At 45.9% G+C, this 48,909-nt stretch carries 46 protein-coding genes; 12 read left to right on the top strand and 34 right to left on the bottom strand.

Annotation, left to right across the window (positions count from 1 at the left end; all coding sequences use genetic code 11):
• Positions 1-231 precede the first annotated feature (231 nt).
• From fusA to fkpA, 8 genes are all read right to left on the bottom strand, one after another.
• Entirely contained in the window at positions 232-2,331 is a 2,100-nt protein-coding gene (gene fusA / locus R7E42_RS22200; protein ID WP_005382794.1) for an elongation factor G, read from the bottom strand.
• Between the two features lie 75 nt (positions 2,332-2,406).
• On the bottom strand, positions 2,407-2,877 hold the full coding sequence (gene rpsG, locus R7E42_RS22195) for a 30S ribosomal protein S7 (protein ID WP_005382796.1): 471 nt from the start codon (positions 2,875-2,877) through the stop codon (positions 2,407-2,409).
• Between the two features lie 101 nt (positions 2,878-2,978).
• On the bottom strand, positions 2,979-3,353 hold the full coding sequence (rpsL, locus tag R7E42_RS22190; RefSeq protein ID WP_004399892.1) for a 30S ribosomal protein S12: 375 nt from the start codon (positions 3,351-3,353) through the stop codon (positions 2,979-2,981).
• Positions 3,354-3,530: 177 nt separating this feature from the next.
• The gene (tusB, locus tag R7E42_RS22185; protein ID WP_005382799.1) at positions 3,531-3,806 is read right to left on the bottom strand and encodes a sulfurtransferase complex subunit TusB; all 276 of its coding nucleotides are present in this window, start codon (positions 3,804-3,806) and stop codon (positions 3,531-3,533) included.
• 7 nt (positions 3,807-3,813) lie between these two features.
• Positions 3,814-4,170 (bottom strand): sulfurtransferase complex subunit TusC, encoded by a 357-nt coding sequence (gene tusC / locus R7E42_RS22180; protein ID WP_054702275.1) that lies wholly within the window; start codon positions 4,168-4,170, stop codon positions 3,814-3,816.
• Positions 4,167-4,562 carry a sulfurtransferase complex subunit TusD gene (tusD, locus tag R7E42_RS22175; protein ID WP_318072995.1) on the bottom strand — a complete coding sequence of 132 codons (396 nt, stop codon included), beginning with the start codon at positions 4,560-4,562 and terminating at the stop codon, positions 4,167-4,169. The genes tusC and tusD overlap by 4 nt, the downstream gene beginning before the upstream one ends.
• Positions 4,559-5,281, bottom strand: coding sequence for a transcriptional regulator (locus R7E42_RS22170; protein WP_005382804.1), 723 nt, complete (start codon positions 5,279-5,281; stop codon positions 4,559-4,561). Before R7E42_RS22170 ends, tusD begins: the two co-directional genes overlap by 4 nt.
• A gap of 143 nt (positions 5,282-5,424) precedes the next feature.
• Positions 5,425-6,207 carry an FKBP-type peptidyl-prolyl cis-trans isomerase gene (fkpA, locus tag R7E42_RS22165; RefSeq protein ID WP_318072994.1) on the bottom strand — a complete coding sequence of 261 codons (783 nt, stop codon included), beginning with the start codon at positions 6,205-6,207 and terminating at the stop codon, positions 5,425-5,427.
• 128 nt (positions 6,208-6,335) lie between these two features.
• Between fkpA and R7E42_RS22160 the strand changes: the two genes are divergently transcribed.
• Positions 6,336-7,322, top strand: a complete 987-nt coding sequence (locus tag R7E42_RS22160) for a WD40 repeat domain-containing protein (protein ID WP_054575287.1) — start codon at positions 6,336-6,338, stop codon at positions 7,320-7,322.
• On the top strand, positions 7,319-7,546 hold the full coding sequence (locus R7E42_RS22155) for a SlyX family protein (RefSeq protein ID WP_005381455.1): 228 nt from the start codon (positions 7,319-7,321) through the stop codon (positions 7,544-7,546). Before R7E42_RS22160 ends, R7E42_RS22155 begins: the two co-directional genes overlap by 4 nt.
• A gap of 83 nt (positions 7,547-7,629) precedes the next feature.
• Here the strand turns inward: R7E42_RS22155 and R7E42_RS22150 are convergent, their stop codons facing one another.
• From R7E42_RS22150 to kefG, 5 genes are all read right to left on the bottom strand, one after another.
• A complete protein-coding gene (locus R7E42_RS22150) occupies positions 7,630-8,571 on the bottom strand; it encodes an isoaspartyl peptidase/L-asparaginase (protein ID WP_318072993.1) in 942 nt (313 codons plus the stop codon).
• A gap of 131 nt (positions 8,572-8,702) precedes the next feature.
• A complete protein-coding gene (gene slyD, locus R7E42_RS22145; RefSeq protein ID WP_005381451.1) occupies positions 8,703-9,254 on the bottom strand; it encodes a peptidylprolyl isomerase in 552 nt (183 codons plus the stop codon).
• A gap of 92 nt (positions 9,255-9,346) precedes the next feature.
• Positions 9,347-9,547, bottom strand: a complete 201-nt coding sequence (locus R7E42_RS22140; RefSeq protein ID WP_005381449.1) for a YheV family putative zinc ribbon protein — start codon at positions 9,545-9,547, stop codon at positions 9,347-9,349.
• Between the two features lie 33 nt (positions 9,548-9,580).
• Entirely contained in the window at positions 9,581-11,377 is a 1,797-nt protein-coding gene (gene kefB / locus R7E42_RS22135; RefSeq protein ID WP_017633740.1) for a glutathione-regulated potassium-efflux system protein KefB, read from the bottom strand.
• Entirely contained in the window at positions 11,361-11,954 is a 594-nt protein-coding gene (gene kefG / locus R7E42_RS22130) for a glutathione-regulated potassium-efflux system ancillary protein KefG (RefSeq protein ID WP_005381444.1), read from the bottom strand. Before kefG ends, kefB begins: the two co-directional genes overlap by 17 nt.
• A gap of 208 nt (positions 11,955-12,162) precedes the next feature.
• On the opposite strand from kefG, the gene R7E42_RS22125 reads away from it, so the two are divergent.
• The 6 genes from R7E42_RS22125 (at position 12,163) to crp (ending at position 17,776) form a co-directional block, all read left to right on the top strand.
• Positions 12,163-14,082, top strand: a complete 1,920-nt coding sequence (locus tag R7E42_RS22125; protein WP_005381442.1) for an ABC transporter ATP-binding protein — start codon at positions 12,163-12,165, stop codon at positions 14,080-14,082.
• Positions 14,079-14,567, top strand: coding sequence for a TIGR02444 family protein (locus tag R7E42_RS22120; protein WP_005381440.1), 489 nt, complete (start codon positions 14,079-14,081; stop codon positions 14,565-14,567). The genes R7E42_RS22125 and R7E42_RS22120 overlap by 4 nt, the downstream gene beginning before the upstream one ends.
• An 87-nt stretch (positions 14,568-14,654) precedes the next feature.
• The gene (locus R7E42_RS22115) at positions 14,655-15,662 is read left to right on the top strand and encodes a hydrolase (protein WP_033907159.1); all 1,008 of its coding nucleotides are present in this window, start codon (positions 14,655-14,657) and stop codon (positions 15,660-15,662) included.
• A 33-nt stretch (positions 15,663-15,695) separates the two neighbouring features.
• Positions 15,696-15,908 carry a YheU family protein gene (locus tag R7E42_RS22110; RefSeq protein WP_005382815.1) on the top strand — a complete coding sequence of 71 codons (213 nt, stop codon included), beginning with the start codon at positions 15,696-15,698 and terminating at the stop codon, positions 15,906-15,908.
• A gap of 125 nt (positions 15,909-16,033) precedes the next feature.
• Entirely contained in the window at positions 16,034-16,903 is an 870-nt protein-coding gene (locus R7E42_RS22105; protein ID WP_005381434.1) for a phosphoribulokinase, read from the top strand.
• A gap of 240 nt (positions 16,904-17,143) precedes the next feature.
• Entirely contained in the window at positions 17,144-17,776 is a 633-nt protein-coding gene (crp, locus tag R7E42_RS22100; RefSeq protein WP_005381432.1) for a cAMP-activated global transcriptional regulator CRP, read from the top strand.
• 136 nt (positions 17,777-17,912) lie between these two features.
• On the opposite strand, the gene R7E42_RS22095 is transcribed toward crp, so the two are convergent.
• The 6 genes from R7E42_RS22095 to R7E42_RS22070 form a co-directional block, all read right to left on the bottom strand.
• Positions 17,913-18,704 carry a DUF1338 domain-containing protein gene (locus tag R7E42_RS22095; RefSeq protein ID WP_042523639.1) on the bottom strand — a complete coding sequence of 264 codons (792 nt, stop codon included), beginning with the start codon at positions 18,702-18,704 and terminating at the stop codon, positions 17,913-17,915.
• A gap of 248 nt (positions 18,705-18,952) precedes the next feature.
• Positions 18,953-20,410 (bottom strand): succinylglutamate-semialdehyde dehydrogenase, encoded by a 1,458-nt coding sequence (gene astD, locus R7E42_RS22090; protein WP_005381424.1) that lies wholly within the window; start codon positions 20,408-20,410, stop codon positions 18,953-18,955.
• 28 nt (positions 20,411-20,438) lie between these two features.
• Positions 20,439-21,458: an arginine N-succinyltransferase gene (gene astA / locus R7E42_RS22085; RefSeq protein ID WP_318072992.1), complete on the bottom strand. Its 1,020-nt coding sequence runs from the start codon at positions 21,456-21,458 to the stop codon at positions 20,439-20,441.
• Positions 21,459-21,567: 109 nt separating this feature from the next.
• Complete coding sequence (locus R7E42_RS22080) at positions 21,568-22,779, bottom strand: aspartate aminotransferase family protein (protein ID WP_005381420.1); 1,212 nt, start codon at positions 22,777-22,779, stop codon at positions 21,568-21,570.
• A gap of 361 nt (positions 22,780-23,140) precedes the next feature.
• Positions 23,141-23,728, bottom strand: coding sequence for an aminodeoxychorismate/anthranilate synthase component II (locus R7E42_RS22075; RefSeq protein WP_033907164.1), 588 nt, complete (start codon positions 23,726-23,728; stop codon positions 23,141-23,143).
• A gap of 189 nt (positions 23,729-23,917) precedes the next feature.
• The gene (locus R7E42_RS22070; RefSeq protein ID WP_225466746.1) at positions 23,918-26,872 is read right to left on the bottom strand and encodes an ExeM/NucH family extracellular endonuclease; all 2,955 of its coding nucleotides are present in this window, start codon (positions 26,870-26,872) and stop codon (positions 23,918-23,920) included.
• Positions 26,873-27,416: 544 nt separating this feature from the next.
• Between R7E42_RS22070 and R7E42_RS22065 the strand changes: the two genes are divergently transcribed.
• Complete coding sequence (locus R7E42_RS22065; protein WP_042523632.1) at positions 27,417-27,791, top strand: hypothetical protein; 375 nt, start codon at positions 27,417-27,419, stop codon at positions 27,789-27,791.
• A 57-nt stretch (positions 27,792-27,848) separates the two neighbouring features.
• Here R7E42_RS22065 and trpS read toward each other — a convergent pair whose 3' ends face one another.
• The 5 genes from trpS to nsrR form a co-directional block, all read right to left on the bottom strand.
• Positions 27,849-28,865, bottom strand: coding sequence for a tryptophan--tRNA ligase (trpS, locus tag R7E42_RS22060; RefSeq protein ID WP_042523630.1), 1,017 nt, complete (start codon positions 28,863-28,865; stop codon positions 27,849-27,851).
• A gap of 116 nt (positions 28,866-28,981) precedes the next feature.
• Positions 28,982-29,668: a phosphoglycolate phosphatase gene (locus R7E42_RS22055; RefSeq protein ID WP_005382834.1), complete on the bottom strand. Its 687-nt coding sequence runs from the start codon at positions 29,666-29,668 to the stop codon at positions 28,982-28,984.
• Positions 29,669-29,790: 122 nt separating this feature from the next.
• Complete coding sequence (gene rlmB / locus R7E42_RS22050) at positions 29,791-30,534, bottom strand: 23S rRNA (guanosine(2251)-2'-O)-methyltransferase RlmB (protein WP_017633733.1); 744 nt, start codon at positions 30,532-30,534, stop codon at positions 29,791-29,793.
• Between the two features lie 67 nt (positions 30,535-30,601).
• A complete protein-coding gene (gene rnr / locus R7E42_RS22045; protein ID WP_017821742.1) occupies positions 30,602-33,109 on the bottom strand; it encodes a ribonuclease R in 2,508 nt (835 codons plus the stop codon).
• 115 nt (positions 33,110-33,224) lie between these two features.
• Positions 33,225-33,650, bottom strand: coding sequence for a nitric oxide-sensing transcriptional repressor NsrR (gene nsrR / locus R7E42_RS22040; RefSeq protein ID WP_005381392.1), 426 nt, complete (start codon positions 33,648-33,650; stop codon positions 33,225-33,227).
• A gap of 157 nt (positions 33,651-33,807) precedes the next feature.
• On the opposite strand from nsrR, the gene hmpA reads away from it, so the two are divergent.
• A complete protein-coding gene (gene hmpA, locus R7E42_RS22035; RefSeq protein WP_065274928.1) occupies positions 33,808-34,992 on the top strand; it encodes an NO-inducible flavohemoprotein in 1,185 nt (394 codons plus the stop codon).
• 80 nt (positions 34,993-35,072) lie between these two features.
• Here hmpA and motX read toward each other — a convergent pair whose 3' ends face one another.
• Together motX and R7E42_RS22025 are read right to left on the bottom strand one after the other, a co-directional pair.
• Positions 35,073-35,708: a flagellar protein MotX gene (motX, locus tag R7E42_RS22030; RefSeq protein ID WP_005381388.1), complete on the bottom strand. Its 636-nt coding sequence runs from the start codon at positions 35,706-35,708 to the stop codon at positions 35,073-35,075.
• A gap of 216 nt (positions 35,709-35,924) precedes the next feature.
• On the bottom strand, positions 35,925-37,241 hold the full coding sequence (locus R7E42_RS22025) for an adenylosuccinate synthase (protein ID WP_005387946.1): 1,317 nt from the start codon (positions 37,239-37,241) through the stop codon (positions 35,925-35,927).
• Between the two features lie 172 nt (positions 37,242-37,413).
• On the opposite strand from R7E42_RS22025, the gene R7E42_RS22020 reads away from it, so the two are divergent.
• Complete coding sequence (locus tag R7E42_RS22020) at positions 37,414-37,599, top strand: DUF2065 domain-containing protein (protein WP_213969934.1); 186 nt, start codon at positions 37,414-37,416, stop codon at positions 37,597-37,599.
• Positions 37,600-37,662: 63 nt separating this feature from the next.
• On the opposite strand, the gene hflC is transcribed toward R7E42_RS22020, so the two are convergent.
• The 8 genes from hflC to tsaE all read right to left on the bottom strand — a co-directional run bounded on the left by hflC (position 37,663) and on the right by tsaE (position 46,810).
• Complete coding sequence (hflC, locus tag R7E42_RS22015; RefSeq protein WP_005381382.1) at positions 37,663-38,643, bottom strand: protease modulator HflC; 981 nt, start codon at positions 38,641-38,643, stop codon at positions 37,663-37,665.
• A gap of 2 nt (positions 38,644-38,645) precedes the next feature.
• Positions 38,646-39,851 (bottom strand): FtsH protease activity modulator HflK, encoded by a 1,206-nt coding sequence (hflK, locus tag R7E42_RS22010; RefSeq protein ID WP_017633728.1) that lies wholly within the window; start codon positions 39,849-39,851, stop codon positions 38,646-38,648.
• A 45-nt stretch (positions 39,852-39,896) separates the two neighbouring features.
• Positions 39,897-41,186, bottom strand: a complete 1,290-nt coding sequence (gene hflX / locus R7E42_RS22005) for a ribosome rescue GTPase HflX (RefSeq protein ID WP_005381380.1) — start codon at positions 41,184-41,186, stop codon at positions 39,897-39,899.
• Between the two features lie 38 nt (positions 41,187-41,224).
• Positions 41,225-41,488, bottom strand: coding sequence for an RNA chaperone Hfq (hfq, locus tag R7E42_RS22000; RefSeq protein WP_005381379.1), 264 nt, complete (start codon positions 41,486-41,488; stop codon positions 41,225-41,227).
• Positions 41,489-41,682: 194 nt separating this feature from the next.
• Positions 41,683-42,615 carry a tRNA (adenosine(37)-N6)-dimethylallyltransferase MiaA gene (miaA, locus tag R7E42_RS21995; protein ID WP_005381378.1) on the bottom strand — a complete coding sequence of 311 codons (933 nt, stop codon included), beginning with the start codon at positions 42,613-42,615 and terminating at the stop codon, positions 41,683-41,685.
• Positions 42,612-44,624, bottom strand: a complete 2,013-nt coding sequence (gene mutL, locus R7E42_RS21990) for a DNA mismatch repair endonuclease MutL (RefSeq protein WP_213904072.1) — start codon at positions 44,622-44,624, stop codon at positions 42,612-42,614. The genes miaA and mutL overlap by 4 nt, the downstream gene beginning before the upstream one ends.
• A gap of 18 nt (positions 44,625-44,642) precedes the next feature.
• On the bottom strand, positions 44,643-46,352 hold the full coding sequence (locus tag R7E42_RS21985) for an N-acetylmuramoyl-L-alanine amidase (protein WP_005381374.1): 1,710 nt from the start codon (positions 46,350-46,352) through the stop codon (positions 44,643-44,645).
• Positions 46,346-46,810 (bottom strand): tRNA (adenosine(37)-N6)-threonylcarbamoyltransferase complex ATPase subunit type 1 TsaE, encoded by a 465-nt coding sequence (tsaE, locus tag R7E42_RS21980; protein ID WP_005381372.1) that lies wholly within the window; start codon positions 46,808-46,810, stop codon positions 46,346-46,348. The genes R7E42_RS21985 and tsaE overlap by 7 nt, the downstream gene beginning before the upstream one ends.
• Positions 46,811-47,086: 276 nt before the next feature.
• Between tsaE and queG the strand changes: the two genes are divergently transcribed.
• A complete protein-coding gene (gene queG / locus R7E42_RS21975) occupies positions 47,087-48,214 on the top strand; it encodes a tRNA epoxyqueuosine(34) reductase QueG (protein ID WP_005381370.1) in 1,128 nt (375 codons plus the stop codon).
• The last annotated feature ends 695 nt before the right edge of the window (positions 48,215-48,909 follow it).

Raw genomic sequence — 48,909 nt, 5'->3', positions numbered from 1 at the left:
TGTTTTACCGTGGTCAACGTGGCCGATAGTACCAACGTTAACGTGCGGTTTCGTACGTTCAAATTTTTCTTTAGACACGATCGTGTTCCTTCCTAGTTATGATTCGTCGTGATCATTATTGATCGACGACGCGCCAGAAATTGTTATTTTATGCGCCAACGCCCGTTAGCGCAATATTTGGACGCCCTGATCTCGCAAAAAGTCGTAAACTTTTTGCAGTTCAATCGTCAATTAGTAACCACGCTCTGCAATAATTTTATCTGCGAAGTTTTTCGGCACTTCAGCGTACTCGTGAAACTCCATAGAGTAAGACGCACGGCCTTGAGTTGCAGAACGTAGATCAGTTGCGTAACCGAACATTTCGGATAGTGGTACTTGAGCACGGATGATCTTAAGACCAGCCACACCTTCGTCCATGCCTTCAATGATACCGCGACGACGGTTTAGGTCACCAACAACGTCACCCATCCAGTCTTCCGGAGTGGTTACTTCGACATTCATCATAGGTTCTAGAATCACAGGTTGTGCTTCTAGTGCACCTTTCTTGAATGCCATCGAGCCAGCGATCTTAAACGCCATCTCGCTTGAGTCTACATCGTGGTAAGAACCATCAAATAGTGTAGCTTTAATATCTAGTACAGGGTAACCCGCTAGAACACCACTATTCATTTGCTCTTCGATACCTTTCGATACCGAACTGATGTATTCCTTAGGAATCACACCGCCCACGATTTCGTCTACGAATACGAAACCTTCACCAGGCTCAGAAGGCTCAAGTTTGACCCAAACATGACCGTATTGACCACGACCACCTGATTGACGAACAAACTTACCTTCAACTTCCGCTTTACCACGAATGGTTTCACGGTAAGCAACCTGAGGTTTACCAACGTTACAATCAACGCTGAATTCACGCTTCATACGATCAACGATAATGTCTAGGTGAAGTTCACCCATACCAGAGATCAGAGTCTGACCTGATTCGTCGTCCGTTTCCACGCGGAATGATGGATCTTCCGCTGCTAGTTTACCTAGCGCGATAGCCATTTTCTCTTGGTCTGCCTTAGAACGAGGCTCTACAGCAATCTGAATAACTGGTTCAGGGAACTCCATGCGTTCTAGAATCACTTTGTGGTTCTGATCACACAGTGTGTCACCTGTTGTTACGTCTTTCAGACCGATAGCAGCTGCAATATCACCAGCGCGAACTTCTTTCACTTCTTCACGCTTATTCGCATGCATCTGAACGATACGACCGAAACGCTCTTTCTTCTCTTTTACTGAGTTGTAAACAGCGTCACCCGAGTTTACAACACCGGAGTAAACACGCATGAAAGTTAGCGTGCCCACGAATGGGTCAGTCGCAATCTTAAACGCTAGCGCTGAGAAAGGTTCGTTGTCGTCAGCATGACGCTCAACTTCATTTTCTCTTTCGTCGACACCTTTAATTGCAGGTACGTCAACAGGCGATGGCAAGAACTCAACTACTGCATCCAGTACCGCTTGAACACCTTTGTTCTTGAACGCACTACCACAAGTAGCCAGTACGATTTCGTTATTTAGTGTGCGAGTACGTAGAGCTTGTTTGAGCTCAGCTTCAGTCAATTCACCTTCTTCAAGGTACTTGTCCATCAGCTCTTCGCTAGCTTCAGCAGCGGATTCAACCATGTGGTTGCGCCACTCTTCAGCAAGTTCAATCATGTCAGCCGGGATGTCTTCGTAAGTAAACGAAGTGCCTTGATCGGCATCATTCCAGTTGATCATTTTCATCTTGATAAGGTCGATGACACCTCTGAACTCATCTTCCGCACCAACGTTCAGCTGGATTGGAACAGGAGTCGCACCAAGACGATTCTTAATTTGGTTCACAACGCGTAGGAAGTCTGCGCCCGCACGGTCCATCTTGTTTACAAATACCAAACGTGGAACGTGGTATTTGTCTGCTTGACGCCATACAGTTTCAGACTGAGGTTCAACACCAGATGAGCCACAGAACACAACCACAGCACCATCAAGTACACGAAGAGAACGCTCTACTTCGATAGTAAAGTCAACGTGTCCAGGGGTATCAATGATGTTTACGCGATGCTCAGGGAACTGTGCTTCCATACCACGCCAGAATGTAGTAGTCGCAGCGGATGTGATAGTGATACCACGCTCCTGCTCCTGCTCCATCCAGTCCATGGTTGCTGCACCATCGTGAACTTCGCCGATTTTGTGAGAAAGGCCAGTGTAGAACAGAATACGCTCAGTTGTGGTTGTTTTTCCTGCATCTACGTGAGCACAGATACCGATATTACGGTATAGCTCAATAGGAGTTTTACGAGCCACGATTGTATCCTCTTACTAAGGTGTACCTTAGAGTATAGAAAAGTGCTGCGAGAGAACCTCGCAGCACAGAAGGTATTACCAACGGTAATGAGCGAACGCTTTGTTTGCGTCAGCCATGCGGTGAACGTCTTCACGTTTCTTAACCGCAGTACCTTTGTTCTCAGACGCGTCTAGCATTTCAGCAGCTAGGCGTTGAGCCATAGATTTTTCACCACGCTTGCGCGCAGCTTCAACCAACCAACGCATAGCAAGTGCGTTACGGCGAACCGGACGTACTTCTACAGGTACTTGGTAAGTTGAACCACCAACACGGCGAGATTTAACCTCTACCGCTGGGCGAACGTTTTCAAGAGCTTCTTCAAAAATAGCTAAGTGGTCTTTACCAGACTTTTCAGCCATAGCATCTAGTGCAGTGTAAACGATTTTCTCTGCAGTAGATTTTTTACCGTCAACCATTAGGATGTTAACGAATTTTGCCAGCAATTCAGATTTGAATTTTGGATCTGGAAGGATCTTACGCTGACCAATGACGCGACGACGTGGCATGGATTTATCTCCGTTGTCTTCTTCAGGTTTTATCCAAAACTTTTCAGTTTTTTCAAAAAATTAAAAATAATTTAGTGTTTGGCCTTACTTAACGGAATCCATTAAGACTTAGGACGCTTCACACCGTACTTAGAACGACCTTGTTTACGGTCATTTACGCCAGCACAGTCTAGTGCGCCGCGAACAGTGTGGTAACGCACACCTGGAAGGTCTTTAACACGACCACCACGGATTAGAACAACTGAGTGCTCTTGAAGGTTGTGACCTTCACCGCCGATGTACGATGTAACTTCGAAGCCGTTTGTCAGACGTACACGACAAACTTTACGAAGTGCTGAGTTAGGTTTTTTAGGTGTAGTAGTGTAAACACGAGTACATACACCACGTTTTTGTGGGCACGCTTCTAGTGCAGGCACGTTGCTTTTAACAACTTGCTTTGCACGTGGCTTACGTACCAACTGGTTAATAGTTGCCATTAACTAGCTCCTGATTTACTTGAAAGTAAGCTTTGTGAAAAATCTATCCCCAACTGCCAATGCAGTTAGGGACGCAAAATTCTATGCAGCAGTGAGAGGTGTGTCAAGAAATATACGGATCTTTTTTGTTCAATTAGAACAATTCATCCGTAAAGCTTTGTCGACAGCAAATCTTGTTCAATCCCAAGTTAGGGATTTATCCTGTTTTGCTGTTAGTTCAACGAAGCCTGAGTAATTCACAATCGTCAGCGATGGACTGATACGATTTGCAATACCGCGAGCTTGCGCATCGCTCTCTAACACAAATACGCTGCGGTTTTTTAGATGGGAAAATGCTTTATGTTGCGAGTTAGCAGCGTACACTGCATCTTCTATAAGTAAGATGTCATCCTGTTCACTGCATAAGGGCATGGCGTCTTCTAGAGCAGAGACTGTTTTTATGATGTGTAACATACCTTCCTCAAAAAGACAGTAGCTTGCCAGCGTGTTGTAACTTATCTTTGAGCTGTTCTGAGCTTAACGCTTGGGCTTCAATGACTAAATCCGCTTGCGCCAAACCTCGCTGGGTTAACGACTCTGAACACACAAAGACTTGTTCGATGTCGTATAAATCGAAAAGCTTTAACATCGGCGCGTAATCTTTACTCAAAATATTGTTGGGGTCTTGTCCGAGTAGAAGCTGGTATACCCCGTCACCCATGAAAATGACGCTGATATCTTCACAGTAAGCCGACGCAGCTAACAGTGCATCCACACCTTCACGACCAGCTGCACAGCCATGTGGCGCACTACGAAATAGATAAGTTAACTGACTCAAAACTGTACCACTCTGTCTTGGGTTAACATCGCTTCAGCTAGGCTACCTAAGCCTGCTTGTTCAAAACCATCGGCTAGATTGTTCTGAACCAAACCATGTTGATTCGCTTCTTCTTCACTTACAATCCCGCGACGCAAAGCGGCCGCGACACAAGTTTCTAGGCGAACACCATGCTCTTTAGCCAAAGACTGCCACGCCTTATTGAGATCAAATTCATCGTTGGCTGGCACACTCAAAGCAGTACCATTAGTCACACCATCTTGATAAAAGAAGACGCTCACTAGCTGATGGCCTTGCTCTATCACCGCTTGGGCGAACTGATAAGCACTGCGCGCTGACTGGCTGCCATAAACGGGACCATTCACCACTAACGTGTAAGTCAGTTTACTCACCTTTCATCATCCTCGGTTTTACGTTGACGAATGTACAAGTAAACGGTGTGTTTTGAAATATTAAGGCGATCCGCGACACGGTTGATGGCATCTTTAATATCGAAGATACCTTTGTCGTACAACTCCATCACGATCTGGCGATTTTTGGTGTTGTTAGACACGGATTTATCCGCATTGATCTCTTCGATGGTGCGTTCAACAGTTTGGTCCACCAGCTCTTCTACGTCACTAGCAAAGTTGACCGAGGAAGCCGCTTCTTTCGCTTCTTGCGTCGGCATGAAAGACTGAAGAACTTGCGAGAAAGGCGCATCCAAGTTGACGTTGATACACAACAGACCAATCACGCGATTTTCGCCATTACGAATGGCGACAGTAATCGACTTCATCAACACGCCACCTTTTGCACGGGTAAAGTACGAACGTGAGAAGTTGCGCTCCGAGCCTTCGATGTCTTTTAGCATCTTAAGCGCTAAATCAGTGATTGGTGAGCCGACTTGGCGCCCCGTGTTTTCACCGTTAGCGATTTTAATTGCAGAGGTATTTAAGTCTTCTAGAGAGTGAAGAACGATTTCACAAAATGGACCTATCAGGCTGGCGATACCATCCACGACCGCCTCATAAGATCTTAAAATGATTTTGTCGTGCTCGGTAAACGGCATCACGTTAACGGATTCCATTTCGAGCAACATCTCCGCGTTTATTGTTTCTGTAGTTGTCATAAGCCTTCGAGCGAAAAATCAACAAATTGGTGTAAGTTTATCAGAAAATTTGAAAAGCAACCTAGCAAACTCACCAACTAGTGACCTAGAACAAAAAAGGCCCGTTAAACGGACCTTTTTCAATAACTTATCGCAGCTTATTGTTATTGCTCTGCGTTGTCGTTCTCAACTTTTAGCAGCTCAACTTCAAATACTAGCGTTGAGTTAGCAGGAATGCTTGGTGTGTCTTGGTCACCGTATGCTAGCTCTGGCGGGATAACGAATTTGAATTTAGAACCCACAGACATTAGCTGAACACCCTCTGTCCAACCTGGGATTACACGGTTAAGTGGGAACGTTGCAGGTTCACCACGATCGTATGAGCTGTCGAACTGAGTACCGTCGATCAGAGTACCTTTGTAGTGTACTTGAACCGTATCAGTGTCTTTTGGCTTCTCACCTTCAGCTGGTGTCATTACTTGGTATAGAAGACCTGTATCTGTCTTCACTACGCCTTCTTGCTTCTCAAACTCAGCACGGAAGTCATCGCCAGCTTTTTTCGCTTCAGCTGCTTTCTCAGCCGCTTGTGCTTGCATCTTTTCTGCAACACGCTTGTCTAGAGATTCTAGTGCTGCACGTGTTTCTTCTTCATTCAATTCAGCATTGCCTTTGAAGACGTCTTCGATACCTTTTAGTACCAAATCTTTGTTAAGATTAATGCCTATTTCGCTTGGCTTGTCGATGCTTGTGCTTAGGTAGTTAGCAAATGAAACACCGATTGCGTATGCCGCTTTGTCGTCGTCGGTTTTAAAGTGAACCGCTTTACCGGTTTCTGCTTGAACTTGTTCTGCTTGAGGTGCGGTTTCTGTTTTAGTTTCTTCTTTCTGACAACCTACCGCTAGCATAACTGTTGCAGCAAGTAGCGACACTTTTAAAACTGATTTCATTAAATTCTCCCAATAATGGCTCTGCCATTGGTTGTTGTGCACAAATCTTCTATGAGACTAGTGAAGACAATCGTTATACCAATATACTAGCTATATGTCTTAAGACACAAACCGGATTATTAGATGTGATGCAAAGAATTTTTCATTTATTCCTATATTTAATTGTCATCACCACGTTAAATGGTTGCTTTTTCGCCGAGCGTGAAGTGCAGCGTTGGCCGATAGAACCTCAAGGTGCGACGAGCTTCGCACTTAGCAGAGATGGGCGGTTTGCTCTGCTCTATTCTCAACAACGTCATTTGATGTTGTGGGACCTAGAGCAAAATGAACAACTAGCCAACCTGGGTGAACTCGATGCCGATGCCAATGTGGTTTCCCATATCCGCATATCTGACAATGGTCGCTACGCAATTACAGCAAGCCAAATGAACTTCGCAGTTTGGGACCTAGGCTGGACGCAATCCGAAGGCCTTTGGTCTATCTCTGATGCGCTCATTCGCGACGTTGATATCACCAGTAATGGTGAACAAGTTCTGCTTGGGTTATCCAACGGTAAAGCAATTTATGTCAACTTAGTCACCGGGCGTCGCATGGAGTTCCTTGCACATCGTGAAAAAGTCAATTCCGTGGCCATTTCTCCTAATGGGCGCTTCGCCCTAACCGGAGGTAATGACTATAAAGCGTATCTGTGGGACACCGAAACCGGACAAGTACTACGAATCTTCGAACATGAACAACGAATTGTTCGCGTGGCCCTGCAAAGAGATGGAAAATTAGCAATGACATCTGATGGCGGAAACCAAGCGATTGTTTGGGATTTAAAAACTGGACAAGAAGTCACACAGTTGAGCAGTTGGTCACGCCAATTAATTTTCTCTACCGCACGATTTTCTGACGACGGGACTCAACTAGTCACAGGAAGCCCTTCTGGCCGTGTGTCGATATGGGATACTCAAACCGGAAAACGAATGAGTGGATTTGAAGTGGAGCCCAAAAAAGACACTCGCCCTCCCCGTGCGGTCGTGTATGATGCAGCCTTTGATTCAAAACAACGCGTAATTACTGCTACTTCAGCAGGTATTGCCCAAGCTTGGCAGTTAGAGAACGGATCATGACAGAAAAAATCATTCAGCAATTGGAAGCACGCATTAATGACTTAGAATGTCAGCTTGCGTTCCAAGAACAGACTATTGAAGATCTGAACGGCGCTTTATCGCAGCAACAACTGCAAATTACCAAGATGCTCGATCAGATGAAATATGTGGTAGGTAAAGTAAAAAATATGGACTCGTCGAATTTAGCCGATCCGTCAGAAGAAACCCCACCACCGCATTATTAAAATGCAGGCTCAAATAGCATAAAGCCCAGAACATGTTCTGGGCTTTGTTGTATTAATTACTTAAGAAGGTACTCAAGAGGAAGCTATTCGTCGGCGTAGATTTTAACGCTCAGCTCGCCTTGCGTATTAATGCCTGCTCGGTACATGCCAGAACTGTTCATCGCAAAGTGCATCTCACCTTTAGCATCAATGGCAATCAAACCGCCCTCTCCGCCCATCTGTTTGAGAGCACCTTGGATAATGTGTTCACAAGCCGTATGAATATCTTCTTGTAAGTAACGCATACGTGCTGCAACGTCTTCCGCAACACGTTTACGAATAAAGAACTCACCGACACCCGTAGTGGAAACTGCCACAACGCCATTTTCGGCCACCGTACCACAACCAATCAGAGCCGAATCTCCGACTCGGTTGTATTTCTTATTCGTCACGCCACCCGTACTGGTGGCAGCGGCTAAGTTGCCTTGTTGGTCCAATGCCACCGCACCAACCGTACCGTGCTTACGGTCATCTGGGTAACGAGATTCCGACAAAGCAAATAGTCCTTTCTCACGCATAGACAGCAACTGCTCATATCGGCGATCAGTAAAGAAGTAATCTTGCTCGGTATACTCATGGCCTTGCTCAAAAGCAAACGTCTCTGCGCCCTCACCCACCAACAACACATGATTGCTGTTTCGCATCACGTCACGAGCGAGTTCAATTGGGTTTCTGATATGACGAACCCCAGCGACCGCACCTGCTGCAAGGTTTCGCCCATCCATCACAGAAGCGTCCATTTCAACCATTTCGTTGTTGGTCAGCACTGAGCCTTTACCCGCATTAAAGTTAGGAGAGTCTTCCAATACTTTCACTGCCGCTACGACGGCATCTAAGGCTTCACCGCCCGTTTCTAGAATTTGATCTCCCGCTTTTACCGCAGCTTCTAAATCCGCCAAGATGGATTGTTGCAGCTCATCGCTCATCTGTTCACGCAAGATGGTGCCTGCACCGCCATGAATGGCAATCGAGAAAGGTTTCGTCATCGCTTTGTCCAACTGTTATTCCTTGTATGGTTGGCACTACACCTTAGATAAACAAAAAGCGCAAGTTGAAAACTCAACTTGCGCTTTTCAAAGCTTTGCTAGATAAGATTATCTAGTGAAGGCGCTTATGATTAGTGAGAACCACAGCTACCGCCGCCACAGCAGCCGCCTTCTTCTTCGTGATCGTGGTCATGATCGTGACCACCACAACAGCCACCACCTTGATGGATGTGACCGTGTTCGATCTCTTCTGCTGTTGCTTCACGTGTAGACATAACTTCTACTTCGAAAGTTAGTGTTTGACCAGCTAACATATGGTTACCGTCAACAACCACTTCGTTGCCGTCAACTTCTGTTACTTCAACAGGGATTGGACCTTGGTCAGTGTCAGCTAGGAAGCGCATGCCCACTTCGATTTGCTCAACGCCTTGGAACACGTCCGCAGGAACGCGCTGTACTAGCGCATCGTTGTGCTCACCGTAAGCTTCTTCAGGAGCTACCGTTACTGAGAACTTGTCGCCAGCCACTTTACCTTCAAGTTCTTTTTCAAGACCTGTGATTAGGTTGTTGTGACCGTGAAGGTAATCTAGAGGTGCTTCTGCTGTTGATTGATCAACAACGACACCGTCTTCCATCATTACTTTGTATGCAAGGCTTGCAACAACGTTCTTTTCAATTTTCATACTAACTCCAGGGAGATTAATTGACTTAACCTGAATGGGGTTAAGTACTGAGATATCTGGGTGTATTATGGGGATCAATTATCGAAGTTCAATTACTCCGGCTTAAAAATTCCGATCATTTCCTGATCTGAGTGTTTATTTTTCTCTACAGATTGTGGTTTACGCTGCTCTGTAAACTCACACTCGACACACTCAACTAACTCGATGTTATTTTCAATCCACCAGCGCAGGGTATCTTGCTGGCTGCAATTTGGGCAGCTAGCGCCGGCAATAAAACGTTTCTTGATTTTCACGCTATTTCCTTAGCTTGAGTCTTGGCTCAAGTACTACTTCCAATGATTAGGTGACTGATGGTCGCTCTCCATTTCACGACCAAATATTTCTTCTAGCTCTTTGCGTGCCTCTTTCGCCCTTTGAGCTAATTTCTTATCTTCATTGTGTTGAGGCAATAAGTCCTTAAGCATAGCATTATCCAACTTGCGAAAATGTGCTTCTGCCCGCTTTGCTTGATAAGGATGCATACCCAGTTCTACGAGCGCTTGGCGACCGAGATCTAGCGCCCCTAAAAATGTTTCACGAGAGTAATTCTCTACACCATGACTCATTAACTGGTAAGCCTCGACACGGCTTCTTGCTCGGGCTAACAACTTAAGTTTCGGGAAGTGCACGCGACAAATGTCCACGATAGCCATCACCTCATCAGGTGAATCAGTACAAATAATCAATGCTTCCGCTTTATCAGCGCCAGCAGCCCTCAATAGGTCAATTTGTGTAGCATCGCCATAAAACACTTTGTAACCATACTTACGTAATAGGTGGATTTGGCTGGCATCACTTTCTAATACTGTCACTTTGATTTTATTGGCATACATTAAACGTCCGACGATCTGACCGAAACGTCCAAAGCCTGCAATGATAACGCGTGGTCGGCGATCCACGACTTTCGTGGTCATGCCCTCTTCTTCTTGATTCAGGGTATGAGCAAACCACTTCTTTTGTCCCATCAGCAAAAGAGGAGTCGTCACCATGGATAGACTGACCACCACCAACAGAAACGCCACTTGCTCTTTGGACAAAATGCCCTCTTGGCTCGCCGCGGTAAATATAACAAAGGCAAACTCACCGCCTTGGCTCAAAATTGCAGCCATACGGCTTCTCGCTTTGGCTCCGACACGGGCAGCTCTCGCCAATGCATACAAAACCAAACCCTTAACCACGACCAAAGCCACCACCGCACCGAGAATCTCTAAAGGATGTAATGCCAATAACCCCAAGTTTACCGCCATGCCCACCGCAATAAAGAATAACCCCAACAACAGACCTTTAAATGGCTCGATAGCGATTTCCAACTCATGGCGATACTCACTCTCTGCCAGCAAAACGCCTGCTAAAAAAGTCCCCAATGCCATCGAAAGGCCGAGCTTTTGCATCACGACCGAAATGCCAAGCACGACTAAAAGTGCAGCAACGGTAAAGAGTTCACGAACGCCGCTCATCACGACAAAACGAAATAGCGGACGTAGTAAAAAGTGACCACCAATCAACAGTGCTACCACACTGCCTAAAATAGTGAAGACATCCAACCAACTTCCACCACTATGCCCGCCTGCTAGCAAGGGCAACATCGCCAGCATCGGGATCACTGCAATATCTTGAAAGAGCAGCACCGCAAAACCAGATTGCCCCGTTTCGGTACCATTAAGCCCTTGCTCTTCAATGACTTTAAGCGCAATCGCCGTCGAGGACAGCGCCAACCCCATCCCGATCACTAAACTCACTTGCATGCTTACGCCAAACATACTGACGACACTACCAATCACGGCGGTCGTGACCACAACCTGCGCACCGCCTAAACCTAAAATCGGCCCTCGCATCTGCCACAATTTTTTAGGGTTTAATTCCAGCCCTATCAAAAACAGTAACAACACAACCCCAAGCTCGGCAAAATGCAAAATGGCATCAACGTCGCTAATTAAGCCAAGCCCCCATGGGCCAATCAACACACCAGCGAGTAAATAACCTAAAACCGAGCCAAGCCCAAGGCGCTGAGCAATCGGCACCGCAATAACCGCAGCCGAAAGAAAGACCACACTGCTTTGAAGAAACTCACTGGTGATCGCCATACTGACCTCCTCGATCTGCCGCTTGCCAGTTTTCAAGTGGGTTACTCAGCCATCCACGGTATAACTCGGCATGTTCGTAGCGTTCAATATCTGAAACATTTCTTGACCAATACAACACCAGTGGTTCAATCCAGTGCATCTGGCATAGGGCTGCCGTCAGTTCAAACGGTTGCAAGATTTGCTCAAGTGGGTATTTGTTGTACCCCTTCGCGCTGAAGGCTTCTTCTTTACCACCTGTTGTAATGACACTGCGCCAGTATTTTCCTTCTAGCGCCGCACCTCCGCCAAACGCAAAGCCTTTACCTAACACTCGGTCTAGCCACTCTTTTAATAGGGCTGGACATGAATACATATAAAGTGGGTGGTGAAATACGATCACATCGTGAGCGAGCAACAACTCATGTTCATAATTCACATCAATAAAGAAATCGGGGTAAACACCGTAAAGATCGTGCACAGTGACGTGATCAAGCGACTGAGCTTTTTTTATCATCACTTGATTGGCAATCGAGTTATGTGGCTCTGGATGAGCATAAATGACCAGAACTTTTGGGAGAATAGACGGTGCAACAGCCAAATGGTCGTCCTTGTGGTTATTTTTATCCGTTATCAAATTGTTATACTTTTTTGTACAGCATAATGCAATTAAAGCGAATCAATCGACTTTTCCGGTCAATACCCCTACTATTCACCGCTAGATATATACCCAAGTGGCTTTAAAACGATTGAAACCACTTCGCTATGTAACCAAGCAACGCGCACTGCGCAAAGTGAATGAAAACTTTATGATTACCTTCTCTGATATTCAGTTACTGCGTGGCGGTAAACCTCTTTTAGACCAAGCTTCTGCGACTATTCACCCTGGCGATAAAGTCGGTCTTGTGGGCAAAAACGGCTGCGGTAAATCAACGCTGTTTGCCCTACTGAAAGATGAACTGTCAATTGATGCTGGCTCATTTAGCCAACCTCAACATTGGGAGTTGGCCTGGGTCGCACAGGAAACGCCTGCGCTAGAGCGCACTGCACTGGAATACGTCATTGATGGTGATCGCGAATACCGCGCTCTCGAAAAGCAGTTAGCTGAAGCAGAAACACAAGACAACGGAACCCTAGTTGCCGAGATACACGGTAAAATTGAAACCATTGGTGGTTACAGCATTCGCGCTCGCGCGGCAGAACTGCTCGATGGTTTAGGGTTCAGCCAAGAGCAAATGAGTTGGAGTTTGACCCAATTCTCGGGTGGTTGGCGTATGCGTCTTAACTTGGCTCAAGCGCTATTGTGTCGTTCTGATCTACTGCTACTCGACGAACCAACCAACCACTTGGATTTGGACGCGGTAATGTGGTTAGAGCGTTGGCTACAAAACTACCCTGGCACGCTGATTCTGATCTCGCACGACCGAGACTTCCTTGATCCAATTGTTGGTCGCATCATTCACATCGAGAATCAGCAGCTGAACGAATACACGGGTAACTACTCGTCATTCGAAAACCAACGCGCACAAAAGATGGTGTTACAACAAGCGATGTTTGAAAAGCAACAGAAGCAGATGTCGCACATGCAAAGCTACATCGACCGCTTCCGTTACAAAGCATCAAAAGCACGCCAAGCCCAAAGCCGTATCAAAGCTTTGGAGCGCATGGAAAAAGTACTGCCAGCTCAATTCGATAACCCATTTAGCTTCCAATTCCGTGAGCCAGCTGCGCTGCCAAACCCAATCATGATGATGGATGAAGTATCTGCAGGTTACGGTGACAACCTGATCTTAGAGAAGATCCGCTTGAACTTGGTTCCTGGCAGTCGTATTGGTCTACTCGGCCGTAATGGTGCGGGTAAATCGACCTTAATCAAGCTGCTCTCTGGTGAACTTAACGCGCAAGGTGGTGACCTAACTTACTCACAAGGCGTGAAAATTGGTTACTTCGCTCAGCACCAGTTAGAAACGCTTCACCCTGAAGAAACGCCGCTGCAACACATGATGCAAATCGCACCCGATCAAACCGAACAGCAGCTACGTGATTACCTAGGTAGCTTTGGCTTCCAAGGTGACAAAGCACTAGAAAAAGTTGCGCCGTTTTCTGGTGGCGAAAAAGCCCGTTTGGTATTGGCTTTAATTGTGTGGCAAAAGCCAAACCTGTTGCTACTTGATGAACCGACCAACCACTTAGACTTGGACATGCGCCAAGCATTGACGATGGCACTGCAAACGTTCGAAGGTGCAATGGTGATTGTTTCGCACGACCGTTACCTATTGCGTGCTACAACCGATGACTTGTACTTGGTGCATGATCGTCAAGTTGCGCCGTTCGATGGTGACTTAAACGACTACTACAAGTGGTTAACCGAGCAACAAAGAGCGGAACGCAAAGAAGCACAAGCCGCACAGCCAGCCAAAGATAGCGCCAACAGCGCGGCAGCGAAAAAAGAGCAGAAACGTCGCGATGCAGAATTTCGAAAACAGACAGCGCCAATTCGCAAAACGCTGACACAACTAGAAAATAAAATGGATAAGTTAGGTGCTGCACTGGCCGAAGCTGAAGAACAATTGGCGGAGAACTCACTGTATGCGGCCGAAAATAAAGCTAAACTTAACCAAGTGCTGGCACTTCAAGCTTCTAGTAAGGCTGAGCTCGAAGAAATTGAAATGGAATGGATGTCTGCTCAAGAAACATTGGAGCAGATGGAGCTAGAGTTTAATCAATGAGTAATCAACACGCTGAATACACACTCACCCTAGAACACCTTTGGCAGTTTAGTCTGCAATTTTATGGTGTGCGAGAAGTGAAAGAGGCGTGTTTATCATTACAGAACAACTACCACGGTAACGTGAACCTACTCCTGCTGCTCAGATGGCTCGATGAGCAGCAACTCATTTTCCAAGAAAAAGACTGGCCCTTGGTGCAAGACTGTCTAGGTAGAAGCGAAACTTTACTTCACTCCTTTCGCGACCTTCGTCGCCACCTTAAGTCTCAAGTCAATGACGCTTTGTATCGTGAGACCTTGCAGTTTGAGCTGCAACTAGAAAAGCAGCAACAAGCGGATTTGGTGGACTGCATTAACTCACTTACACTACTCAAAAATGATGGTGACCCACTGACGTTGAGATACTGTCGTCAACTCGGTGGGGAGCATTTGCAGCAAGCCTTTGCTATTCCGGTGCCAAACATTCAACCACCAAAACGCCCATAAATCTGTAGAATACCTATAATCTTTATAAAGGATTATATTAATAAGTTCTTCAACGGACACCGAAGGACCGCATAAGAGCAGTTAGGTATGACACAATTTTTCGCAGCCGCCGGGATCAAAAACCCGCATCTCCAAACGCTTTTGCCGCGTTTTATTCGCAAAAAAGCGTTATTTACGCCGATTTGGCAAACCCTCGATACATCCGATGGCGACTTTCTCGATCTCGCGTGGAGCGAGGACCCAACCCAAGAGCCTGCACAAAAAAAGCCGATTTTTGTTTTATTTCATGGGTTAGAGGGGTGCTTCTATAGCCCTTATGCCAATGGGTTAATGAATGCATTTGCTCAATCTGGATGGCTGTCGGTGATGATGCATTTTCGTGGCTGCAGCGGTAAACCAAACAAAAAAGCACGAGCTTACCACTCGGGTGAAGTGACGGATGCTCGTTACTTCCTAGAGCACCTTGAACAACGTTTTCCTGATAACCCCAAAGTTGCAGTTGGTATTTCTCTTGGCGGTAACATGTTGGCGAATTATTTAGCCCAATATAAAGACCACCCTATTTTGAATGCAGCGACTATTATCTCAGCGCCTTTAGACCTAGCGGCGTGTGCGAACCGTATAGAACAAGGCTTTTCAAAAGTGTATCGCCGTTACCTGCTTTCTTCACTGAAACGTAACGCGTTACAAAAGCATCATCTACTGCATGGTGAGCTTGCGCTGTCCTACAACTCAATAAAACGTGTCACACGGCTGTATGAATTCGATGATTTGATCACGGCACCACTGCACGGTTTTAAAGACGCACAAGATTATTACGATCAATGTTCTGGCTTAAGTAAATTACAACAGATCACGCTACCGACACTGATCATTCACGCCAAAGACGATCCATTCATGACCGACGATGTGATCCCGAAATTTGTTCTGCCAGATAACATTGATTACCGTCTCTTTGAACACGGTGGCCATGTTGGTTTCCTGACAGGAACGGCGTTAAAACCTAAGTTTTGGTTGGAGGAAGCGCTGCCCGCGTATTACGAAAGTATCGCCGCAGATTACCTTTCTGCTGTATCCAAGCAACGAACGCAGTAAACTAGCCGCTCATCATAAAAGTTAGAGGTATTTATGATCATTCCATGGCAAGACATTGCGCCGGAAACATTGGAAAACTTAATTCGTGAATTCGTCTTACGCGAAGGAACGGATTACGGAACCGTCGAGGTTTCTTTGCAAGACAAAATTGATCAAGTTAAAGCTCAATTGGAAAAAGGTGAAGCGGTTATCGTGTTCTCTGAGCTACACGAAACCGTCGATATTCAGCATAAAACAAAATTTTAGACCCTTCACATTTTACCGTATCCCACTCGATGACAAGGTATTGTTACGTGCTATAGTGGGATATCGACCGTGCAGTAGTAACTCTACTGCACATTACAGGTAAGTAATTTTCGACAAGGTTTGTCATGTCAGCTAAACACCCAATTATTGCGGTTACTGGTTCGTCCGGTGCCGGCACGACCACTACATCTGAAGCCTTCCGTAAAATGTTCAATATGATGAACGTTAAACCCGCATGGGTTGAAGGCGATAGCTTCCATCGCTTTACTCGCCCAGAAATGGACATCGAAATTCGCAAAGCCCGCGAGCAAGGTCGACACATTAGCTACTTTGGCCCACAAGCTAATGACTTCCCGGGATTAGAAGAGTTTTTCCGTAAGTTCGGGCATGACGGCACTGGCAGCGTGCGCCGTTATCTGCACACGTTTGACGAAGCGGTTCCCTACAATCAAATGCCAGGCACGTTTACACCGTGGCAAGACTTACCCGAAAACAGCGACGTTCTGTTTTATGAAGGGTTACATGGTGGCGTGGTCGATGGCGATGTTAATGTTGCTCAACATGTGGATTTCTTAATCGGCATGGTGCCGATTGTGAACTTAGAGTGGATACAAAAATTCGTACGTGACACTCGCGATCGCGGCCATTCGCGTGAAGCGGTAATGGACTCAATCGTGCGATCCATGGACGATTACCTCAACTATATCACTCCGCAGTTTTCTCGTACTCACATCAACTTCCAGCGCGTACCGACCGTTGATACTTCCAACCCACTTAATGCAAAAGGCATCCCTAGTTTGGATGAGAGTTTTGTGGTGATTCGCCTACGCGGTATCAAGAATGTCGACTTCCCATATCTGCTGGCCATGATTGATGGCTCATTCATGTCACGCCACAACACGATTGTCGTACCCGGCGGTAAGATGAGCTTTGCAATGGAGCTCATAGTTCGGCCTATCCTACAACAGCTCATCGAAACAGGGAAAATTGGCTAAAAACCTGCCTGCGAAGATGTTTACTTTTCATACCGTGATCATGTGCACAGTTTTGCTTACAAAATCTCAATCATGGCACGATTAAAATCAAGAAATCGTTTTCGAAAAAGGATACTATTTCTTACCGAAACACAAGAGAGCTTGCAGCATATAAAAAGTGCTCTTATTCTAGTAGGCCTAATTCAGGCTTAGCTAAAATATGGATAGCGCAAGCGTACCCTGCAGAGGAAGTGAGATATTATGGTTCTAGGTAAACCTCAAACCGACCCAACATTAGAGTGGTTTCTTTCACACTGTCATATTCATAAGTACCCTTCAAAGAGCACGCTAATTCACGCGGGCGAAAAGGCAGAAACTTTGTACTACATCGTTAAAGGTTCTGTTGCGGTTCTTATCAAAGACGAAGAAGGTAAGGAGATGATCCTTTCTTACCTAAACCAAGGAGACTTTATTGGTGAACTTGGTCTATTCGAGGAAGACCAAGAGCGCACAGCTTGGGTTCGTGCTAAATCTCCTTGTGAAGTTGCTGAAATTTCTTTCAAGAAGTTCCGTCAGCTTATCCAAGTAAACCCAGACATCCTAATGCGTCTTTCTGCGCAGATGGCTCGTCGTCTTCAAGTAACTAGCCAAAAAGTGGGTGACCTGGCGTTCCTAGACGTAACTGGTCGTATCGCTCAGACGCTTCTGAACCTTGCAAAACAACCAGACGCAATGACTCACCCAGACGGCATGCAAATCAAGATCACTCGTCAAGAAATCGGTCAAATTGTTGGCTGTTCTCGTGAGACAGTAGGTCGTATCTTGAAGATGCTAGAAGAGCAGAACCTAATCTCTGCTCACGGTAAAACCATCGTGGTTTACGGTACTCGTTAATCTCGAACTAGAGTGACACGAACAAAATTATAAAAGCCACCAATGGCAACATTGGTGGCTTTTTATTTACTCATGACCAAATGAGATAGGGTGCAGCGAACACTAATGAGTAAGCTTAACAGGTTAACCCTAAAACTTAGCCATTCGTACTTTCAAAGATTTTGTCCGCTGAAGCGGCCACGAAACCTGGGTACAAATCACCATTTTCCATCGGATAGCGCTTAGCAAATTCATAAAACCCGCCAGGGATAATTTCAGTGCCTTCGCTAAAACGAACCGCTACTTTATCTGCCATGGTCGATGACTGCTCTAGCAACACCTCAGGAGTACCCTTCACTTCACCACCATTTTCATTAATGGTAAACCCAGCGGTACGCAGATGATCGTTTACCTGCTTCACTTCTTCATATTCATTGAGCTGGTTAACGCTCACCGTGAAGTGGTTTGCTCCGTAACCATGCGCCGCAAGCCAAGATGCGTACTCACTTTCTTTAGCCAATGTTTGGTAATCAGCAAAGCTTAAATCCCACAAGCGTCCACCATGTAAGAATGCGCTATCGTTCAGTTTGTCAGCATCGACTTGTGCCACCAAATTTTTCACAATTTCTTGTAGCTCAGGTGAGCACTCTTCAACTTTTAGCTCACTAATAAATACTTTAGGTTGCTTCGGATCTGGGTGCTCATAGTGCTTAGCAACCAGCTTTTTGCTTTCGAAAACGTAATCACCACAAGCCTTGTAACCAATAGCTACAAATGGCTTAGCTAGAGTTTCAATACCAAGAGGCGCGATATTGAAGGTACGTAAAGCTATATGATCATTAATCAGAGGCTCATCTTCTTGAAGCAGCTGATGCACTTTAGCAGCCGAAGGGCAAAGACGTTGAATGTAATCTTGCCATAGCGATTCAAATAACACATCGGGCGTCATAACGACTCCTTGTTACGAGATGTAGAGTTTAAAGGTAAGCGGACGTTGGCTGCTCGTTCACAACAAAAGTTGTCCAGAATAATGAACGAGCAACCATCAACCTGTGACGGTAAATGCCAGTCAGTCAACACGCTTTTCCGAGTCTTTGCTCACTTTTCGTGTTCTGCCAACGATCACTACAACCCATACCTAAATGATGCGCCGGCAAGGTGAGCCGCAATGCATAGTTGCGACTCTATAATTAAAACTTATAGCGCTACACCTGGACTCAATGTTGCAGGCAAGACAGTTTCTTGACCTTCCATTGATGCCATTGGGTACGCACAGTAATCTGCTGCGTAGTAAGCGCTTGGGCGCAAGTTACCCGACGCCCCCGGACCACCAAATGGCGCATCACCGCTTGCACCAGTGAGCTGGCGGTTACGGTTCACGATACCTGCACGAATGTGGTCAACGAAGTATTCCCATTCTTGGTCGTCGGTTGAAACCAAACCAGCAGATAAGCCAAAGCGCGTATCGTTTGCTAGCGCCACGGCTTTGTCTAATCCTTCGTAGCGCACCACTTGCAGAAGTGGGCCGAAGTACTCTTCATCTGGTAACTCAGCAATGTTCGTTACATCAATGATACCAGGAGAAACAAACGCCGCCTCTCCTGCTTTCGCTTCAATTAAGCTTTCACCGCCAAGAGACTGTAGGTTAGCTTGTGCATCAAGAATAAACTTGGCTGCCGCGACCGATATTTGCGGTCCCATAAATGGCGCAGGTTCTGCAAATGGTTGGTCTACGCGAATATTGCGTGTCGCTTCAACGAGCTTGGTGATAAGCGCATCACCTTTTTCACCCAATGGCACATACAAACGACGAGCACACGTACAACGCTGCCCAGCACTGATAAACGCTGACTGGATGATGGTATAAACCGTGGCATCCAAATCACCATATTTATCAGAGATCACCATCGGGTTATTACCCCCCATTTCTAGTGCGAGCATCTTGCCCGGTTGACCCGCAAATTGACGGTGTAATACATGCCCCGTATTCGCGCTACCCGTAAACAGTACGCCATCAATGCCTTTTGCGTCAGCTAGGGCGATACCAGTTTCTTTCGCGCCTTGAACAAGGTTAATCACGCCTTTCGGCAGACCGGCTTCTTCCCATAACTTCATTGCCAATTCACCCGTCCATGGCGTTTGCTCAGACGGTTTGAAGACTACCGTGTTACCAGCCAGTAGCGCAGGCACAATGTGACCATTTGGTAGGTGGCCTGGGAAGTTGTAAGGACCAAACACCGCCATCACGCCCAATGGGCGGTGGCGCAATACGATTTGGTTGCCTGCTGCTTCACGGCTCGCCTCACCAGTACGGTCATGATAAGCGCGAATCGAAATGGCAATTTTACCTGCCATGGCTGCTGCTTCAGTGCGCGTTTCCCAAATCGGCTTACCAGTTTCTTTGGCAATCACTTCGGCGATTTTTTCGCTGTTCTCTTTTACTTTCTCCGCAAAAGCCAACACGATTGCCTCACGCTCTGAAAATGGACGCTTTTTCCAGTCAATAAACGCTTCACGCGCTGCAGATACCGCCTGGTTCACCTGCTCTGCCGTTGCACCTTTGCCTTGCCAGATCACTTCTTGGTTGTACGGCGACAGAGACGTAAATGCTTCACCCTGACCTTGTACCCATTCACCTGCAATCCAATGTGTCATTGTTTCTATCCTTAAATTCTGTCGTCTGTTACTGCGGAAGAAGGCGAACGAAATCCCCTTCTTCAACCGAAAGTGCATCCGCAACGTCTGGTGCAATCATCACGCTTTGTGTTTCTGCGTCATACGCCGCTTTAGTGACTGTCGCACGGAAGTTCTCGAAAGATGAATTACACATCAAGAAGTCTTGTGTGCTGGAATGTTCAGAGATTATGACTTGCGCACGGAATGAATGACGTACCGACTCAATATTACGCAGATCACACTCAACCGTTGGGCCACCATCGAAGATGTCGACGTAGCCTCGGTTGGTAAAACCTTCACGCTCAAGCAGCTTCAGCGCTGGACGCGTGTTGTCATGTACTTGACCAATCACGGCTTGCGCTTCTGGGCTGAGCAGGTTGATGTAAATAGGCAGTTTCGGCATCAAGTCGGCGATAAAGCCTTTCTTGCCGATACCTGTCAGGTAATCTGCAAGCGTGAAATCGATAGAGAAGAAATGCTCTTGAAGCCATTGCCAGAATGGTGAATTACCTTCGTCGTCTGAAACGCCACGCATCTCCGCAAAGATCGTTTCAGAGAAGCGCTCTGGGTGCTCTGCCATCATTAGGAAACGACACTTCGACATTAGACGACCATTCAGACCTTGGCGGAATTTCTCACGCAAGAACAAGGTACAAATTTCGCTGTTACCCGTGTAGTTATTACCAAAAGTAAGCAGTTTAACGACGTTGTTAACGCCAAGCTTTGGCGACGAGTGCACGACTTTACTAATGTGATATGAGTAAAATGGGACATCCCAGCCGATAGATGCTTCGATTCCGGTGGTACCCGCAACCTCACCCGTTTCAGAGTCAAAGCCAACCATCAGGTAGCCTTCATCGCCTGGTTCTGCCACATCTGGCTTACCAAAGCTGTACTCTGAATGTTTGATTCGATTGGTTAACAGTTCTTCGTTAACCGGTAGAGATGTAAATCCGTGACCAGACTCCACCGCACAAGTGTGCAGTGCGTCGTAATCCGACATCGCGATAGGGCGAACTACTAGCATCAATACTCCCTCCAGATGCAAGAAGATCCTAACTATATTGTAGGAACAATTCCCCCATCAGAGATCCTTGACGGGGGTGTCTGCGTTGACGTTTAAACTGATATCGCGCTTAAACTAAAGTCGCGATCGCTTTATCCAGTTTCGCCAAGCCTTCTTCAATTTCTTGTTGTGTGATAACGAGTGATGGTGTGAAACGTACGACATTGGCACCCGCAACCAATACCATGAGACCTTGTTTACCTGCAGCAACCAGCACGTCACGCGCACGGCCTTGCCATTCTTCATTTAGTGCAGCGCCAAGTAATAGGCCTTGACCGCGCACTTCTGAGAAGATGTTGTACTTCGCGTTGATCTTCTCTAGACCTTCACGGAACATTGCTTCGCGTTCTAGCACACCAGCCAACACCTCTGGCTTAGTAACTTCATTTACAACCGCTTCTGCAACCGCACACGCTAGTGGGTTACCGCCATATGTAGAACCGTGAGTGCCCACTTTCATGTGCTCTGCCAATTTTGCTGTCGTTAGCATTGCACCGATCGGGAAACCGCCACCAAGTGATTTCGCAGTACTTAGAATATCTGGCGTGATACCTAAACCTTGGTAAGCGTAGAAGTTACCTGTTCGGCCATTACCAGTTTGCACTTCATCGAAGATCAGTAAGGCGTTGTGTTTGTCACACAGCTCGCGAACCGCTTGAGCGAACTCAGGCGTTGGTGGCACGATGCCGCCTTCACCTTGTAGTGGCTCCATCATGACCGCACAAGTACGATCAGACATGTGTGCTTGTAAAGCTTCGATATCGTTGTAAGGAAGGTGTGTCACGTCGCCTGGCTTAGGACCGAAGCCGTCAGAGTATGCAGCTTGGCCACCAACCGTTACGGTAAAGAATGTACGACCGTGGAAACCTTGTTTGAATGCAATGATTTCAGACTTCTCAGTGCCATGAACGTCTGCTGCATAACGACGTGCCAGCTTCAAAGCGGCTTCGTTTGCTTCTGCGCCAGAGTTAGCAAAGAACACACGCTCAGCAAAACTCACTTCTGTTAGCTTTTTCGCCAGACGAAGGGCTGGTTCGTTCGTCATAACGTTACTTAAGTGCCAAAGCTTGTTAGCTTGCTCTGTTAGTGCGTTTACCATTACTGGATGACAATGGCCAAGACAGCTCACTGCAATACCACCAGCAAAGTCGATGTATTCATTACCTTCCTGATCCCAAACACGTGAACCTTCACCTTTAACAGGGATCATTTCCATCGGGTTATAGCAAGGTACCATTACCTCATCGAATAAACCGCGCTCTACTTTAATTTCCGTTGTCATTGCACATTCCTTCTTGATACCGCATGCGTAGCAGATAAGCGAATTTAACCGGCTCTCTTTGCCAGCAAATAATGTTTTGCATTTAAGCTATTGCGGCATTGTATTTACATTTAATTAACCATTTCAATAGTGATTTATTCTTTTCGTTCTCGAAAGCAACTTCCATTAATCACTGCTTATGACTATTTATGCATCAAGAAAGTAAAATAGAGAAGTGATTTTTTATAAATGTTATGTAATACAGGGGATAGAAGGTTTAAAAAGACATGAATAGACAAAGAGACTCGAGAGAACCGCATAGTTTTGCAATCCGCTCACCTCAGCAAAAAGATGAATGATTTGTTAAGAAAAGTGATCGCGATCAGATCGCTTTGCGCGCTAAAAAGTTCGCAAGCAACTCGTGACCTTGCTCAGTTTTGATTGATTCTGGGTGGAACTGCACCGCATCAATTGGCAAGGTTTTATGTTGGTAACCCATTATTTCATCCATGCTTCCGTCAGGCAGTTCTGTCCATGCAGTCAGTTCAAACACGTCGGGTAAAGTACCGTTTTTCACCACAAGAGAGTGATAACGAGTTACCGTGAGTGGGTTATTCAGATTTTTAAACACACTACGACCGTTATGACGAATCGGTGAGGTCTTACCGTGCATCACTTGTCGTGCACGTACCACTTCGCCCCCAAACACTTGCGCTATCGCTTGATGGCCAAGGCAAACACCCAATATTGGAAGCTTACCAGCGAAGTGTTCTATCGCTTTCAGTGAAATACCTGCTTCGTTCGGCGTACATGGCCCTGGCGAGATCACCAAATGAGTTGGGTTGATCGCCTCAATGCCTTGGATATCGATTTCATCGTTACGCACCACCTTTACGTCTGCACCAAGCTCGCAGAAGTATTGGTAAAGGTTGTAGGTAAAAGAGTCGTAGTTATCGATGATCAACAACATAAAGGGTCGGTTGCTCCAATCCGTTTTGGCAATGCTTACGTAGTGAATCGCCACGTTCGTGACAATCAAGGGCGGTATTTTGCTATACCAAGCAAGAAAGGCAAGTTTTTGCTGAATAAAAAGGCCAGCATAGGCTGGCCTTTGGTCTTTACAGCTATTTAGGAACTGTTTGTCAGAAAGTAAATTCGCTTAGCGGCGACGACGGAATAAGCCGAGACCTAGCAGCGCAAATAGCGCGCCAAAACCAAACGAACCACCATCTGAATCCTTCGACCCTTCTGTTCCAGTTTCAGTTTGCGTCATTGAAACATCACGAACAGAGCTAAACTTCACGATATTACCTGTCGAGTCAGTCACTTTCTCTTCTAACTGATAATTACCTTGCTCTGGCGTTTGTTCAAACTCAATATTCACACTACGCGCATCAATATCAGCTTGAACTAAGGTTTGGCTAGCCGAGTAAGCTTTCGTATCGCTACTTGCCGCAGCCGCTTGTGTGGATGGCGTTAAGTTCACCGTAACAATATCACCTACAACCGCCGTTGGTGGTAAACGGACATCGACGGCTAAGTTGTCACCTGCTTTCGGTAAATCGATGTCATCATCTGGTAAATCAATCGCGATGATCACTGGATCGTGGTCAGAGGCAGAGAACGCATCTTTGTACTTCGGCATATCACCTGTGTACTTGCTGCTGTATTCGAACAAGTTACTCTCTAGTGAGTTGATGTGCCAATCTTCAATTGCTACCACTTTTTGCGCTAGGCTACTGCTTGCCAATGCGTGGTCCAAATTACCCAGCTCGCCCGAATAGATGTAAGAAAACGTATCAGTGCCGTGCAGCAACGTATTTAAGTTGTGCAGACCGTAACCTTTTTCAATTTTGGTCTTCTCTACTTGAAGTTCACCATCACCAATGGTTGTGTAAGCAGCAGTATAAATGTCACGGCCGTATTTCTCTTTCGAGTAATCAGTCAGTGTCAGAAGTGGGTCTTCCATGCCATACGCATTGAGGTCGCCCATGAGCAATACATCGCCTTTCACCTCTTTCAACGCTTCACCCACTGCGTGCGCAGCAGAAACGCGGAAGTTGTTACAGTTGCCTTGCAGATCCGCTGGCTCAGAATCTTCTACACCAGCAATCCACTCTTCAATACACTCAGAGCCTTTCGACTTAAAGTGGTTTACGACAATAGACAAATCTTCACCCGTCTCTTTCACCGTAAAGGTCTGAAGTAGACTGTGTCGTTGGTACTTATCGTAAGCAGGGTTACTTTCTGTGCCCTCTTTACGAGTAATTGTGTTTTCTGCAATGTGCTGCTCTGGCGTGATGATCACTTTTGCAGCGTCTTTTGGCGTTACTGCGTTAGCACGATATAAAATCGCCACCATGATCGCATCACTGCCAAAGTATTCGTCTTGGTATTTGTCTTGCTCTTCGATTTCGACATACGTGTAATGATCTTCAGCGTCATCAATCTCAGCATTTAGGGCATCAACTAAGTTTTGGATAGCACTGCCATCACCAAAGCCATTGTTCTCGACTTCCATCAAACCAATGATGTCAGCGTCCATCTTGTTCATCGCCGCAACGATTTTCGCTTGTTGGATCAGGAACTCGTCTAGGTTAGTCGCACCACGGTTTTGTCCGGTTGGGTTTTCATGACCACTGTCAGCCACGGAGTTGAAGTAGTTCAGTACGTTGAAGCTTGCAATACGCAAATCTGATTCCGCAATCGCTGGGGCATCTTTACGAGCCACATCGAAGCCTTCACCTGAAGTCACAAAGTTGGTGTTATCGACTTCATTGGTCGCAATCAGACGGTATTCGTTGTAGCTGTAAGCCACGACACCCTGTAGACCTTCTACTCGAGAACCAAGGCGAATGTGCTGCTCTGAAGAGCCATCTTGGTCTGCATCTTTTGCAAAATCTGGGTAGTAAGGGATTTGGCCGTTTGGTGCTTTGCCATCAGATTCTAGGTATACGCGGTTCGCTGCGTTGTCTTTTGCTAGCTCAAAGGCTGCATCGCTCTCTGCTGCGTGCAATTGAGTCGGCTTAAACAATGGCGCTTCATGAGACAACATCATGTTGTTACGACGTGAATCGTAGTCGTAAGAGAAGTTGCGAGTTACAAACAAGTCACTTGCCGAAGTTAGTTCAACTTGCATACCTTCATGACGCTCTAGCGCATCACGTAGTGTTTCACCTTCTTTGATAACAAGATCGGTAACTCGAGGAATATCCGATGTGCCTGTTTTCACATAGCTGTTAGCATCAGAAGCAAGCTGAGTATTGCTGTAATACTCTTGAACTTTACCTTTCACACAAACAACGTCACCAGCTTTCAGCGCCGTGTCTGCCGCGTCAGTATGAATGAACAAGCCTTCTGAGGTCTTGTCGTTGTTGTCGCTTTCTAATGCTTGTAGGTAGAAACCTTTGGTTAGGCCAGTGGTAACAGCAGTCACGACACCCGTTACGAAATGATCTTCGTCAGTAATGTATGGGTAACCATCAATGAATGGAGACGTATCGCCTTCACCTTGAATATCTTGGATGGTAGTGAAGTTAGGTTGCTGACCGTCGACTTCACAAGCGAATGGTGCTGGTGGCTCAGTCGCATTTAGCTCACCAAGGCCGTCAATGTTGTCTTTCTCAAATGCCGTCCACTGAGATGCATCATAAGTAGCAGAAGGGGTTAGTGCATCACTGTTACGAACTAATGTGGTGTCTTTACCAAAATCTACGTCACCCATCACACCGATGATGTCGTGCACTTCACCATCTTTAAGCAGTGCGATCGGGTCGTCACCGTTAAAGTTCGCAACGCTTTTATCTGTGATATCCGAGACAGCTTTGATGGTATCGCTCGCGTCACCATGCGCCAGTACATACACTTGGTGAGCTTGTAGCGTCACTTGGCTAAGGTCGAATGTGCTACCCCAAGTACCACCACCGTTTGATGATTTCGCCAACTCGTAGCCAGTGAGTGTCACCGCAGTATCACCCGTATTAGCGATCTCTACCGCTTTATTATAAGCGCCGCCTTCTACGTATTGGGAAATAATAATCTCTGCGTTCGCGTTTGCACTAAGTGCACTGGCGATGGTTAATGCGAGTATTGAGGGTTTGATTAACGTGTCCATTGTCATACCTGATATTTATGTAAATGCAAACTTAGCTCTGGTTAGAGCCTGCCATTTGCGTCTACTATCAGGTTTATTTATGAAATAAATAAGAATGAGTAATTAAAGCCGTGAAATGAATCACATGTGAATATAAGAAAATATGCCAGAGCATCCCATTCAAACATTTTTTGTAATAAATACAGAGCGCTATTGATAAACAAGTCAGAATTTAGATTGATTACTCAGTTTACTTTTTCACTTCATGTTAAGGAGTAGAAAATACATCACTTGTTGAGTAGCTTATTAACCCAACCGTTCCTGTTACAAATAAAAAATATAATTAGTCACTAATTTAGAATGCTTTAATTTTCACTTGTATCACTGTTCAAGCCCAAGAATCTATTACTCGCTTCGCTCTCTCTTTTACAGGCCCCTCATACTTCAAAGTTTTCATGATTTATTCAATAACTTTTCATTACTCACTAGCCAAAAACATACACAAAAGATATAACACCTGCGCGAGACAATAAGATCTCATTAGCTGTAAACCCAGGAACGACAAATGAAAAAAATTCAACGCAGTGTGCTAGCTCTCTCCCTACTTAGCTTAATAGCGGGGTGTCAGTTGACCGCCAGTGAGCCACTTCAACCTACCGCGAATCAAGACATCATCGAATCAGCCAAAAATGAACTGGATGGTATTGAAGAGCTAGAAGTCAGTGACGAGGGTGTTATTACCTTTACTCAGCGTCTAAGAACGCCAGGAACCTACTGGATTCCAGCGAGAATTAAAGAACTGAGCTACGATATATCATGCGTACAGCTTAGTTACTTCATTGATAGAGGCATGGTTGTGAAGTCTGCCTTTCTAGGGGCTCGAGGACGTGTTGAATATTACGACATGGAACGCTGTATGAAAGACACGCCATTTCAATAATACAGGCATAAAAAAGCTCCACCAAAGTGGAGCTTTTTCGTATTTGTTCTTAGCCGACTATGGGCGAGCTACAAAACCTACTGCTTCGTATGCTTTCTTAAGCGTTTCAGCCGCACGTGCCGATGCTTTCTCAGCGCCTTGCTTCATCACTTCGTTCATGTAAGCGCGGTCAGCACGGATACGGTGGTATTCAGCTTGAATAGGCTCAAGCATAGTAACTAGAGCTTCACCAACATCTTTCTTAAATGGGCCATACATTTCTACGCCTTGGTATTTCGCTTCAATCTCTTCAAAGCTCATACCTGTTGCCGCAGAGTACAGACCCATTAGGTTAGAGATACCTGCCTTGTTGTCCCAATCGTGAGCGATACGAGGTGGCGTTTCTGTGTCAGTTTGCGCTTTGTTGATCTTCTTAAGGATCGACTTAGGCTCTTCCAGCAGCGTGATAACGTTCTTACGGTTGTCATCAGATTTAGACATCTTCTTCGTTGCGTCTTGAAGGCTCATTACACGCGCATTTACTGTCGGAATGTAAGGCTCTGGAACTTGGAAGATTGGCTGCTCTGGCGAGTAAATATTGTTGAAACGCGTTGCGATATCGCGCGCTAATTCTAGATGTTGCTTCTGGTCACTGCCTACAGGTACTTGGTGTGCACCGTAAAGCAAAATGTCAGCCGCCATCAACACCGGGTAGTCAAATAGACCGACGTTTACGTCATTCGCGTAACGTGCCGATTTGTCTTTAAACTGAGTCATACGGCTCAGCTCACCCATTTGAGTGTAGCAGTTAAGAAGCCAACCTAATTGAGCATGCTCTGGTACATGTGACTGAACAAATAGCGTGCTCTTCTTCGGGTCAACACCAACTGCCAGACAAATTGCCAGTGCGTCTAGAGTTGCTTCATGCAGCGCTTTAGGGTCCTGACGAACCGTAATCGCGTGAAGGTCTACCACACAATATTGGCAATCATAATCGTCTTGCATCTGCTGCCATTGACGTAGAGCACCCAAGTAGTTACCGATACTTAGTTCACCTGAAGGTTGAACACCACTCAATACAATGGGTTTGCTCATTAGAATGATTCCTTTGACTTCTTAATCTAATTAAATGAAAAAAACCGTGCAGTAATAGGTGCACGGTTTACTCAGTGTACTCATTAACGAGTATTTTGGAAGCTCTTTTGTAGCCGTTATGCAGAAACCGCTACAACGTCCAATAATTCTGCCAAACTGTCAGCGACGAAATCTGGATTTGATGCTGAAATAGGTTCACCGTGGTTGTAACCATATGTCAGACCAAATGAGGCACAGCCTGCATTCTTTGCTGCGAGAATGTCGTTTTTCGAGTCGCCAACCATCAGCATTTCACTTGGTTGGATTTGGTGCTTTTCCATTAGCCAGTTCAATGCTACTGGGTTTGGTTTTTTCTCTGGGAATGCATCACCGCCAAGGACATCAACGAAGTATTTTGCGATGTCGTGCTTTTCCAAAACGTCAGGCACAAACTTTGAAGGTTTGTTGGTCACCAGCGCCATAACAAAGCCCGCTTTGTGCAGCTCTGCTAGTGTCTCTTTTACCGTTGGGTAAAGATGACTTAGCTTGTGACCGCTTTGCTCGTAGTAATCATCAAACAATACACGCGCTTTAGCACGAAGCTCTTCACTCAGCTCTGGGTTGATGGTCAGGCTTTGGCTTAATGAGCGACCAATAAGCACGTCTGCGCCGTTACCCACGTAATCACGAACTTGTTCTTCTGAAACCGATGGAAAGCCAAGCGCCTGTACTGCTTGGTCTGCCGCGACAGCTAGATCTGGCACGCTATCAAGCAAAGTGCCATCTAGATCGAAGGCGATGAATTTAATGTCTTGTTGAGTCATAACTTCCCTGAGGATTTTTATTTATAAATCGGTGAAAACGACAAAGGATGGCACCCCATCCTTTGTTTTTATCATTATGTCTGACTTTGCAGTAACTGTTTGTTTATTAACTTGTTTAGCAATTACTTTGCAGCAATACGCTGACGAACTGCCTCAAACAAACAGATGCCGGATGCCACAGATACGTTCAAGCTTGAAACGCTACCAGCCATTGGGATCTTAATCAAATCGTCGCAGGTTTCACGAGTCAGACGACGCATACCGTCACCTTCTGCCCCCATTACGATAGCAAGGGGTCCAGTCAGTTTTGCTTGGTAGATGTCGTGCGTTGCTTCGCCCGCCGTACCAACAAACCAGATACCTTGCTCTTGCAGTGTACGCATAGTACGAGCCAAGTTAGTCACTCGGATCAATGGCACGACTTCAGCTGCACCACAAGCCACTTTGCTTACGGTTGCGTTCATCGGTGCAGAACGATCTTTCGGTACGATGATCGCCGCAGCACCTGCCGCATCTGCGTTACGTAAACACGCACCAAGATTGTGTGGATCGGTCACGCCGTCTAACACTAATAGCAGTGGTGATTCGTGCTGCGCCAGGATGTCATCTATATCGTTCTCATTCAGCTGCTTCGCTGGTTTCACACGAGCGATGATGCCTTGGTGATTTGCACCGCGCGCTTTGTCATCCAAGGTTTTACGTGTCATCTGCTGAATAGAAACGCCACAAACCTGAAGATCATTTAGGATTGGCATTAGGCGATCATCTTGACGACCTTTTAAAACGTACGCCTCGATAAAACGCTCTGGTTCGCGCTCCAATACCGCCTTCACTGCGTGAATGCCGTAGATAAATTCGTTACTCATTGTTTAACCTGTTGTTCTGGTCGTATTGCCTGCGCCAACCGAGTTTGAACTAAGTTGGCGCTTCAACCTACTGCGCTTCTTTTTTAGTGCGCTTGGTTTTCTTCGGCTTACTGTGCGGCTTCTTTTTACGTGCTTTTTTCACTTTAGGCTTCTCGTTGCCTTCGGCGTCACCACGTTTTGGGCCATTACGCTTACTCGTTGCACCCGTTTCTTCTGGGCGTTTAGTTGGCTCTATCGCAGGAACTGCACGAGCCGCGCCACCTTCTTTCGATGAAGAGCGAGTCGCAGCGCGTTTTTTATCTTTCGCTTTGCGTTTTGCTTCCGCTGCGCGTTTCTTCGCAGTCTTACCTTCGCCGCGTAGCTTACGACTTGTTTCGACCAATTCAAAGTCAATTTGCTTATCATCGAGGTTAACAGCCAGTACTTTTACTTTTACTGCATCACCTAAGCGGTAGATGTTACCGAAACTTTCACCAATAAGTCGTTGACCAATCGGGTCAAATTGATAGTAGTCGTTCGCAAGGGTAGAAATATGTACCAAACCATCGATGTGCAAATCCGTTAAACGTACAAAGAAGCCAAAGCTAGTGACATTAGCAATAACACCGTCTAGTTCGTCACCGACGTGGTCTTGCATATATTCACACTTCAGCCAATCCGCAACATCACGTGTTGCATCATCAGCACGGCGCTCTGTCATCGAACATTGTTCGCCGTAAAAATCCATGTCGTCAAACGAGTAATGATAGCCACCTGTTGGTGTCCAGCGATCTTGATTACGACCTTCTTCTTTAGCAATCAGATACTTGATTGCACGGTGAAGTAACAAGTCAGGGTAACGACGAATTGGCGACGTAAAGTGCGCATAGCGTTTCAATGCCAACCCAAAGTGCCCCGCGTTATCTGCGTTGTATACCGCTTGCTTCATTGAGCGTAGCAGCATGGTCTGAATCAACTCTTGATCTTGACGCCCGGAGATTTGACGTGCGAGATCAGCATAGTCCGTTGGTGAAGGCTCTAAACCACCTTTTAGCTCAAGACCAAGTTCACTTAAGAAGTCACGGAAACCTTGCAGGCGTAATTCACCTGGAGATTCGTGGATACGATAAAGCGCGGGCTCTTTCGCTTTTTCTACCAGCGATGCCGAAGCAATGTTGGCTAAAATCATACATTCTTCGATGATCTTATGCGCGTCATTACGAATTACTGGCTCAATACTTTCGATTTTACGTTCCGCATTGAAAATAAATTTGGTTTCAACGGTTTCAAATTCGATTGCACCGCGTTGATCTCGTGCTTCTTTCAGCACTTTGTACATCTTGTGCAACTCTTCTAGATGAGAAACAAGCGGCTGGTAGCGCTCACGTAGTTCTTCATCCCCTTCTAGAATCGCGCTCACTTTGCTATATGTGAGACGAGCGTGCGAGTTCATCACCGCCTCGTAATGCTTGTAACCAGACAGCTTACCTGTATCGGAAATGGTCATTTCGCACACCATACACAAGCGATCTACTTGCGGGTTAAGCGAACATAGGCCGTTCGATAGTACTTCTGGCAACATCGGCACAACTTGCGACGGGAAATATACTGAGTTACCACGATTGATCGCTTCTTTGTCCAACGCAGAGTCAGGACGAACGTAGTAACTGACGTCAGCAATCGCTACCCATAAACGCCAACCACCTTCTTTGTTCTTTTCACAGTAAACGGCATCATCAAAGTCTCGTGCGTCTTCGCCGTCAATGGTCACTAGTGGCAAATCACGTAGATCCACACGACCAACTTTGGCTTCTTCTGGTACTTCTTCGCCCAAGTTTTCGATTTGTTTATCGACGGCTTCTGGCCACTCGTGAGGAATTTGGTGTGTACGAATCGCAATTTGTGTTTCCATACCTGGTGCCATATTTTCACCAAGGACTTCAACCACTTTACCCATCATGCCGCGTGAGCGTGAGCCACGATCAGTAATTTCAATTACGACTACGTTACCCATGCGTGCACCCGCTTTGTGCTCATTTGGGATCAGGATATCTTGGCTGATACGCGAGTCATCTGGGACAACATAGGAGTATCCATATTCAAGGAAGAAACGACCAACGATTTGATCATTGCGCTCCTCTAGCACACGCACCAAACGTCCTTCACGGCGGCCGCGCTTGCTGTTGTCTGTCGGTTGCACTAAGACAAAATCACCGTGGATGATGTTCTTCATCTGATGGTGCGGTAACAGAATATCATCATCCTTGCCGACGCTGCCTTCTGGACGTACCCAACCATGGCCATCACGATGACCAATCACGTAACCTTTCACCATTTCAAGTTTTTCAGGCAATGCATAGCACTGACGGCGGGTAAACACCAGTTGGCCATCTCGCTCCATCGCACGTAGCCGACGACGCAACCCTTCGTATTGCTCTTCGCCCTCAAGCTTTAGTGCCTCAAACAAGTCGTTACGATTCATTGGAACGCCCGCTTGCTCTAGAAACTCGATGATAAACTCTCGGCTTGGAATTGGATTTTCGTAATTTTTGGATTCACGATCTGCAAAAGGATCGTTTGGAATATTGTCTGACATAGGCACGCCTATCTAGCAAGGAAGGTATATGGCTAGTATATCTGAGTCTCTCGATAAGCTACAGAATTGCTTTGAAAAAAGAATGATCGAGATCGACTCTAGGCATGCAAATGAGTTAAGGACGAGCCAGCAAGATCAAAAGTTCAGAATTGTCACTGAGCAAGGATTCAATCGTGCAATCATCCAACTCCGCCAGAAAGGCACTTTTTGCTTTCGCCAATTTATCTTTGAGGCGGCAAGCAGGGGTAATATGGCAAAAATCCACACCACAGTTGACTAAATCTAACGGCTCTAAATCGCGCACAACACCACCGACTGTGATTTCAGATGCTGGCTTCATCAGCCGGATACCACCGTTTTTTCCGCGCACGGTATGGACATAACCCAACTGTCCTAACCGATTGATAACTTTAACCATATGGTTGCGCGACACACCAAATAAATCCGTCACTTCGGTAATGCTGGTTAACTCATCTTCCGGCAACGAAGCCAAGAAAATTAAGGTTCTCAACGCATAATCAGTGAAACTAGTTAACTGCATATTCTCTCCCAAAGTGCGACTCAATAACCCGCTGGTGATACTAAAACCCCAAACTTGAGCTATCGATAAAAGTGTAAATCTTTTCTTGATCGAAAGATACATTTGAGATACAACTTTAAACATGCATTATAAATACAACTTAAAGTAGGAAGCCCTTATGCTCAGCAATCAAACTATCGAGATCGTCAAAGCGACCGCACCACTCATCGCCGAAACAGGACCAAAACTGACCGCGCACTTTTACGAGCGTATGTTTACTCATAACCCTGAGTTGAAAGATATTTTTAACATGAGTAACCAGCGTAACGGCGATCAGCGTGAAGCATTATTCAACGCTATCTGTGCCTATGCTGCCAATATTGAAAATTTGCCAGCTCTGCTTGGCGCAGTAGAGAAAATTGCGCATAAGCACACGAGCTTTTTGATCACAGAAGATCAGTACCAAATCGTTGGTAAGCATTTACTTGCAACAATCGATGAGCTTTTTAATCCAGGTCAAGAGGTGTTGGATGCTTGGGCTGAGGCTTACGGCGTACTTGCGAATGTATTTATTCAGCGCGAAGAACAAATTTACCAACAAAATGAAGCTTTGGAAGGCGGCTGGCGCGGTCTACGCGAATTTGAATTAGTCGATAAAAAGATTGAGAGCAAACACATTTGCAGCTTTGTGTTCAAGCCAACCGATGGCCAAAAAGTGGCGCCGTATAAACCGGGACAATACCTTGGCATCTACATCAACAGTGACCAGTTAGAAAACCAAGAAATTCGCCAATATAGCCTGTCTTCTGCGGTCCAAGAGAACACCTACCGTATCTCAGTAAAACGTGAAGAAGGCGGAAAAGTGTCGAACTACCTGCACGATAGCCTGAACATTGGCGAAAAAGTGCAGCTTGCAGCCCCTGCCGGTGATTTCTTTATGGATGCCGAACCACAAACACCCGTTGTTCTAATTTCTGCTGGTGTGGGACTTACTCCAACGCTGTCAATGCTAGAAAGTCTCTCAGCACATCAAGCACCTGTAACTTGGGTTCATGCAACCGAAAATGGCCAACAGCATGCTTTCAAGCAACACGTAAACCAACTCGTTGCAGAAAAAGAAAATATGAACGCGCTCGTTTGGTATAACCAACCAACGGCAGAAGACAAGCTAGGTGAAGACTTCCACTTCACGGGCTTTGTCAATCTGTATGAAATTGAAGCTGCATTAAAGCAAGATAACGTGCAGGTATACTTCTGTGGTCCTGTAGGATTTATGCAGCACGTAGCGAAACAGCTATTAGAACTTGGCGTACCAGAAGAGCAATTCCATTACGAATGCTTCGGTCCACACAAAGTGGTTTAAGCGCTACCAACTATCGGGAAAACAACAAAGCCCACGTGACGTGGGCTTTGTTGTATGAAGTTGTTTGCAATATTGAAGCGTTACCAAAAGGTGTCTCGCCGTTTAGCTCGAGCAATAACGTTTTGTGGCATGCGCTGTTCAAGGCCGTTTCTCAATACAGTTATGCGCTTATGCTGCCGCTTATCTGCTGTGACAGAGTTATATAACCAACGATACGCATCTTCGTAATCGAGTGGACTGCCATAATCACGTAAAAGCAACTCGGCCAGATGAATACGCGCGTTTAGGTTTCCCATTGACGCAGCTTCTCGCAAATATGGAATTGCACGTTCTTTATCTTGCTGTACTAAAGTGCCACGCGAATAGTATCGGCCAATCTGCTCTAGTGCAGCTGGTAACCCCTGATGCGCTGCATTTTCGATGTAGTAAAGACCCAATTCGACATCTTGCTCGACACACACCCCCCAAGCCAACATATCTCCGTATAGAAACTCATAAGCGGGTAAGTTAATTCGAGTCGCACGAGCTACGATATCCTCCACCAGCTGGCAGTTATCAGCGCGCACACGTTGTAAGTGCTTATTTTGCTCAATAAGCTTTATCAGCTCTGCTTCGGTATAGATCGGAACTGGTGCCCCCACATCAGCAACATTAGCTTTCACTGTGGTAGCAACCAAGGTCAACAACAGTGAAGCAGCCACTGTTCGTAACTTCATAAACGTACCCTTAAGGTATCTAAGAAACCAAAGATCGGTGAAGGATCTCCTCTGCTTGATAACCTTATCGGCAAAAAACAGCTAAGCTTTAGACAATTTTTGCCTCTGATTTAGGCTCAGCGGCAAAAGCTTGCCATATGAGAGTCACGCTGTTTTTGTTCAGATACAAAAAAGCCGACCAGAAGGTCGGCTTTTGCAATCTTTAACGGCTATCAATTAAGCTTCGAATGGGTGAACTTTGATGATAGTTTCGTTACGGTCAGGACCCGTAGAGATGATGTCTACTGGAACGCCAGTTAGCTCTTCAATACGCTTGATGTAGTTAAGAGCGGCTTGTGGTAGAGCATCTAGTGACTTAGCACCAAATGTGTTCTCAGACCAACCAGGCATTGTTTCGTAGATTGGCGTTGCTTTTTCGAATGCTTCAGCAGCCATCGGAGAAACTTCTAGCACAGAGCCATCTTCCATCTTGTAACCAGTACAGATTTTTAACTCTTCTAGACCATCTAGTACGTCTAGTTTAGTTAGACAGAAACCAGATACAGAGTTGATTTGGATTGCACGACGCATAGCAACAGCATCGAACCAACCTGTACGACGTAGACGACCAGTTGTCGCACCGAACTCGTGGCCAACTTCACCTAAGTGCTTACCAATTGGATCTTGCTTATCTAAACCGTCGTATAGTTCAGTCGGGAATGGACCAGCACCAACGCGAGTACAGTACGCTTTTGCGATACCCAAGATGTAACCGATGTGACGAGGACCAAAACCAGAACCTGCAGCAACACCACCAGCAGTCGTGTTAGAAGACGTTACGTACGGGTAAGTACCGTGGTCGATATCAAGTAGTGTACCTTGTGCACCTTCGAACATGATCTTGTCGCCGCGCTTACGTGCTGCGTCTAGTTCGTCAGTTACGTCGATAACCATTGACGTTAGTAGTTCAGCGTAGCCTTTAGCTTGCTCAAGTACTTCTTCGTAGCTTACTGGTTCCGCTTTGTAGAAGTTAACTAGTTGGAAGTTATGGAACTCCATGACTTCTTTTAGCTTCTCTGCGAAAGTCGCCATATCGAATAGGTCGCCAACGCGTAGACCGCGACGAGCAACTTTATCTTCGTATGCTGGACCGATACCACGACCAGTAGTACCGATAGCTTTTTTACCGCGAGCGATTTCGCGAGCTTGGTCCATTGCAACGTGGTAAGGAAGAATTAGCGGACATGCTTCAGAAATGAAAAGACGCTCGCGTACTGGAATACCGCGCTCTTCAAGAGGCTTCATTTCTTTAAGTAGAGCTTCAGGTGATAGTACAACACCGTTACCGATAACACATTTTACGTTATCGCGAAGGATACCTGATGGAATTAAGTGAAGAACGGTTTTTTCACCGTCAATTACGAGAGTGTGACCTGCGTTGTGACCGCCTTGGTAGCGTACCACGTATTTTGCATCTTCAGTTAAAAGGTCTACGATTTTACCTTTACCTTCGTCACCCCATTGGGTGCCTAGAACGACTACGTTATTTCCCATCTTTCCAAGTCTGATTGCTAGTTAAAAATGGATTCTAGCACCGAATCACGCTTCTTGCAGTCATTTTTTGTTCACAGAGTTGCTACCAGAATGTCATCTTGCCGCTTTGTTCATTTTGAAATCAGCATATCACTGATAGTATTTAGCTTTCTCTATTCGACTGGAAAGCGCTATGTCTGAATCCATATGGTTGGCGATTGGGTTCGTCTTGATCGTGGAAGGCATTGGGCCACTGATTGCTCCTAACGGTTGGCGGAATATGGTGGCTCAATTAAGTGAACAACCCAACAATCAGCTACGACGCATCGGTGGCTGCCTAGTAGTTGCTGGAGCCGTAATCGCTATCATGATGAGCTAGCACTTAGCATCAGATACAAAAAAGGCTCCCTAAGGAGCCTTTTATTTCAATGAGACGCGGAGATTATTTCTCCATGCTGCCCTTCGACTGGTTCATGTATTGGAAGAACTCACTCTTAGGATCAAGCACCAGAATATCGCTCTTAGAGCTGAAGGACTTCTCATACGCACGTAGCGAGCGTAGGAAGCTAAAGAACTCAGGGTCTTTGTTGTACGCTTCAGCATAAATCTTCGCAGCCTCAGCATCCGCTTCACCTCGTGTCACACGCGCAGTTTTATCAGCTTCAGCTAGAATAGTTGCTACTTCTAGTTCTGCTTGAGCACGAATAACTTCCGCCTTTTCACGACCTTGAGAACGGTGCTTACGAGCAACGGACTCACGCTCCGCACGCATACGACGGTAGATAGACTCACTGATTTCATCAGGCAGGTTGATTTTCTTCATTCGGAAATCAACGACACGAACACCCAAGTCTTTCATTGCGCTTTCACGCGTGTCTTTCAATACTTCAGACATGATTAGGTCGCGTTCACCATCAATCTCAAGCGCCTCACGAGCCGCTTCAGTTGCGACAACATCGGCACTTGCGTCTTCTGGTAGCACATCATCGTTACGTGGACCAGATACGATCTGTTTGATTTCACGAGCACCGATTTCAGAACGAAGCACGTCCGTCACTTTACGCTCAAGTAGTGCCTCTGCCGTTAGCGAGTTACCACCGCCTGTCGCGAGGTAGTAGCGACCAAAATCTTCAATACGCCACTTCACGTAGGTATCAATGATAACGTCTTTTTTCTCAGACGTTACGAAACGGTCTGCACGACCATCCATTGTTTGGATACGTGCATCAAGTTGTTTCACACGGTCAAACAAAGGCATCTTGAAATGCAGACCAGGCTCGTAAATTCGAGTGATGTCGTTATTGTCTTTCAAGACACGACCAAATCGAACCACTATACCGCGCTCACCTTCAGGAATCACAAACAAAGACATCAACATTAATGCCAGTGCGATTACCAGTACAGGGATCATTAACTTACGCATTCTTAGTATCTCCCTTGACGTGAACCTGTTGAACGAGACTGCGTGTTCGAAGTGTCTTCTTGTGTACGATCAGACTCAAGTTGAATTTGATCATAAGTTGAAGATGACTTCGATTTACGTTTGGTATCTGCTTTGCCCTCTTGTCCCGCCAACTTATCGATTGGAAGGTAAAGAAGATTGCCGCTTGATTCCGAGTCAATCAACACTTTCGAAGTGCTTGAGTACACCTCTTCCATTGCGTCAATGTACAGACGATCACGCGTTACACCAGGCGCTGCTTGGTATTCTGGTAGTAGTTTTTCGAACTGTGCTACCTGACCAAGAGCCTCGTTAGTGACACGCTCATTGTAACCTTGTGCTTCTTTCTTCAAACGCTCTGCACGACCCGTTGCCTTAGGCAAGATTTCGTTCTTGTATGCTTCAGCTTCACGAATGAAACGCTCTTCATCCTCACGTGCTGCGATTGCATCATCAAACGCATCTTTCACTTGCTCTGGTGGACGAGCAGACTGGAAGTTCACATCAACAAGTACCAGACCCATATCATAGCTATCAATGATTTGGTTCAGTGTTTCTTGCGTAGTTTGACGAATTTGCTGACGACCACTGGTTAGAATGCTATCCATCAATGAGTCACCAATTACTGCACGTAGTGCAGAATCCGTTGCTTGACGCAAGCTGTCGTCTGCATTGGTTACACGGTACAAGTATTTGTATGGGTCAGTCACTCGGTACTGAACATCCATCGCAACTGTTACAACGTTTTCATCTTTGGTCAGCATTAGACCAGATGCACGTAGTGAACGAATCGCTTGTACGTTTACCGCTTCGTACTCATCAATAAAGCGAGGACGCCAGTTAAGACCTGGGTCTACGATACGATCGTATTTACCTAAACGCAGTACAACACCACGCTCTGCTTCACCGATGGTGTAAAAACCAGCGAAGAACCAAACTGCAACAGCAATCAGAGCAATCACGCCAAAGCCAATTGCACTACCACCACCGCCGCCGATTGGAGAACCACCGCCGCCTTTTTTACCAAACTTGCCGCCCAGCTTTTGACTCAGTTTGTTGAACACTTCATCTAAATCTGGCGGACCTTGATCTCGGCCACCAGGACGCTGGCCACCACGATTATTATTACCCCAAGGGTCATTATCGCGGCCATTGTTGCCGTTGTTATTTCCAGGCTCATTCCACGCCATTAGAAAGCTCCATCATTTGATATGACGTTATACTGTAGCAGTCCTTTAAGTGACTATAAAGCCAGTCAAAACTGCCCCTTCTCTTTTTTCAAGTCTAGACCAATCTACTTGCTGCATTCGAATATCGATCAACAAGTTACCATCCTGGTCATATTCCTCACGTTGAATACACTTCATTTGGAAGAAGGTACTACGGAATCGTCCTTGATACTGTGGAGGAATTCGCAACTGATGCTCGACCATTTGTGACGCCAGACGTTCCGTCAGCGCCTCAAACAGGACATCAATGCCCAACCCATCCATTGCTGAAACCCAAACTGCGCGAGGTACGCCTTCCTCGTCTCGTTCTATACGTGGTTTCTGCGAATCTAGATTGTCGATTTTGTTCATGACAACCAGAGTCGGCACTTCATGCGCGTCGATCTCTTCTAGTACTTCATGAACAGCTTGAATATTCTCACGAAAACGCTCATCACTGGCATCAACAACATGTAACAAAATGTCAGCTTCTTGCGTTTCCTGCAAGGTTGCCTTGAAGGCCGCAACCAAGTCGTGTGGCAAATGTCGAATAAAACCAACCGTGTCTGCCAAGATGGCAGGACCAACATCTGCTAACTCTATCTTACGTAAAGTCGGGTCCAAAGTAGCAAATAATTGATCAGCCGCGTACACGCCAGCTTCTGTAATACGGTTGAAGAGTGTCGACTTACCCGCGTTGGTGTAACCCACAAGTGAAACCGTTGGGATTTCAGCTCGATTTCGGGCGCGGCGCCCTTGTTCACGCTGCTTCGCTACTTTGTCTAAGCGTCGCAGGATGGCTTTGATTCTGTCACGCAATAAGCGACGGTCGGTTTCCAGCTGGGTTTCACCCGGGCCACGTAAACCGATACCACCTTTCTGCCTTTCAAGGTGCGTCCAACCACGAATCAAACGAGTAGAGATATGACGAAGTTGAGCCAGCTCTACCTGTAGCTTACCTTCGTGTGTTCGAGCTCGTTGAGCAAAGATATCGAGAATAAGACCAGTGCGGTCGAGAACTCGACATTGGCACAGTGCTTCGAGGTTACGTTCTTGGGCAGGAGAGAGGGCGTGATTAAAAATCACAATTTCGGCACCCGTTGATTGTACCGCTGTAGCAATCTCTTGGGCCTTACCCTCTCCGACATAGTATTTCGGGTGTGGGGATTGACGACTACCAGTTACCACTTGTAGCGCCTCTACCCCAGCAGAAGAAACCAGCATTTCGAACTCAGCCAGATCTTCCCATTCACCTTCTTGCGTGAAGTTGATATGAACAAGTACGGCTCGCTCACCGGATTCATAACGGTCAAACAAGCAATCAACTCCTTATTTTAAAAATACTCGATGAAGAATTAATCTTCTGATTTCTCTTGTGGACGCTCACCTTGTGGACGTTCACCGCTGTGATGGCTCACTGGACGAGCCGGCACAACTGTTGAGATCGCGTGCTTGTACACCATTTGGTTAACAGTATTCTTCAGCAGGATCACAAATTGATCGAATGATTCGATCTGACCTTGTAGTTTAATACCATTCACAAGGTAGATAGATACCGGGATACGCTCACGACGTAGCGCGTTTAGAAATGGGTCTTGTAGAGATTGCCCCTTAGCCATTTTTATTTTCCTTATTTAATTTGTAGTTGTAATTATTTAGCTAGTGGTGCAATGCAAAAGATACGGCTTTTGCATCTGAGCTAAACGAATCAAAAATGCACTCTAAGTAATTAGCAGCATAGTATAAAAACCGCCAACAACAGATCCTTTGAGAGTGCGTTCACGCAAAAACGATCACATTATACACAGCTATGTCAATCAGATGCTATTGCTTCCGACATCGTTTCTAATGCCTGTTCAATGTTCTCGCTATCCAACCAAGTTAAATCATCCCAGCTGCGTAACCAGGTGATTTGACGCTTGGCCAATTGACGAGTCGCGCATACGCCACGAAATACCGCTTCGTCACGTGTACACTCCCCATCTAAATACTCCCACATCTGTCGGTAACCGACGCATCGTATGGAAGGAAGATCGGGGTGAAGATCTTTTCGCGAATGTAACGCTTTCATTTCTTCTTCAAAGCCCGCTTCCATCATCTTCTCGAAACGGAGTTCAATCCGACGGTGAAGTTCTGCCCTATCCTTGGGAGCTATTGCAAACTGCTTGACTCGGTATGGTAGGCTTTCACCTTTCGTTTGAGTCAATTCAGTCAAAGTTTTACCTGAAATGCGAAATACTTCCAATGCCCGAGATAAACGTTGGGGATCATTGGGATGGATTCTCGCGGCTGACACAGGATCAACCTCTTTGAGTTCATCGTGCAACACTGACCAACCTTTAGTCAATGCCTCTTGTTCAATTTGCTGACGAATTTCAGGATTTGCAGCAGGAAGTGGTGATAAACCTTCAAGTAACGCCTTGTAATACAGCATTGTTCCACCCACAAGAAGTGGAATTTTTCCTTCTGCAACAATATCATCCATCGCTTTCAATGCATCTCGACGAAAGTCGGCGACAGAGTAAGATTCACTTGGATCCAAAATATCTATCAAGCGATGAGGCGCCAAACTTAACTCTTTTTCATCCGGTTTCGCCGTACCGATATCCATCCCTTTGTAGATCAAAGCAGAATCAACACTGATGATCTCAATCGGAAATTTTTGACGAAGACGAATCGCCAGCTCAGTTTTGCCTGATGCAGTTGGCCCCATTAAAAATAGCGCCAAAGGTAGTTTATCTGTCATGGTTTTAATTTGGCTATCGTGGCAGAGAAATCAACAGCGGATACGAATTTTGTATCTTCTAATGGCAATTGACCATGTCTTAGCTGTTCAAGTTCCGCAATAATTTGAATGGCTTCAGAAAAAGTATAGTGACTCTTCACTGTCGTGACCTGTAATGCGAGCCAATCTATCAACTCAGACAGCATCTGAGCCGCTGCTATACCCTCGTTCACACAAGATTGCGCGTAAGATAACAGATCTGGTACTAAATTTTGTAAGTTTTGTTGACGCAGCGGAGCTGGGACGCCCATCACCATTAAGGCGTGCTCGTTTCTCGCTTTCAATTGAATACCAAGCAATGCCAAATCTTGTTGATAATCTTGGGCCAGTCTCACTAATTCGGCCTCTAACTTAATAGATAGAGGAACAAGCAGAGGTTGTGCCTTAAGTGCACCATCGCTTGGAGTGAGCTGGCCTTTTATACGATAAAATTCTGCTCTAGGTAACGAGACTAACGCCGCCCCACTGTCACTGCTCATCAAAACAAATTGTTCATCGACCACCATCAGCGCTTTGCCTAATGCAGTAATCGATGGCATTGATGTGTGCGAAGTTATCGTTTGGGGCGCTATTGGAGTGACTGCCTGAGCCTCAAACTCTGGCGTTTTCAACAGCTCGTGATAAGCGCGTACTTCTTGTTTAGTTGGCGCTGGTTCTACGTGGCGCTCTTTACTGTGACTTGGCTTTGGTGCAGGTTTGGATTCCACCCAATCATTACGTTTGAATGACTCCACTACGCGCGCCTCTCGCACGGAGGTTTCACTAGGACCGCTATTACGAGGCTTCACTTCATAATCACTGCGTCCAGGATAAGCCGGTGTACTCTCTATCGCTTGATAAACCCGTTCTGGTACTGGTGAAGATGCTGGCTCTTGTACTTTTTCAGGCTCTGGCGAATGCTCAATCTCTTCGGACTCAGTCGGTTCCACGCGATGAAATGCCGATTCATTCACCTGTGGTTTATCAATCACGGCGCTTTGTGAAAGTGCATCCGTCAGAGCTTGATAGATGAAATCATGCACCAAACGAGCTTGGTGGAAACGCACTTCATGCTTAGCAGGGTGAACATTCACATCTACTTGGTGCGGATCTAGCTCAATAAAGAGCACATACGCAGCAAACTGATCTGGCTTTAAGCTCATTTCATAGCTTTGACGAATCGCGTGATTGATTAATTTGTCACGCATCATTCGGCCATTCACATAGCAATATTGTAAATCGCTTTGCTGCCTTGCTCCCTCTGGTGTGGTAATCCACCCATGTAACTTTAACCCTTGATGCTCAAGCTCGATTCTGAGCATATGCCGCACAAACGCATTACCGCAGACAGCAGCAATACGCTTTTCGGTTTGAAGCTGATTTTTCGCCGCGCGATATTGACGGATGATCTTGCCGTTATGACGCACATTGATGGTGACATCAAAGCGGCTTAACGCAATGCGTTTCAATAACTCATCAATATGAGCAAATTCGGTTTTCTCCGTACGAAGAAACTTGCGACGCGCTGGAGTATTAAAAAATAAGTCCAACACCTCAACGGTAGTGCCAATCGGGTGCGCTGCTGGCTTAAGCTTCACCTGCATATCACGCCCTTCGGAGTAGGCACTCCAGGCTTCTTCTTGTGCCGCAGGACGCGACGTGAGCGTCAAACGCGAGACTGAGCTAATACTGGCTAACGCTTCACCGCGAAAACCTAGACTCATAATGGCTTCGAGATCATCTAAGGTATGTATCTTAGATGTCGCATGACGACTGAGCGCTAAGCCGAGTTCATCTTTCGCGATACCTTTTCCGTTATCACGAACACGAATCAGCTTTGCGCCTCCTTTCTCGATATCGATATCGATTCGAGTTGCGCCAGAATCAAGACTATTTTCAACCAGCTCTTTAATCACAGAAGCAGGTCTTTCGACCACTTCCCCTGCGGCGATTTGGTTTGCAAGTCTGGCTGGCAAAATTTTAATCGTCATAATGAGTTAGAAGCTCACCTACTTGTTTGGAATGATCAGGACTTGCCCAACCGCTAGCTGATCAGAGCGTAAGTTATTCGCTTTACGAATGCTCGATACGCTAACACCGTATTTGGACGCTATTTTGCCAAGGAACTCACCCCGAGAAACCTTGTGCTTACGAATCGGTTTATCTTTTACCGCGACCGTTATCTTCAACTTTTGCCCTACCCACAAGGTATCTGACTTCAAGTTATTCTCTCGGCGGATATCTGAAACCTTCACTTTATAGTGATTCGCAATCTTACCTAAGAACTCACCAGACTTAACCTTGTGCGTAATGGTTTCTGTCTCAACAGTAATCGGTTTACTTGGCACTTTAATCGTACCAGCAGAAGGAATGTTGAGCTTCTGACCAATTGCCAAGCCTGTCGACTTCAAGTTGTTTGCCGACATCAGCGCTTTAGAGCTAAGCCCATATTTGTTCGCGATCACCGATAATGACTCGCCACGCTTTACAATATGTACCATTGGCTTCGCTGAAGGCGAGAACACCGTACCCTCTGGTGGGTTATCTTTTAAGTACTTGACGACCGCCTTAGTGATAGCCTGAGCTAACTTATCTTGGTGCGCTCGTTGAAACAGTAATCGCTCTTCTGTTGGGTTAGAAATAAAGCCCGTTTCCACTAGCACAGACGGAATCTGTGGAGAGCGTAAAACCGCAAGGCTGGTGTTGATCGGTTTGGTGTTATGCAGGTGCGCAACACGTCCCATCTCACCTAGGATTTCTGTTGCCAGCTTATAGCCTTCTTTTTGTGAATGACTAAACTGCAAGTCCAACAAAGTTTGGTTCACGTTACGATCTTTTGTCTTCGTGAAGAACGCATTACCCGAGCCGCCCAATAACTCAGACTGTTTCTCATGGTTCTCGACCCAACGAGCAATTTCGGTATTTGCACGACGAGTATTTAGTACGAAGACCGATCCACCGCGAGGCTTCGGTGAAGTAAACGCATCTGCGTGAATGGAAATCAGCAAGTGCGCATCATTTTCACGAGCAATCGCGACACGACGGTTTAAGTTTACAAAGTAATCTCCCGTACGAGTCATGCGCGTTTTAATACCAGGAGTCGCATCGAGCTGAGCAGCAATTTTTCTTGAGATACTCAATACCGCATCTTTCTCGTACTTACGACGTGAAGGGCCAATAGAGCCTGGGTCTTCCCCACCGTGACCAGGGTCGATAACAATTAACACTTCTTGAGCTCGTTGAACTGAGCTCATGTCTTTGCTGGCCGCCGCTGGCTTACTCGGTTTAGAGGTCGATGCCTTCTTACCGTGCGGTAAATCAATCACCAAGCGGTGACCATACTGCCCACCTGGTGTTGGGCTTAATTTAAATAACTCCGCTTGAACGCTCTTTTTTAGTTCAAACACCAAACGATAAGTGCCCTTCTCTGGAGGCGAGCTTTTTCGTACCAGTTTTAAAACAGGGCTATCCGTAACAGTAACAGGTAGTTTGGCCTGCATCGTCGTGCTTTTTAAATCCACGACAAGGCGATCCGGCCCTGATAAAGAGAAATAGGAATAGTCAGCTTCCGAGCCTAAATCGATGACAACACGCGTTTCATCAGGTGAAGGCCAAACTCGAAAACTCTTAACGACGTTAGCAAATGCTAAATTGGGGATGAGAAGGAGAAAAGTGGCGACAAACGTCGCCACCACTCTAAAATTTGAAAAACTCAACATAGCTCCAATCGACTGAGTAACTGCACACCATAATCATTATTAGCTGTTAGTTCGGCTACACGTTGCTCACCTTGGTAGCGAATGTTTACATCAAGATCCGGTTGTGGCAGTAAGCCATGCCCTTTTTCAGGCCATTCAACCAAGCAAATCGCATCGTCTGTGAAATAGTCTCGAATCCCCATAAACTCAAGCTCTTCAGGATCCGCAAGACGATAAAGGTCGAAGTGATATACTTGCCACTGATCCAACTGGTACGGTTCGACTAGAGTATAAGTTGGACTTTTCACGTTACCTTGATGACCAAGAGCACGGACAAAACCACGACTAAAGGTTGTTTTACCTGCACCCAAATCACCATGCAGATAAATTGTGGTTTGCTGGGAACAAAGCTGAGCCAGAGCGGTGCCTAGTGCAACCGTTTCATGCTCATCTTTTAAATTGAATTGTTTCGTGCTCATTGATGCTTCTCTAACTAATGATCGTTGACTATATAAAAATCAAAAGAACAGGAATAGTAAACCGTGTTGGTTTTGAGAGACAAGCTTTCAAATGTCATATGTGCGAAAAAAGTATCCAATAAACGGTATCTTAATCATCTTAGTATCGACCTAGATTTAGAATATATGCAAATGACTTCAATAAGCAGTATTCATAACATCAAAAACGTACCTAACTGGGTAGCACCAAAGCCAGAGATCCGTTAAGATCCGCCCCCCTTTATTCCGGTGGTTAACATGAACTACGAACAACTCGCACAACAAATCAAAGTTTGGGGAAAAGAACTCGGCTTCCAAAAAGTTGGGATCTGCGACGTTGATCTGAGTGAACATGAAGCAGCACTACAAAAATGGCTTGATGCAGGCTATCACGGCTCAATGGATTGGATGGCTCGTCACGGTATGATGCGTGCTAGACCCCATGAGCTACTCCCGGGAACCGTTCGTGTTATCAGCGTCCGGATGGACTATCTGCCACCAGAGGCTCAATTCGCTTCGAACCTCGCGAATAAAAGTCATGCCTATATTAGCCGCTACGCACTAGGGCGCGATTATCACAAGCTCGTCAGAAAGCAGCTAAATAAGCTCGGCAAACTTATTGAACAAGAGGTTGGTCAATATGGTTACCGACCTTTCGTTGATTCCGCACCAATATTAGAGCGACCTCTCGCCCAAAAAGCGGGCTTAGGTTGGACCGGGAAACATTCCCTGATTTTAGATCAAGACTGTGGATCGTGGTTCTTTTTAGGTGAACTACTTATCGACTTACCACTACCCGTAGATGAGCCAAGCGTTGATCAGTGCGGTAAATGCAAAGCATGCATTACATCATGCCCAACACAAGCCATCGTTGAAGACAAAGTTGTCGATGCCAGGCGTTGTATCTCTTATCTCACCATCGAGTTCGATGGCGTGATTCCTGAAGAGTTTCGAAAGCCAATGGGTAACCGCATTTATGGTTGTGACGACTGTCAATTGGTTTGCCCATGGAACCGCTACGCCGACATAACGGAGCAAGATGATTTCCACCGTCGTGACAGTTTCAAAAACCCTGACCTCGTCGACATGTTTAACTGGGATGAAGCGACTTTTCTAAAAAATATGGAAGGCTCCGCTATCCGTCGTATTGGTCATATACAGTGGCTACGTAACATCGCTGTCGCACTTGGTAATGCAGAATATAGTCAGCGAATCATAGATGCGCTGGAAAGTCGGCAAGGTGAAAATAAATTACTTGATGAGCACATTAAATGGGCTTTGACAGAGCAACTGAATCAACTCCCCACTGAGAGTAATTCATCTATAGAGACGAAAAAGCAACGCTTAATAAGGATAGTCGAGAAGGGACTGCCGAGAGACGCATAGAGCGTAGTCTATATGCAAGAGATTGAAAGTACTTTTGCATGTTCAATTCATGACCTTGTTCTCAATTTTGTAATGTGGAAAAAAATTTGAGATTCAAGAAAAACAAGCTAACAGAAAAAAGTTAAACACAGCTCGGAGAAATGACTAGGATCAAAAAAATACCAGTTAATGATCGTATTTTAACGTACTCGATCCGACAAAAAACTTATTTTTTCTTTATATAACAAAGATTTAATTGGTATTTCTTTGTTGTTTCAACTTCATTTTAGAGAAAAGATCTTTCTTCCCCATCATAAAAAGTCAAGCTAAAAACACTTTATCAACCAACTTATCCACAGAACGACGTATGTGGATAACTCTGTTAATTAAAGTAGATAAAACACGCGAAGCCTCATCATACTGTACGTCAGCCGATTCATATCGTGTTTTAAACACAAACGAAATCGTCCGACATCATATGATGCGGATAAAAGTTTAGCTTTTGGGGATTCATGCTTCGCAGCATTATGAAAAGAGCGATGTGATTGGTTGCGAGAAGCAGGCGTTGAATCAAGCGGCGCATCCGTAGACGACTTAACAATTGTATACTAAATAAGTACTCAATCTATCGTCTTGTATTTGGTTGCGGGGGCCGGATTTGAACCGACGACCTTCGGGTTATGAGCCCGACGAGCTACCAAGCTGCTCCACCCCGC

It is taken from the genome of Vibrio sp. Vb1337 (genome assembly GCF_033338715.1).
Lineage (GTDB): Bacteria > Pseudomonadota > Gammaproteobacteria > Enterobacterales > Vibrionaceae > Vibrio > Vibrio alginolyticus.
Note: the sequence above shows the minus strand (reverse complement) of the source record. Positions and strands in the feature narration are given on the sequence as shown.

What these genes read in the sequence shown, in the direction of transcription:
- rpsG (WP_005382796.1), bottom strand. Translation starts at nt 2,877, where the DNA reads ATGCCACGTCGTCGCGTCATTGGTCAGCGTAAGATCCTTCCAGATCCA.
- rpsL (WP_004399892.1), bottom strand. Translation starts at nt 3,353, where the DNA reads ATGGCAACTATTAACCAGTTGGTACGTAAGCCACGTGCAAAGCAAGTT.
- tusB (WP_005382799.1), bottom strand. Translation starts at nt 3,806, where the DNA reads ATGTTACACATCATAAAAACAGTCTCTGCTCTAGAAGACGCCATGCCC.
- R7E42_RS22170 (WP_005382804.1), bottom strand. Translation starts at nt 5,281, where the DNA reads ATGACAACTACAGAAACAATAAACGCGGAGATGTTGCTCGAAATGGAA.
- fkpA (WP_318072994.1), bottom strand. Translation starts at nt 6,207, where the DNA reads ATGAAATCAGTTTTAAAAGTGTCGCTACTTGCTGCAACAGTTATGCTA.
- R7E42_RS22160 (WP_054575287.1), top strand. Translation starts at nt 6,336, where the DNA reads ATGCAAAGAATTTTTCATTTATTCCTATATTTAATTGTCATCACCACG.
- R7E42_RS22155 (WP_005381455.1), top strand. Translation starts at nt 7,319, where the DNA reads ATGACAGAAAAAATCATTCAGCAATTGGAAGCACGCATTAATGACTTA.
- R7E42_RS22150 (WP_318072993.1), bottom strand. Translation starts at nt 8,571, where the DNA reads ATGACGAAACCTTTCTCGATTGCCATTCATGGCGGTGCAGGCACCATC.
- slyD (WP_005381451.1), bottom strand. Translation starts at nt 9,254, where the DNA reads ATGAAAATTGAAAAGAACGTTGTTGCAAGCCTTGCATACAAAGTAATG.
- kefB (WP_017633740.1), bottom strand. Translation starts at nt 11,377, where the DNA reads ATGGCGATCACCAGTGAGTTTCTTCAAAGCAGTGTGGTCTTTCTTTCG.
- R7E42_RS22125 (WP_005381442.1), top strand. Translation starts at nt 12,163, where the DNA reads ATGATTACCTTCTCTGATATTCAGTTACTGCGTGGCGGTAAACCTCTT.
- R7E42_RS22120 (WP_005381440.1), top strand. Translation starts at nt 14,079, where the DNA reads ATGAGTAATCAACACGCTGAATACACACTCACCCTAGAACACCTTTGG.
- R7E42_RS22115 (WP_033907159.1), top strand. Translation starts at nt 14,655, where the DNA reads ATGACACAATTTTTCGCAGCCGCCGGGATCAAAAACCCGCATCTCCAA.
- R7E42_RS22110 (WP_005382815.1), top strand. Translation starts at nt 15,696, where the DNA reads ATGATCATTCCATGGCAAGACATTGCGCCGGAAACATTGGAAAACTTA.
- R7E42_RS22105 (WP_005381434.1), top strand. Translation starts at nt 16,034, where the DNA reads ATGTCAGCTAAACACCCAATTATTGCGGTTACTGGTTCGTCCGGTGCC.
- crp (WP_005381432.1), top strand. Translation starts at nt 17,144, where the DNA reads ATGGTTCTAGGTAAACCTCAAACCGACCCAACATTAGAGTGGTTTCTT.
- R7E42_RS22095 (WP_042523639.1), bottom strand. Translation starts at nt 18,704, where the DNA reads ATGACGCCCGATGTGTTATTTGAATCGCTATGGCAAGATTACATTCAA.
- astD (WP_005381424.1), bottom strand. Translation starts at nt 20,410, where the DNA reads ATGACACATTGGATTGCAGGTGAATGGGTACAAGGTCAGGGTGAAGCA.
- astA (WP_318072992.1), bottom strand. Translation starts at nt 21,458, where the DNA reads ATGCTAGTAGTTCGCCCTATCGCGATGTCGGATTACGACGCACTGCAC.
- R7E42_RS22080 (WP_005381420.1), bottom strand. Translation starts at nt 22,779, where the DNA reads ATGACAACGGAAATTAAAGTAGAGCGCGGTTTATTCGATGAGGTAATG.
- R7E42_RS22075 (WP_033907164.1), bottom strand. Translation starts at nt 23,728, where the DNA reads ATGTTGTTGATCATCGATAACTACGACTCTTTTACCTACAACCTTTAC.
- R7E42_RS22070 (WP_225466746.1), bottom strand. Translation starts at nt 26,872, where the DNA reads ATGGACACGTTAATCAAACCCTCAATACTCGCATTAACCATCGCCAGT.
- R7E42_RS22065 (WP_042523632.1), top strand. Translation starts at nt 27,417, where the DNA reads ATGAAAAAAATTCAACGCAGTGTGCTAGCTCTCTCCCTACTTAGCTTA.
- trpS (WP_042523630.1), bottom strand. Translation starts at nt 28,865, where the DNA reads ATGAGCAAACCCATTGTATTGAGTGGTGTTCAACCTTCAGGTGAACTA.
- R7E42_RS22055 (WP_005382834.1), bottom strand. Translation starts at nt 29,668, where the DNA reads ATGACTCAACAAGACATTAAATTCATCGCCTTCGATCTAGATGGCACT.
- rlmB (WP_017633733.1), bottom strand. Translation starts at nt 30,534, where the DNA reads ATGAGTAACGAATTTATCTACGGCATTCACGCAGTGAAGGCGGTATTG.
- rnr (WP_017821742.1), bottom strand. Translation starts at nt 33,109, where the DNA reads ATGTCAGACAATATTCCAAACGATCCTTTTGCAGATCGTGAATCCAAA.
- nsrR (WP_005381392.1), bottom strand. Translation starts at nt 33,650, where the DNA reads ATGCAGTTAACTAGTTTCACTGATTATGCGTTGAGAACCTTAATTTTC.
- hmpA (WP_065274928.1), top strand. Translation starts at nt 33,808, where the DNA reads ATGCTCAGCAATCAAACTATCGAGATCGTCAAAGCGACCGCACCACTC.
- motX (WP_005381388.1), bottom strand. Translation starts at nt 35,708, where the DNA reads ATGAAGTTACGAACAGTGGCTGCTTCACTGTTGTTGACCTTGGTTGCT.
- R7E42_RS22025 (WP_005387946.1), bottom strand. Translation starts at nt 37,241, where the DNA reads ATGGGAAATAACGTAGTCGTTCTAGGCACCCAATGGGGTGACGAAGGT.
- R7E42_RS22020 (WP_213969934.1), top strand. Translation starts at nt 37,414, where the DNA reads ATGTCTGAATCCATATGGTTGGCGATTGGGTTCGTCTTGATCGTGGAA.
- hflC (WP_005381382.1), bottom strand. Translation starts at nt 38,643, where the DNA reads ATGCGTAAGTTAATGATCCCTGTACTGGTAATCGCACTGGCATTAATG.
- hflK (WP_017633728.1), bottom strand. Translation starts at nt 39,851, where the DNA reads ATGGCGTGGAATGAGCCTGGAAATAACAACGGCAACAATGGCCGCGAT.
- hfq (WP_005381379.1), bottom strand. Translation starts at nt 41,488, where the DNA reads ATGGCTAAGGGGCAATCTCTACAAGACCCATTTCTAAACGCGCTACGT.
- miaA (WP_005381378.1), bottom strand. Translation starts at nt 42,615, where the DNA reads ATGACAGATAAACTACCTTTGGCGCTATTTTTAATGGGGCCAACTGCA.
- mutL (WP_213904072.1), bottom strand. Translation starts at nt 44,624, where the DNA reads ATGACGATTAAAATTTTGCCAGCCAGACTTGCAAACCAAATCGCCGCA.
- R7E42_RS21985 (WP_005381374.1), bottom strand. Translation starts at nt 46,352, where the DNA reads ATGTTGAGTTTTTCAAATTTTAGAGTGGTGGCGACGTTTGTCGCCACT.
- tsaE (WP_005381372.1), bottom strand. Translation starts at nt 46,810, where the DNA reads ATGAGCACGAAACAATTCAATTTAAAAGATGAGCATGAAACGGTTGCA.
- queG (WP_005381370.1), top strand. Translation starts at nt 47,087, where the DNA reads ATGAACTACGAACAACTCGCACAACAAATCAAAGTTTGGGGAAAAGAA.